We start from the raw sequence: 47,233 nt of genomic DNA on the forward strand, positions 1-47,233 counted from the left end.
TTTCATCATTGACCTGTTTTCAAATGATCGCTGCGCCAGGGTCCGGGGCTGTGCGCGGGCGGTAATTGACGGCCTGCCGTTTGTACCCCACACAAACAGCCCGTATTGTCTGGAACAGGGTCATCATCCTCGAACATGGCCCGGCAGCGGGGGGAAAGCTGGTCGAGCTTGCTTTCCAGGCATTCCGTCATCAGCTTTTCGTTCGGAATGTCGAGAAAGCACAGCCTGAACACGTCGCTCTTGCATGCACTGGCCTGATCACCGCGCTCGGCTGCATGGGCGGGTGGGGTGGCGCAGGCAACACCCGTGGCAACACAGACTAGCGCAAGCAGCCCATGCGTGGTGGAACGCCGGGCATCGGGCAGGCGTCGCATCGCGTTTTCTCCTTTGTGCTCAAGGTTGCGTGGTCTCGCTGCATCACAGCGCATTGCAGTTTGCTACAACTGTCAACCCTTTTTGTCATAACAGGACAGGCAAGGGCGTGGTCCGGAAGTTTCCTGAAAAATACACGACAGTCTTCATAAATCCGTGATGGCACGAATGCCGTCCTGCCTTCGTTGGCCTGTCATGACCACAACGTCAGACCACAAAGGAGCAGATACCATGGCTACCACCCGTACTGATCAGATCGGACAGGCCGCAGGCAGGGTTGCCGATGTGCTGACCGGCGCCCGCACCGATACATCGGGCCTGATGAGCGCGGTCATTGCCTATATGGGCAATGCCGGCAGCCCCGGCCGCAAGGACCTGCATGCCCGCGCCCGCAAGGCCGGGCTGGAAGATCAGGTCACCCGCTGGGAAAACCACCCCACCAACACCACGGCTGACGAATCCGTGGTGACGACCCTGATCCCCGGCCCCGTTATTGACCGGTTCTCCGCTGAAACGGGGCTGTCGCGTCCCGCCACCATCAAGGGGCTTGGCGATCTGCTGCCCCACCTTGCGCGACTGGATGGCTGATATACGCCTGCCGCCTGCAGATGGATGCATTTTCCTGTTTGCAGGCGGGGGCAGGGGCCTATGATCCCTTTATCAGACATCCCCTATCAGGCAGGACGACTTCATGACCAGCGTCACTTCCCCCGCTTTTACCCAAGGCCCTGGCGTCGTGATCGTAACGGGGGGCAGCCGGGGCATTGGCCATGCCATCAGCGCCCTGCTGGCGCGTGAAGGCCATGCGGTGGCCATCAATTACGCCGCCAACGCCGCCCCGGCGGAAGCGCTGGCGCGCACCATTACCGAACAGGGTGGCCAGGCAATGGCCATCAAGGCCGACCTGTCCCGGCCGGAAGAGATCCGCACCCTGTTCGCCCGTGCGCAGGAACTCGGGCCGCTATGGGGGCTGGTCAACAATGCGGGCGTGACCGGCGCCAGGGTGCGGGTGGAGGAACAGACTGCCGAGACGCTTGATGCACTGTTCGACATCAATGTCCGCGCCACCATGCTGGCGGCGGGCGAGGCGGTGCGCCGCATGTCCACCCGGCATGGTGGCAGGGGTGGTGTGATCGTGAACCTGTCTTCCGTTGCGGCACGGTTGGGCGGGTTGCCGGGTTTTGCGCCCTATGCCGCCACCAAGGCGGCGGTCGAGGCGTTTACGCGCGGCCTGGCCAATGAGGTCGCGCGCGAGGGCATTCGCGTCAATGCGGTCGCCCCCGGCCTGACCGCGACCGACATGGTCCCCCCCGAGACCGTGAAACTGGCTGAAACCGTCGTGCCCATGGGCCGCGTGGGCCATGTGGACGAGATTGCGCAGGCGGTGGCGTTCCTGCTTTCGTCCGCATCATCGTACATGACCGGCAGCGTCATGACGGTATCGGGCGGGCGCTGAAAATATAAAGGTTTTGGGTGTCGCCTTTTTTCAAGAAGGCGGCATTCTTCTTTGAAGCTTTTTGCAAAAAGCTTCACCAAAAACTTTCATTACTTTTCAATGATTTATTTTAAAGCGAAGGCCCCCACATGCCCGCCACGAACACGATGGCCCCAAGCGCCAGCATGGCGATATGGAACATGACCTGACCCGGCATGGCATCGGGGCTGATGTTCAGCCCGTGAATGAACTGGACGAGCACCAGCGTCAGCCCGACCACGCACAGCCCGATCCGCACGGGGCTGATGGTGGTGGGCCATATCGGGTTTCTGCGGTTCATCAGGTCGCGCCTCCAGCTTGTCGGGCCAGCATGCCATAAAACCGGCCGGGGCAGAAGATGCCTGTGGTTCATGCGGCATTTGCCCCTTCCGCGCCCCATGCTATGGGCAGGTATGGCCGTGCCTTGCGGCAAAAGGTGAACTGACAGGAACAAGATGCGTCTCGATCGTTCTGCCATGGCGCGCGGGCTGGCCGCCTGTGCCGTAACGGGGCTGCTGGCCATGCCGCCCGTGGTGGCCTGCGCGCATCCGCACACCCATCATCATGCCGCCCCTGTCCACCACCACCGGGCCGCGCAGGCCGAAGTGCCGGCAGGCCCGCCTTTGCCAGACGGGCAGGTGTTCCTGCCGCCCCCGCCCGGCCCGGACACGGCGCAGCGTGCGGCGGATGCCTCCATCTTTGCCGCGACCCGCGCCCTTGAAGGCACGCCCCGGTGGAAACTTGCCCAGGCCGATAACCGCGATACGCCCGCGCATATGGTCTCGGCCTTTTCCTGCGCAGCGGGCTTTACCCTGCCGCCCGAGCAGTTGCCTGAACTCGTGGGCCTTGTGGCGCGGATCGAAAAGCGCCTCACACCTGCCGTCAATACCGAGAAAGCACTATGGAATCGCCCCCGCCCCTTTACCGAGGCCGAGCTTTCCACCTGCATCCCGCTGCGCGCCGACCTCAAGCGCGATCCGTCCTACCCCTCGCTCCATGCCACCCTGGGCTGGGTGACGGGGCTGATCCTGTCCGATATCCTGCCTGACCGCACGGCTGCGATCATGCAGCGCGCCCGCGTGTTTGGCGAGAGCCGCGTGGTGTGTGGCGTGCAGTGGCAGAGCGATGTCGTGGCAGGCTGGCTCAATGGCGGGGTGCTGTATTCGGCCATGGAGCAGGATGACGGCTTCCGGCAGGAAATGGATGCCGCGCGGGCGGAGGTCACGGCGCTGCATGCCACCATGGCCGCCCCCCCTGCCGCCGAATGCGCCATCGAGGCCGATGCCGCAGCCCACCCGCCCCAATGACCGGAAGTTTCCCGGCCCCGCCTTTTTGAAAAGATGCGGTAGCCGGACACTTTCATGACCTGATTACGGTGGGCTGCGTCCCAACAGTCCCTGATCGGCCATCTGCCCTAATGAATGACGGCGCAGGCCACGCGGTCGCCCGCCCCGCCGATCGGCTGCGTGCGGTAATCATCGGGATTGGCGTGGATGACAAGGGCCGATCCATCGGAATCAAGCAGTCCCGGGTGGCCGTCCGTGCCGTTAAGGGTCACCAGCGTCGAATACAGTTCGACCGTCGCGCTGCCATCCTGCCCGACAAAGATATTGGGCAGGTCCCCCGCATCGTTCGCATTGGCGTTCAGCAGGCCATGGACCACCGGTGTGGCGGCATGGACATGCGCGCCCGCGTCGGTGAATTTCGGCGGTCCGCAGACACCTTTTTCATGGAAATGCACGCCATGCCATCCGGGAATCAGCCCGGTGGCCTCGATACGCAGCAGCACCCCCTTCGGCGCCGCCGTCACATGGATCGCCCCCCGCGCCGTGCCGTCCGTACCCATCAGGGCGCCCGATGCCGTATCGGCTGCCCGGGCGGGGGTGGCGAATGCCGCGTAACCGCTGGCAAGGGAAAGCAGGCCGAGGAAAAACAGGCCAGAAAGCCGGAAACGTCGTGTGGGCATGGATGGATTTCCTTTTCGACGGAGGCGCTATGTTGCGGATGGGCACGCGGTGGCGGGACCGCGATGCATCGGCCGGTTGCCCGGATGCGCCCCCGTCCGCCATGTGATGGGCATGCAGTCTCGACCCATGCGCGGGGAACCGGAATCCAACTCTTTGTGAGGGTGGAACACCCACAATGAAAATACGCTCACCCGACAGGCCGCTGCCCGGCACCTGATGGATGCGGGCCTGCGACGGCAGGGGGTAAAAGGTTCCGGGTGCCGCCTTTTTTCACGACAGGAAACCGATCTTTCGATTCCCCTCGCGGCCTGCGGTTTCCGCGCGCAGGCGCTCGAGCAGTTCCTCCGGGGTTGGGTTTTCATCCAGCAGCCGAGCCCGGCGCAGCACCAGCGCGAAGTCTGATGGCACCAGCGTGTGCAGGTGCCGCAGGGCAGCGGGCGCCTCCTGCCCGAAAAAGCGCGAGAACGCATGCGCCGCCTGCACCGCGTTCAGGTAGCCAAAGCGCGCGCGGAACAGGAAGCGCCGCATGCTGGCCGGGTCGAGTTTTTCCACGAGGTTGGTGGTGCAGGCGAATGGCAGCGGGTGCTGCTCCATCCAGGTCAGCATCTCGTTGACCTGGCTGATCTCCCATGACCGCTCGGCGGAGCGGCGGTCGCCTAGCAGGCTGTCGGCCTCGTCAATGATCAGGAAGGCCCCGCTGTCGCACGCCTCGGCAAAGGCGGCTGCAATCTGCTGTTCGCTCTGGCCCACGTATTTGTCCAAAAGGTCGGAGGCGCGTTTTTGCAGCACCGGCATGTCCATCTCGGCTGCGAGGTGGCGGGCATAGGCACTCTTGCCCGAGCCCGGCGGCCCGGATAGCAGGAGCGATACCGCACGCGGTGCGCCGGGGCGGGCGAGGCGTTGCGTCAGCGCCTGCAGGTCGCAATCGGCGTTGATGAGGGTTGCGTCATAATCCGTGACATCAGGCTGCGATGGCATGGGCATCTGCCCGCCTGCGGCAGCGCGGGCAATGCCGGTGGCGATCAGGCTGGCCATGGCCGAATCGCCGCCTGCAAGATGGGTGGAGCGCAGGGCGTTGCGGAATATGCCTGGTGCCGCCGGTATGGTGCGCGCCAGATCGGCTGCATCCTGCGGGGCGAGGGCCACTTTTTCCTCGCGCGCCATGTCCTGCCACAGCCGCGTGCGCACGCCGATGCCGGGCTGGCGCACCTCGATGCACAGCGCCATGCGCCGCGCAATGGCGGGGCCGAGGGTATCGAGGTCGTTGGCGGTCCAGATCACCGGCGTGCCGCCCTGCTCGAGCAGGCGGTGGAAGAACACGCGGCTGTAGGATTGCGGCGCGTCGAACAGGCTGGAGGTGAACAGGTCCTCCGCCTCATCGAACAGGAGGATGGATTCGGTATTGCGCAGCAGGCGCGTGCTGCACCGCAGGTCGGCCAGGCGCTCATGGCGCGAGGGCTCATCGCCCGCGCTGTCGGCCTCGCCCACGGGGTACAGCGTCGCCCCGATATGCCGCGCAAGGGTGGCGGCAAACTCGGTCTTGCCGGTGCCCGGCGGGCCATAAAGCAGGATGTTGATGCCGCTGGCATGGGTGGCCACCGCCGCCTTGAGCAGTTTTGCCGCGATCTCGGCCTGCTGGCCCAGATGGGCAAAGGCTTCCCACGGCAGGGTGGCGGTGCGGGGCTGGCCGAGCAGCATGGAGCGGATGTCGCCCACCACGCTGGCGCGGCGGTTCATCAGCGCCATCAGGCGGGGCAGCAGCGTGATGTCGCCATCCTCGTCCACGGTCATCAGCCCGCTCATGCGCAACTGGCCATCAGGCGCAAGGGCGGTGGCAATGTCATCTTCCTCCTGGCCCAGCAGCAGGTGGAGCAGCGGAATGTCCTCGCACAGGAACGGCCCGCGCGAGCGGTTCTCGCACAGATCATCCCATAACTGCTCGAAATGCCCGTTCAGGCGGTAGCACATGGCAAGACCCAGCACTTCGCTGGCCACGCTGCCCAGGCCGGTGGCGTGGCTGAGTTCATCCAGCCAGGCATCTACGTAGCCCCGGTCGTTCATGTGCTGGAGGCGGATTTCCTCCAGCGCGTGGCCCAGGCGCTTCCATTCCGTGGCGGTGGGCGGGTTCTCGCCATCGTGCCGGGGGGCGGCGGGCAGGTCCTTGTCGGGCAGGCCAAGATCGGGCTGGGCCTGCACCACGCAGCGCACGAGGGCACCGGCATCACGGGACCCGCGATGGATCGAACCATGCAGTTCGCACAGCATTTCCAGCAGGCGGCGGGTCTCGCCGCGTACGCGCGGTGAGCGGGGCTGTACCGTCCTGCGGCGGGGTGCCGGTCGTCTGCTTTTGGCCAATGCCATATATCGGGTCTCCTGCTACTCCTGCTGAATATAGGTATTGCAGGCCCGGATGTCGTGGGGGGAGACGAATATGTTTTCTCCCCCCTGTCCTATCGCCCGTCCGAGAGGGCGAATCCGGTTTCAACCCCGTTGAGCATGGCCACGAGTTCCGCCTGGCGCAGCGGGTCGGTGCCGGTGGTGACATGGGCGTGGGCGCGCTGCTTCAGGCTGTCAACCATGTTGGGGCTGACCGCATGCCCGTCACCCTGGCGCAGCATGTCGGCCAGGCTCAGCCCCTGCTCATGGGCGGCATGGGCCACGGCAAAGGCCATGTGGTTGACGATGTTCTCGAACACAAACCGCCCGAATCGCGACTGGCACCGGCTGAACTGCTCGAGCGCGCTGGCATAGCGCGCCACGGGATCGGCCTGCCCCACGATGTGGAAGTGCCGGGCATGGTGGCGCGCGGCTTGGATATGCTCCTCGCGCGCTTGGTCCCATTCGCCAATGGCGGCGCATTCCGTCTCGATCAGGCAGTGCAGCGCGCGGGCGTTGAGGCTGGCGGCGATGAAATCCGCGTGGGTGATGTCGTTCCATGTCAGCGGCTGGCCCGGGCGGCGCATGGCGAAGCGGAAGCCCCGATGCCCGTCAATGCCGTACACGATGGTGGTGCCGCCGCGATAGAGCGGGTCGGTGCCGGTCACCATGATGTGCCCGCTATCGGCGCGGTGCATGTAATGCTGCCATGTCATGACATCGAGCATCGTTTCATCATCCACATGCCGCGCGGTGTGGCGATGGGCGTGCTCCATGAAGTGCGGCACCGACAGCCCCGTTACGGCGCGGGCCGAGAAATCGACCTGCCACCATACGCAGGCCTTGAGCAGGTGGAAGGCTAGCGAATCACGCAGTTGCGCCAGCGCGCCGTCCTCCGGGGCGAGGGCGTCGCGGTCGGCGTCGCACAGGGCTTTTACGGCCTGGAAGCGGCTGGCAAGCAGGTCAAGCTGGCGCGCGACGGGCTGCCAGGGGTCGAAATAGCTTACCAGGCATTCGGGGCGTGAATGCTGCAGATGCCAGGCAGCCAGGGCGGTACGTGTTTCACGCATCGGACGGTCCTTGAAGTATCTGTGGCCAGAACGGTTGGGGCTGGGGGGTGGAGCGGGCAGGACGGGCCTGCACCGCGCGGAACCATGCGCCACAGGGATGGGGGCGGGTCACATGGAGGTACGGCATGCGCCCTGGTTAGGGGGGTGGGGCCTGTGTGAAGGGTCGTTGAATGCCGTAATGATGTATATCATAGGCATATTATGTGATAATAGTAATTAATATCACATTAAATCCACGACAGGTTTCTCCCTGACTAAGCGGAATCAGTTTTTATTCAGTCTGTTAAGTCAACGGCACGCAGGGCGCAGGCGTTCGGTGCAGACGGCATGTACCCGCCCGTGGCCCCGCGCGGCGGCGTGGCATGACGCCAGAAGGGGATTTGCCAAGACTGATGGGCTGCAATATCCAGATATCATCGTAACGCATATGGATATGGCAGGAAAATGGCAGGCATGGGCAAGGGCGAACAGCCCCGGCGGCGGACCATCCGCGATGTGCGCAAGGGCACGGAACCCGGTGTATGGCTTACGGCCTATACCGCGCCCATGGCCCGCAGGCTCGATGCGCATGTCGATGTGATGCTGGTGGGGGATTCGCTGGGCATGGTGGTGTACGGCATGCCCGATACGCTGGCCGTGAGCATGGATATGATGATTGCCCATGGCGCGGCCGTGGTCCGCGCCTCGCACCAGGCCCTGGTGGTGGTGGACATGCCCTTTGGCGCCTATCAGGAATCACCGCAGCAGGCCTTCCGCAACGCAGCCCGCCTCATGGCCGGGACCGGCTGCGGCGCGGTCAAGCTCGAAGGCGGGGTGGAAATGGCCGCAACCGTGCGCTTCCTGGCCGAGCGCGGCATTCCCGTGTGCGGGCATGTGGGGCTGATGCCGCAGGCGGTCAACGCCACGGGCGGCTTTCGCACGCAGGGGCGGGACGAGGCACAGGCGCGCAAGGTGCGTGATGATGCCCATGCCATTGCGGATGCAGGCGCCTTTGCCGTGGTGCTCGAGGGCACGGTCGAATCCGTCTCGCGCGAGATCGTGGCCGCCGTGCCGGTGCCGGTGATCGGCATCGGGGCCTCGCCTGCATGCGATGGGCAGGTGCTGGTGGTTGATGACATGCTGGGCATGTTCGGCACCGACACCCCGCGCTTCGTGCGCCGTTATGCCGATGTGGGCGATGTGATCGACAGCGCGGTGGCCCGGTATGCCGGGGATGTGCGCACCCGCCGCTTTCCGGGGCCGGAAGAATGTTTTGGCACCCGCCGCGCGGTCACGCCGGGATGATGCGCCCGCCCGCGCCGGTGCCGCCTCCTCCCGCCCGTGTGGGGCTGAAGGAGATCGTGGCATTTGGCGCGGGTGATGCGGGGTTCAACATCATCTGGGGGCTGATGCTCAGCTACCTGGCGTATTTCTATACCGATATCTGCTTTTTCCCCGCCCGGATGGTGGGGTTCATGCTGCTTGCCGCGCGCGCGGCAAGCCTCGTGACCGACCCGGCCGTGGGGTTGTGGATCGACCGCAGGCCCCCCGGCCACCAGGCCCTGCCGCTGCTGCGCGGCGGGCTTGTGCCGTTCATGGTGCTGGTGGTGCTGACCTTCGTGCCGCTGCCGCGCGGCTGGCCCATCGTTGCGCGCGCGCTGTGCGCGGGTGTGGCTTATATGGCGCTGTGCGTGAGCTACGGGGTGGTCAATACCGCCTATGGGGTCATGACCAGCCTGATTTCATCCGATCCCGCCATCCGCCTGCGCCTGGCCACGAGCCGCATGGTGGGGGCCACGCTGGGCGGGCTTGTGGTCAGCATGGTCACCCTGCCGGCGGTGGACTTTCTGGGCCATGGCAACCGGCAGGCGGGCTTTGCCCTGTTCATGATGGTGGTGGCGTGCGTGGTGGGCGCGCTGGTATGGCTGCCCGCGCGGTTGTGCCATGAGCGGGTGGCAACGGCGGGGGGCGATATGGCGCCCCGGCAGCTCGTTGTATCACTGCTGGCCAACCGGGCCTGGCGGCGGCTGACCGGGGCCATGCTGCTGACCATGCTGGGCAGCACGTTCCTGTTCGGCGCGCTGGTCTATGACGTGCGCTACGTTTTGCATGCGGGCGACCGGCCTACGGGCTGCCCGCGCGGCTGGACCTGACCGGGGCGGGGCTGGCGCTGTTCGGGCTGTGCGTGGGCGTGTGCAATCCCGCCTGCTTCACCCTGCTGGCACACGCCATGCGGCACGAAGGCGGTGCGGGCGGCCTGCATACGGTGGGGCTGGGCTGGGCGCTCAATTCCATGGCCTCGAAAATGGCGTTTGACATTGGCGGCAGCCTGCTGGCGGGGGTGCTGGCGGCGGCGGGTCTGGTCAGTGGCGCTGCCGGGCAGACGGCGCAGGCGCAGGCAGGCATCCATGCCGGGTTCCTGCTGGTGCCCGCCGTGCTGTACCTGCTGGCGGGCGGGCTCGTGCTGCGCGGCCTTGTGGCTCAGAACCCGGTTGCGGCGGTAAACAGCACCGCAAGCCCGCCGCCCACGTAATATTGCGGCCCGTCGGCCCTGGTCAGCGTGGGGGTCGCCACGCCCGAGAGATAATGCTGGTTGGTGATGTTGATGAAATTCATGCGCAATTCGGGGTGCGAGAGGAAGGCATGGTCATCCATGCGGTAGCCGATGGCGAGGTTGCCGGTCGTGTGGTCGGGCATGCGCTCGTCATTCATGAAGGTTGAATATTGCCGCCCGGTGTAATGCACCGAGGCCATGCCGAAGAAATGCCCGTCATCATAACTCAGCCCCGCCGATGCCTGGAGTGTCGGGCTTTCCACCGCCGTCTTGCCGCGGGTTGCCAGCATGCCGGTAGCTGATGGAATATCGCTGTCGATGGTGGCATGCAGGTATTCGCCCGACAGGTAGGGCGCGAAGTGGTGCCACGGCTTGAGCCCGATCTCGACATCCACCCCGCGCGAGGTCTGGCCGCCCCCGTTGATGGTGGAATCGACCTGCGCGCCGTTCACGTTGAGCAGGGTCTGGATTTCGCGGTTGGTGAAATCATAGTTGAACAGCGTCAGGCTGCCCACGATCAGGTCGCCGTTGTAGCGGTAGCCGAGTTCCTCCGACACGGAATATTCGTTTTTAAGCTGGGTCGTGATGCCGCTGGCCGTCACCCCGCCAAACAGCGCGCTTTCATCGGGCGTGCGGAAATTGGTGGTGGTGTTGAAGAACACCATGTGGCGCGGCGTGATCTGGTAGCGGATGGCGATGCGCGGCAGGGGGGTGGCGCTGTTGCTGCCCGCCGCCGTCTGCACCCCGCCCGATGTGGTGGTGCCGGTGCGGTCGAGCATGACTTCCTTGAAGCCCACATCCACCATCAGCTTTTTGTGCAGGAAGTGCATCCGGTCGCCAAGATAGAGCGCATTGGTCTGCGAGATCATGTGGTAGCTGCCCGCGTCAACCTGCTGGCCGCTGGCGTCGAGCAGGGTGCGGCTGATGCGGTCCACCCAGATATCGGGCGCATAGCCCTGTGCGTTGACGGCGGTGAAGGGCTGGTGCTCGCTGTCATCGGAGTAGTCGTACCAGTAACCGAACACGAGGTCGTGGTTGCCAAGCTGCCAGTCGAGGGTTGTGTTGAAGCCCGCGCGGTAGCTGGTCTGGGTCCAGTTCGCGCGCACCACCGTGCCCGCATCCGCCCCGCCTGAAAGCCCGGCATCGCCCAGTGTCGTGCCGCCGGGGTCGTTGCCGTAGCTCCACTGGGCATAGGGCGTGACCTTGAGGTGCAGCCCGCGCGCGAGTGTAAAGCGCGCGGGGGCCGCAAGGTAGGCGATGCGCTCGGGCTGGCGGTACAGCTCCCAGTAATCGGTACCACCGGCGGCGTTGTTGGGGTTGTAGGTGGCGGCGAGGTTGTTGGCCGCGCCATGCACGCCCTGGGCCTGCCAGTCCGCCTTGTCCACCGGCGGGTAGTAGCTGGCCACCATGGTGTTCCAGGTGCCGATCAGCGAGACGCGGTTACCCTGCCCCCATTCGCGCAGGAACTTGAAGTCGATATGCTGGCGCTCGTCATGGCCCGGCCCGCGCCAGTTATCGGTATAGCCGTGCGAGTAGGACACGAAGCCGCGCAGGCCGGTATGCCCGATCTGCCCGGTTTCAAGCCGCAGGAACTGGCGGTTGGTGTTGTAGGAACCATAAGACACATCGGCATACCCCCCCGCCCGCAGCGAGGGGTCGCGGAAGGTCATGCTCATCAGCCCGCCCGCCGCGTTGAGCACGGGCGAATCAAGATCCGCCGAGCCCTGGGCCAGCGAGACGCTCTGGTAGTTCTCGGTATCGGCGAACTGGCCGGGATAGCCGTTGTAATAGGCAATATCATTGAGCGGCATGCCCTCGAGCACGTAGCCCAGCGAATCCCCGCCCAGGCCCCGCACGCTGATATTGGTCTGCGGCGAAAAGCCCAGCGGGTCGGAGGAGGAGACATTCGCACCCGGCAGCAGGCTGACCATGTCGAACGCCGTGGCACTCGGGGCCTGCTTGCGCATGAAGTCCGTGCCGATGGTGCTGACCGATTTCGCCGCATCCTCCACCCGGATGAGCCCGCCACCGGGCTCGGTGCCCACCACGCGCTGGCTGGTTACGGTCAGCCTTTCCACCTTGCCCGCGGCAGGCGGGGCGGGCGGTTTTGCGGTGGTGGCCGTGGGGCGGCTATCACCAGCCGCCGCCATGCCCGGCCCGAGGCCAAGCACGGCGCTGATGGCTGCACTCAGCACATGCAGGCGGCCAGCGGTGGGGAGAGGGAACACAACGGGGCGGCAGGGCGGGCGCGGCATGGGGGCGTTCCTGAAAAATATCTTTTTATTTCATTATTCTGTCTCATCCGGGTGGGATATGACATCGTCTTGAACAAATCGGGGACCGATATAGTATAGTCACGCAAGGCATCGTAAGCCCCGTTATCGGGCGGATCATGCATAATTGCGCGGGCAGGCAGGCAAAAAAGGTTGCGGGTGGTGGGACAGGAATCAGCACATATCGTACGCAGTTACGAGCAGGAACTCGAGCAGTTGCGCTCCATGATGGCGCGCATGGGCGGATTGGTGGAACGCCAGACCTCGCAGGCCGTTGCCGCCATTGCCGACCGTGACGAGAACGCCGCAGGCATCGCTGCCGATCTTGACCCGCAGGTCGATGCGCTCGAGCGCGACGTGGAGGCGATGGTCATCCGCATCCTCGCCCTGCGCTCGCCCGTGGCGGGTGACCTGCGCGAGGTGGTCTCGGCACTGAAAATCACCGGCGACATGGAGCGCATCGGTGATTGCGCCGCCTCCATCGCGCGCCGTTCGCTGCGCGCCGAACTGCTGGCCTCGCGCATCTCGCTCAGCGGCCTGCGCAGCATGGGCCGACTGGTGCAGGACAACCTGCGCCGCGCCATCGATGCCATGAGCCAGCGCAACCCCGACCTTGCGCGCGAGGTGTGGCAGTCCGACACGGCGGTGGATGAACTCTACAACGCCATGTTCCGCGAACTCGTGACCTACATGATGGAAGACCCGCGCAATATCGGGCCGTGCACGCACCTGCTGTTCATAGCCAAGAACCTCGAGCGCATCGGCGACCACGCCACCAATATTGCCGAGCGCGTGTACTACACCGCCACCGGCGAGATCCTGCCCGTGGTGCGGCCACGTGGCGGGTTCTCGGGCCAGGGAAGCTAGACCCCGTGCAGGCTGCCGACCAACCGCTCCGCATCCTTGTTGCGGAAGACGATGCCGCCCTGTCCGTCATGCTCACCTACAACCTCGAGGCGGCGGGGCATACGGTCATGCCGGTCGATAACGGGCTTGATGCCCTGACCGGGGTGACAAGCTGGAAACCCGACCTCGTGCTGCTGGACTGGATGATGCCCGGCCTGTCCGGCGTCGACCTGTGCCGCAGGCTGCGCATGGCGGCAGCGACGCGCTACCTGCCCATCATCATGCTCACCGCGCGTGGCGAGGAGCGCGATTCCATCCACGCGCTCGATACCGGGGCGGATGACTACCTCGTCAAGCCCTGCGGCATGGACGTGCTGCATGCCCGCGTGCGTGCCGTCATGCGCCGCAGTGCCGGGCGCGGGGCTACGGCTGCCGTGGCGGAGGGCGATGTCCTGACCTTTGCCGATGTCACGGTTGACCATGGCGGCCGCCGCGTGTCACGCGCGGGCGGCACCATTGCGCTGGGGCCGACCGAATACCGCATCCTGCTGCACCTCATGCGCCATCCGCGCCGGGTGTTCTCGCGCGCTGAAATCCTGGCCGCCGCGTGGGATGACCGCATCCATGTGGAGGAACGCACGGTGGATGTGCATATCCGCCGCCTGCGCCTCGCACTCAATGCCACGGGCGGGGCGGACCTGATCCGCACCGTGCGCTCGAGCGGCTACATGCTTGATGATGGCCAGGCGGACTGACAGAAGTTGCTGGTGAAGCTTTTTTCAAAAAGCTTCAGAAGGCGGCACCCGGAAACCTTTATCCCCGCTCCAGCTTCGCATACCGCCTGAGCGCGCGCTCGCGCCGCAGGCGTGACAGCCGCCGGGTCCAGAACAGGCCGTTGGTCTGGTCGATCTCGTGTTGCAGGCACGCTCCCAGCAGGCCATCGGCCTCGTCTTCGGCCACGGTGCCATCGGGGCGGTCGTAGCGCACCCGCACGCGCGCAGGGCGGGTGACGGGTGCGTGGATGCCCGGCATGGACAGGCTGCCTTCCTCCATCGTGGCGGTGTCATCGGCATGCCAGATGATCTCGGGGTTGGCATAGACACGCGCGCCCGCGCCATCATGCAGGTCGATCACCACCAGCCGCACGGGCTGGCCCACGTGGCTGGCGGTAATGCCCAGGCCCGGTGCCGCGCGCAGGGTGTCGAGCAGGTCGCGGGCCAATCGGGCCGTTTCGGCGCTGGTGGCGTCAACGGGGCTGGCAACCTGTTCGAGGCAGGCATGCGGGTAGCGGATGATCGGCACGATGGCCATGGCGGGGGTCCCGGGCTTCAGTACAGGAAGGGACCGTTATCATCCGCGTTGAGGTTGGTGTAGTAGGGAATGTAGAAATTCAGGCCAAACGGGCTGTAGGTATGCTCCACGCCCGATACGGGGCGCAGCGGCTTGACGTCATGCGCGGCCAGGCAGTCATACAGCGTCTCGCGCAGGTGGTCGGTGTCCTTGTCCGATTTCGGGGCGCCATAGAACAGGTCATGCGCGTAGGGCTTGCAGGCCTGCGGCGTGTGTTCGTAGTAATTGGCGTAACGGTCCTGCCTGTTGCGCGCGATATCGGCATCCGACATCCACTGGTGGGTGGCGGCCGTGGTGCTCCACAGGGCTTTCCAGTCCGTATGCATGTGCGACAGGCGGGCAATGGCCACGCCATCCTCACGCGTGCCATCGCCCCGCACGAGGCTGCCATGGCAGGCAAGCACCTGCACGTGGTCATTATAGACCGAGCTCTTGACCGTGCCCCCCTCGAAACGGATGGCGGGCGAGGCCGTGGGCGCGCCCTGGTTGGCCGTGCGCACGATGGCCGCGGTAATGGCAGGCTGGCTGCAGTAATTGACCATGGGCCGGGGTGCATGCTGCGCGCAGGCGGCCATGGTGAGCGGAAGGCATAAAGCAACAAGACGGCGCAACGGTTTTTTCCTTTTTGGTGGGGCGCATGAACCCGTCATGCGCCGGCCGGGTCATCATGGCTCCATATAATGCAAAAAGAAGGCGTGAAACTGTTTTTGCCTGATGGCTGCGATGTTTTTTTAAGGCAACTGTCCCCGTGCGATGGGCGGCGCATCACGTTGCGTATTTCTTGCCGTCGGACCTGGGGCTACGTGAAGAACCATTTCACCAGCCCGAGGAAGCCACGGCGCCTGCGCCCTGCCTGCCTGCCGCGTGCGTAGGTGGGGTTATAGTGCAGGGTGATGCTGGCGTAGTCATAGACGATGCAGACCGGCGTGGGCGGGCGGGTATACAGGTCGTATGTTGCGCAATGGATGATGCTGCACACGTCATAGGCCCGATCCGGCGGCGCGCATGAGGGCGCGCCCGCCCCCAGCACTTCATAATCCTCAAGATCATGCAGCACGAGATAATCCGGCTGCATGATGTGCGTGATGGCTTTGACGCCAAGCGTGCCCGCGAGTTCATGGATGGGATCATCAAAATTATGCAGGGGGTAGCGTTCGGCGTCGCCGATGTTCTGGTACAGCGTCGTGCCATCATATTCCAGCTTCAGCCGGATGATGTTGCAGATATCGAGAAGGATGAAGGTGGTTCTGTCTTTGGGGTTGGCAGGGGAACATTCCAGCCATCGGTTATTGGCCACCGTGCGCATGATGGTCCGGACATCATCAAATCTGTCATAGTAAGACATGAGTTCCTCCCCTGTTGTTTATAGGACGGGGGAAGGGCGCAACAATCATGCAAATTTTCAATGCGGCCCTGTGCTTTTTTTCCTTTACGCACATGCATCGTTGCAGGGTCAGTGGCCTGACCGGCCCCGCGCGCGGTGGCGGGGCCGCCTGTCAGAATGTCAGGCTGGTGTGCAGGCCAAAAATGGCCTCGTTGCCCACGCGGCGGTTGTAACCCACGCCATAATCCGGCACGCCGCCCGAGGGGTTCCACACGTACTGGAAGTCAGGCTGCATCACCATCCACGGCGTGACCTGCGCCTGATAGGTGAGTTCAAGGTGGTTTTCATTGCCCTGGGTGAGTGTCTGGCTGTCGCGGTCGAACTGGCGCAGCCCCGAACTGGCCCGGCCAATGCCCCAGCCCAGCCCGATCGTGTCGTTGTCGCGGCCCCTGAACGGGGCCTTGAGGTTCAGCCCCGCATCAATGGCGAAGCTGATCTCGTTACGATCGCCACCATTGCCCGTGGCGCGCACGAACACGCCCACCGACCGGGCCGATGTGAGCGAGGGGCGCCAGATCATCTGGTCGATGATGCCGTATACCAGCCAGTTGCCCCGGTCCCAGCGCGGGGTGAGATCGGCCTGCGAGGGGTTGGCCGCCAGCGTGGCGGCCCCGAGCGAACCGCCGTTGCGGTTATAGCGGTAATCGGCAAATTTCGCGGTATCGTAATACCCGCCCAGCTTGTACACGCCCGGCAGGCCGGGGCTCCTGGCTGCGTGCGCCATGTCGGCGGGCTGGGGGTTGAGCGCGTATTGCAGTTCGGTGATGAGCAGCGCGCCGGTGCCCATGTTGAAATTCGTGCCATTGGCGCCGTTATAGGTCTGGCTGGTGGGGTCCGGGTTATAGCCGCTCGTCGCCTGCTGGATGGGCAGCGAGTTGTATCGGTTGCCCGGCGGATTGTCGTCTGCTGCGGCGAACATGAAGGTAAACTTCTGGCTTGGCCGGTAACGGATGCGGATGGCGGGGGACGAGAGCGGCCAGGACGGCCCGCCACCATACAGGTTGAGCGAGGGCGCCATGGGCCAGCCAAAGTTCGCATTGAGGTAAAGCGAGGCGTAATCGCTGATCAGGAACTCGGTATCAAGATCCTGCTGGCCGATCTTCACATCAAGTTTGCCCTGCAGGAAGGACTGCTGGTACCACAGCTCGAACAGGCGGGTGGAGCGGTCGGCCTCGAACCCGCTGACCGGGTTGAAATTGGCCAGGTGATCCTGCGAGATCGAGCGCCCGCGTGTCTGCAACGCGCTGACATTGAACAGGCCGCCCTCAAGGCCAAACAGCTTCTCGGTATCGATGGTGAGCGTGGGCATGGTTACGCCATCATAGGCAGGCCCGGTGCCCGAGCCACTGGAGCCGTCACTGCTTGAGGGCGTACCGCCCGTGCCATTGCCCCAGACTTCATCGACTTCCTGAATGTCGAAGCTGATGCCGTGCCTGTACAGCCATGGCCGCGCGCCCCACATATTGCCCAGCAGGTTACCGCTGGTATCGAGCCTGTCGCCATCACCCGCGGCTTTTTCCTCCGCTTCAGCGGTGGCGCGTTCGGAATCGCGTACCGTAGCCGGGTCGATCTGCTGGATCAGCGGTGTGGAATTGCCCAGGCGGGCACGGTCCTGTGCGATCTGGGTCTGGACCTGGGCATGGGCTGCGGTGCAGCAGGCACCGCCCAGGGCGCCCGACAGCAGCAGCATGCGCGACAGGAACTGCCGATGCGCGAGGAGAATATGCAGTGTCATGGTGAAAAACATCCCGTCAGGATGGGTCTGGCGGCAGGGGGCCAGAAAATGACAGGCCGGAGGAAAAGCCTGTCGCTGTAATGGCATACGGGATGTCAGGTCGGAGGGCGCATGGTCTCACATCCATCTCCGGTCATGCCCGCCCGGCGATATCGTTAAAGGACAATGGCAGGTCTCCTGACTTGCGGGTCGCTGCACTGCATCTCCCTTCCCGGCCAAAGCCAGTGGTCGCCATTGGTACAGCGCCAGATGCAGCACTCTCCGCCTACAGTTGCGGGTACAGTTGCCGACTGCACCCCCGGGCCGGATACCCTGCCGGGGCTTACGGCATTCCCTTTTCACCCGTTTGCACGGGACCATTGACTTGTCGGGCTGGACTATAGCGTGCGTGGATCAATGTGCAAGATCAGCGCATTATCACGCTGCTGGCCATGTTGGCACCGGCATGGGCACGCGCGGGCCGCGCCATTGGCGCAGGCCGGGTCCTGGTTGCGTGGCTGGGGTCCTGCGCGGGGCGTGCGTGGCGGATGGGCCTTTTGTGCCCCGCTGGCAAGGCGTTGAATGGACTATATTGATAAGAAATGGTTTTGTTAAAAAGGGCAGCCTTGCAGGCAGCTTTCCGAAAAAAAAAGCTGCACCCGGAACGTGCTTATGATTGACAGGCCGGTTTCACGCCGCCGGTACCGGCTCGGCCCGGCGTTCCCTGATCCATGTATCAAGGGCTGCGGTATCCATCGGGCGGCCAAAGTAATAGCCCTGTATCACGTCGCAATCGATGTTGCGCAACTGGGCGCACTGGGCGGCGTCCTCCACGCCTTCGGCCACCACGGTCATGCCCAGCGTGTGGCCGATGCGGATGATGGCGGTCACCACCTGCCGCACGTTGCCGGTGCTGCCAAAGCCGTTCATGAAGCTGCGGTCGATCTTGACCTCGCTTATGGGCAGGCTGGCCAGGTTGGACAGGCTGGAATACCCGGTGCCGAAATCATCCATCGACAGCCCGATGCCCAGTTCGCGGATGGCCCTGGCGGTGGCCACCGTCTGCTCGAAATTCTCGATCATGGCGGTTTCTGTCAGTTCCACGATCAGGCGCTCGGGTGGCACGTTGGTCTCGTGCAGGATGGTGGCAAGCTGCGATACCAGCTCGGGGTCCTGGAACTGGATGGCCGAGACATTGACCGATACGGTGGGCACGCGAATGCCGCGCGCGATCCACTGCGCCATCTGCGTGCATGCCGCGCGCAGCGACCACACGCCGATGGCGCGGATCTGCCCGGTTTCCTCGGCTACGGGAATGAACCGTCCCGGCGAGACCATGCCCAGCACCGCGTCATTCCAGCGTGAGAGGGCCTCCACGCCATGCAGTTCGCCCGTGCTCAGGTCAACCTGGGGCTGGTAGACAAGGCTCAGCCGGTTATCGGCAATGGCCTCGCGCAGGGCGGAGGCGAGGATGATGTGATCTTCCGCCTGCCGGTTCATGGAGGGGTGGAAGAAACGGTAGCAGCACCGCCCCGCCTTCTTGGCCTGCGCCAGTGCGGTATAGGCCTGGCGCAGGGTTTCTTCCACCGGCTGGCCGTCCTGATGGGTGCTGATGCCGATGCTGCCCGAAATGTTGATGGGAATGTTGTCGACCGTAAACGGCTCTTCCAGCGTGTGGAGGATGCGCTCGGCCAGATGCGTGATGTCGGTGGCGTCCTGCGTGGTCAGCACCACGAATTCATCGCCCTCCGTGCGCACCAGCACGTCGCGGCCCACAATGCCGTGGCGCAGGCGGCCCGCGAGTTCGAGCAGCATCTGGTCGGCCCGGCCCTGACCCAGCGCCTGCACGATCTTGCGGAACCGGTCGAGGTCGATGACCATGATGCTCAGCGCTGTTGCAGGCAGGCGGGCCACGAGTTCGTTGAGGCGACGGTTGAGCCACAGGCGGTTGGGCAGGCTGGTCAGCCGGTCGGTATAGGACAGGCGGATGATGGATTCACGGCTGCGCTGCTGCTCGATGGCCAGCATGGCCAGGTGCACGCAGGCATGGACAATGCGCCGGTGCCACGCCCCCGGCTGGCCGGGCGTGCGGAAATAGAGCGAGAAGCTGCCCGCCACCTCGCCATTGCGCAAAATGACAGGCACTGCCCATTCCGCCGCCAGCGCATGCTCGGCCACGACCGCGCGCAGGGCGTGCCAGCGGTCTTCCGCCGCAAGGTCGGGCACCACCACTTCCTTTGCCGTGGCGATGGCCGTGCCACACGCGCCGCCTGCGGTGCCGGCCTCCAGCCCCTCGAACGCGTGGAGTACGGGCAGGGGCATGGCGCCGTGGCCACCGGCATGCAGCACGCCGCCGGTGCTGAGCATGACCACGGCCAGGCAGTCCGGCGCGATCAGTTCGATACGGCGGCACATGAAATCGAGCATCTCGCGTAGCGAGAACTGGTCTGTCAGCGCCTCGACCACGTCACGTTGCAGGTTGCGCAACTGCCGGTCATGCGTGATGTCGTGGATGACGATGATGATATCGGCCAGCGTCCCGTCATCCCCATAATGCGGCGTGACCGCGCAGCGCAGCCACAGTGCCGCGCCCTGCGGGCCACGGGCCTGCACATCCACCTCGAAGCCGGTGCGGCGGGCAAGGTGTGCGCGGAACTGGCGCAGGGTGCCGATATCGTTTTCCGCCCCCGCCAGCAGCGTGCCAAACGGCGCGCCGTGCAGCGCGTCGGGCTTTACGCCGAGCATGGCGGCAATGGCGGCATTGGCGTGGGTGATGCGGTACTGCGCATCAAGCACCACGATGCCCCGGTCGGTCGCCTGCACGATCATGGCGCTGATCTCGGCCTGTTCGCGCATCAGGTCTTCATGCGTGCGGTCATGCAGGGCGATCAGCTCATAGGGTTCGCCATCCCATTCCAGGTGTTCGCGGTACAGGCGCACGGGCAGGCCCAGCCCGTCCCTGCGGCGCAGCGTGGCGCAGGGCGCGGGTGTTGGCCCGTGCTCCGGCTGGGGCGGCAGGCCCGGTGCTGCCGCTGCATCCGCCCCTGGCAGCGGCCCTTGGGTGAACAGGCGGCCCAGCCGGGTGGCGGCGAGTTCGGTCGCGCTGTAGCCAGTCATGGCACAGGCGCATGCATTGCCATAGAGCACATGGCCCGCGCTGTCCGCCATCATCAGTGCCAGCGGCAGTTTCTCCAGAAGCGGGGAAGAAATCTGTGTGATATCTGGCATGATGGCGTCTTTCCACAAGGTCCTGGCCTGCCGCTGCATGGCATGTCCATGATGAAGGAACATAAAAGGCGCGGTTTTTCAGGCGATAAGGGGCATTCGTGTTTCTTTGACTCTATTGCGGCAGTTTTATGGCCTGCTGCCGTATTGTCTTTACTGTGCCGCCACGCGCGCATATTGCCGCAGTGGGTCAGTATTCCGGTTTTTCTCCCTTCGCGGGAACGGAGGTGGGCATGCCCGGCGTGCCGGCATAGGTCAGCAGCACGACGGTGCGGGTATCGCCCGTTTCCCCACGATGCGTATCATTTACGGACTCCGCAAACGCTTCACCCTGATGGAAAGTTTCCGTCCTGCCGCTCTCACGATCATGAATCGTCAACTGCCCTTCCAGCACGTAGCCCGCGTTGGGCACGGGGTGGGTGTGCCACGGCAGCGCGGTATGGGCGGGAATGGTCAGGCGGATCATGGTCAGTTCCGGGCGCGTGGCGGGGTATTTTTCATAGGCCACGCCATTCCACGAATGATCGGCCTGCAGCAGGATGTCACGATGGCCGGAGGCAACCGTCTGGGCATGGGCTGCTGTGGCGGCAAGGCTGGCAAGGCAGAGGCAGGCGGCGGCCAGGCGGCCATGCAGGCAGGGTGCAGGGTGCAGGGGCATGATGTGTCTTTCGGCTCATGGTTCGCTCCTTTTTCTAGCGTTCCATTGCGCGCGGCGTTGCCCGCACTGGCGCTCACATGCCTTTGAGCGCCAGTGCGGGCGCAGCCTTCATGGCCGCTATGGGGGGCCGTGATGCGCCACGGGCACGCCACCGCCCCCTTGTTACCGGCCTGCCGGGGGCGCGGTGTTGCGCAGGTCGGCAAGGGCCTGCTGCACCTTGGCCTGCTGGGCTGCAATATAGTCGTAGTAACGCTGGTAGAACGCAGGGAATGGCCCCGATGCCCGCGCAAGGGCGGGGTGGTGCGCCTGCCACCATGAAAGTGGCTGGCGCGCCTGCATGATGCGGGCATAGCGGGTGGCAAAATATTCAAGGTTGGTGCGGAGGTCGTAGTAATGCGCGTTCTTGAGGTAGCGGGCGAAATTGCGGTGATACGATCCCAGCACCGGGTCATCATAGAAGATGAGCGACAGCGAGGTGTTGTAGACCTCGTTGGGGGTGTGCACCGGCTCTGATTCCAGCAGCACGCCCGGTTCATCGGCCAGCCAGTCATATTGCATGAAGGTCTGGTAGGTCAGCTTGTCGTTGAATATGGCCTGGATGTTGTCCACCGGCACCGCATCGGTGCGGTGGATCAGGTTGACGAGTTCATTCTTGGGCACGGGAAAGCTGAGGGCTGCCAGCATGACAAAGCGGTTGATCGGCCATTCGCTCCAGAATCCCGCCGCCGCCAGCGCGTTATGGGTCAGGTGGTTGCAGTTGTCCTGCAACACGTTGGACTCATAGGTCTTTGGCCCGTTGCGATAGAGGGCGTTGCGCTCGTTGAGGAAATCCATGATCTTGCGCATCTGGGGCTCGGTCACGGGCAGGCGGGCACAAAAGCGTGCGCGCCCCAGCGTGGTGGCGTAATCGGTGCCGACCGACATCTCGTATTTCCAGTCCACGGCGGACATGTTGGCAGGCTTGCCGTTGAACACCTCCTTGTGGAAGATCACGCCATCATAGATGCCGCGCCGCTTGGCCTCGTCCTGCGTTGCCACGTAGCCTGCGCGTGTCAGCCCCTGCCCCGGCGCCAGCGTGCCATCAAAGTAGAAGGCGCTGCTCTCCGCCCCGGTCCAGTTGGCGTTGCTGTAATGCGAGTTCATGCTGAAGCCCACGCCATCGGGCCGGTCGGCAGTACGCGTGGCATCGCATTCGGTCAGCACGGGGTAGCCTGCCTTGCGGTCAAGGCACACGCCGCCAAGGAACATGACCGCATGCCCGCCAGCACCCCCGCTGATATCCGCGCCAAAGCCGGGCTTTTTCGAGATCTGCGAGACCGCGCACAATTCGGCGTAATACGGGAAGGCCTGGTTGTACACATCAGGCCGACTCACCTGGCCGGGATGGGTGAAGTTGGTCGGCGCGCAGGCGGCCAGCAGGGCCGTGCCCGCCAGCAGGGCCGCGCAGGCCATGCGGCGCAGGGGGTGCGGTACCATGGCCATTACCGCCGCCCCCGCTCAAGCTCGGGGCATGATTGTGGCCTGTCGCGCTCCAGCCACAGCCTGGCCGAGACAAGATAATACGCTGCCTTGAACACGGCCATGGGCAGGCGCGTTTTCAGCCTGCCCCGGAAGTCGCCCGCCAGCAGCGAGATCACCCCGTCACGCATGCGGAACTCGTTGCGCGGGTTCATGAACAGGTGGCGGATGACCGGCGTGTTGATGCGGTAGATCAGCCACGCGACCCGTTTCATGGCGGCACGGGTTTCCTGCTCCGCCCTGTGTGCGGCCCGCCGCCCCGCCCTGGGGGATTTGAGCCACGCATCGGCAACCGACACGCCGCGCTCGGCACTGCTCATGGCCAGCAACACGCCCGAGGAGAACACGGGGTCGAGAAAGCCGAAGGCGTCGCCGATCATGTAATAGCCTTCCCCCCATGACTGCCCGGCATGGTAGGAGTAATTGCCCGTGGCCATGATCTCGCGCAGCGGTGTTGCGTTGCGCATGCGCGCGCTTACGCTCGGGCTGGCCCTGACCCTGCTCCAGAACAGGTCCGCCGGGCTGCCCTTGCGGCCTTCAAACGCCACGCGGTCGCCCACAAAGCCCACGCTCATCAGCCCGTCGGGCAGCGGGATCATCCAGAACCAGCCATTCTCCACCAGATGGATGGAAATATAGCCCTCCCTGTCGCCATCGCGGAATTCGACGCCGCTGAAATGGCCGAACAGGGCAGCGGTGGAATTGTATTTGTTGCTGGTCTTGTTACCCGCCCGGCTGGCGAGGAAGGTATCGCGCCCCGAGGCATCGAGTATGAAGCGCGGCGCAAAGGCCAGTCTTGCGCCATCAGGCCCCACGGCCTCCACATGGCCGCGCGCGCCCTCCTGCCCCGGCGTCACGCTGGTCACGCGGGTGTTTTCCAGCAGGGTCGCCCCTTCCCTGCCCGCGTGGCGGAACAGCATTTCATCGAATTCGGAGCGTACGACCTGGTAGCTGTTGGTATAGCTTTTGTCGATGCCATAGGCGAACGGGAAGGCCACGCTACGCCCGGTCACGTCGGAGACGAACTCGGCACCCGGCTTGAACACCCCGAACGCACGCACCCGGTCCATCAGGCCAAGGCGCTCGAGAATGGGCAGGTTCCACGCCAGCAGGGATTCACCGATATGAAAACGCGGATGGCTGTCCTTTTCCACCACGATCACCCTGCGCCCCTGCCCGGCCAGCAGGGCGGCGGCGGTTGACCCCGCAGGGCCACCGCCGATGACAAGGACATCGCATTCCTGCGCGGGGTGGCTGGTGGTGGGGGGTGTCATGGGGCGTTCTTTCGTGCTGGGATGCGGGGTCATGCCATGCCACCATTGATCGAGATGGTCTGGCCGTTGATGTAGCCTGCGCGACCGGAGGTGAGGAAGGCGACAAGGTCGGCCACTTCCTCCGGCTGGCCCGCGCGCTTTGCGGGCACGAGGTCGGCAATCTGGCGCGGGGTCATCACCGCGTCGATGGCAGGCGAGGCAATGATGCCGGGCGCCACCACATTGACCGTAATGCCCCGGCTGGCCACCTCACGCGCGAGTGCGCGCGCCGCCCCGCTCAGCCCCGCCTTGGCTGCCGCGTAATTGGCCTGTCCCCGGTTGCCCATGATGGCCGCGACCGAGGAGATGCCCACGATCCGCCCCCAGCGCGTACCGATCATGGGCAGCAGGAGCGGCTGGAGGGTGGCAAAGAAACCATCAAGCGATACGGACACGACCGCGCGCCACTGCCGGGCACTCATGCCCGCCATGGGTGCATCATCATGAATGCCCGCGTTATGGACCACCACCTGCACCACGCCTTCGGCCAGCAGGGTCTCGAGTGCGGTGGCGGTGGCTTCCATGTCCGACAGGTCGCACTGCCATGCCTGTGCCGAGCCGCCGGTGGCGCGGATTGCGGCTGCAATGGCGCGCGCCCTGTCGATGGCGTTATGCGCATGGACGATGACGTGCAGCCCGTCCTGTGCCAGGCGCTGGCAGATGGCCTGGCCGAGCGGGCTGGCGCCCCCGGTTACGAGTGCGCGTTTCATGCCTGTTGTCCCTGTGGTTGCAGCACGACAAAACCGTGCCCCGTGACCAGCGCCGCGCCCGCTTCGCTCTCTACGCTGAAATGGTAGCGCATGCCCTGTTCATCGGCCTGTTCGCACGTGGCCCTGACCTGCAACGTGCCCCATTGCGGCTGGTCCAGCCGCCCCGGCGCAAGACTGACCTGGCGCAGGGTGGTCAGGTAGCCGATGCGCGGGCCGCCCGCCTGCCTGTGCAGCCCCCCATGCAGGGCGGCGGCCTGCATGCCGATTTCAACCCCGCACACCATATCAAGCCGCCCGTTGCGGCGCAGCGGGTTGGCGGGGTCGAGATGCGCGCGGGTGGTGCAGTAAATCGTGCGCATGTCATGGCGCACCACGCGCTCAAGCAGGCAGCTTGCCCCGGCATGGGGCATGTGGGCCTCGATGTCCGCCCGGCTCAGCATGGCGTCACCTTGATGGCCACGTGGCCGATATCGCCCGCAACGCGGATTTCATGCGGGCCGCCATTGGCCAGGGCGGCCAGGAGCGGCAGGGCGCGTGCTGCCGGGTTGTCGTGGCACAGCGTGCGCAGGGCGGTCGTGGTCTGCGCATCGGGCAGGATCAGCGGGGTGTCGGTGGCCTCTTCAGGCCCGTATTCTATATCCAGCATGGCCAGCGCGTGCGGCACGGAGCGGGGGGAGAGCACGAGCCCCACGCCAAACGTGCCCCGCGTGGGCCGTTTCTGGCCCAGTGGCTGCGGCATGGCCATGTCATAGACACACAGCAGAACGGTCCTGTCTTCCACCACGGCCTCGGCTGCGGCCTGCAGCAGGGAAAAGCCCCAGCTCCAGTCATACCCGCCAAAACAGGCCACGGGCTGGCGGGACTGGCTGCCGATGGTCCAGTACCCCGCCGCCGCGTTATGCACGCAGTTATGGAACTGCGTGGGCGACAGGCCCGCTGCCGGGTCGGCGAGTGCCTGCAGGATGGCATTGACGACCCTGCCATCGCCATTGGAACTGCCAAACACGTTATGCACCGCAGCAGGATCGCACCCGGCTGCGGTGCAGGCATCGCTTGCCACCGCCATGGCAAGGCGCACGATGGGGCTGGTGCGGCGCCGTTCGTTGGGGGCCAGTGTGGCGGGCGGCGGCAGGGCGCAGGGCGTGGGCTGCCATGCGGCCTCCCCGCGCAGGATGGCGCGGGCGGCCGCCCATCCCGCCATGCCATCGGCCAGTACGGCCAGGCCCGAAATCCATACGCGCATCAGGCGGCCTTTCCAAAAATCAGGCTGCAATTTGCCCCGCCAAAGCCAAAGGCGTTGCTCATGACATGGCGCATGGGCCGGGCCTCGTTGGTGGTCAGCACGTCTGCGCGGAAAGCGGGGTCCACTGCCTCCACGCCTAGGCAGCCGGGCATGAACCCGTGCTCAAGGGCCAGGGCGCAGATCATGGCCTCGATCACGCCGCACGCGCCCAGCGTATGTCCCGTCCAGCCCTTGGTGGAGGAACATGGCACATGCGCGCCAAACAGCGTGCTGACCGCCTTGTCCTCCATCGCGTCATTGGCGCGGGTGCCGGTGCCGTGCAGGTTGATGTAGTCAATGGCAGCCGCCGGCAGGCGCGCACTGTCCAGCGCACGCTGCATGGCCAGCACAGCACCCGCGCCGTGGGGGTGCGGGGTGGACATATGGTGCCCGTCGCTGCTCGCCCCATAGCCGAGCACGGTGGCATGAAACCCGGCTGGCGGCCCGCTGATCGTGCGGCCATCAGGGCGTTCGAGCAGCACGATGCCCGCCGCTTCCCCGATCGAGATGCCATCGCGCCGCGCATCGCACGGGCGGCAGCGCCCGGCCGAGACCAGTTCAAGGGCGGCGAACCCGCGCAGCGTCATGCGGCACAGGCTGTCCGCGCCGCCCACCACCACCGCATCGCAGAGACCGGCACGGATCAGGTAGGCCGCATCCATGAACGCGCGCGAGGAAGATGCGCACGCCATGGACACGCACAGCGCAGGCCCGCGCAGGTCCAGTGCCGCGCGCACGTACCGCGCGAGCGAGAACAGGTCCTGCGTATGTTCATAATCGAAGTTCGCGGGCAGCCTGCCCTGCGCATCCATGGCGCAGAAGGCGTCCTCGCTGGCCAGCACGCCCGATGTGCTGGTGCCCATGACCACGCCAATGCGCCCCGCCCCATAATGCGCGCGGGCCGCCATGATGGCATCAGCCACGCCATCGGTGCGCAGGGCCATGTCGACCAGCCGGTTGTTGCGGCAGGCATAGGCGGCAAGCCGCAGGGGCAGGGCGTGGTCTTCCACGCCCGCAACGGAGCCTGCATAGCCGTGGGTGATGCCGGCAAAATCGCACGGCTCCAGCCCGGTGCGCCGGGTGCGCAGGGCGGCAAGCGTCTGCGCCACGCCAAGGCCCATGGCGCTGATGCCGGTGCCCGCGGTCAGGCGCAGGGCGGTCAGGGCGGCGGTCATGAACGGGCCTGCCGGGGGGTGTCGGCTACGGGTGCCGCCATCATGAAACTGAACAGCATGGCCAGGAACGCTCCTATCGCGACGGTTGAGCCGATATCACGCAAAAGCGGGGTGCGGCAGCAGGCCAGGATGCCAAAGGTCAGCAGGGTCATTGTATTGCAGGTGAGCAGGGTGCGTAAGGTGCGGGCGCGTTCGGCCCGGTCGATCTGGGGGCGGGCGAAGAACAGGGCGTAATCCAGCCCCACCCCCATCACGAACTGAAGCGAGATGACATGGATGAGCGACAGCCTCACCCCCAGCACCGCCATCGCCGCCACGATCACGATGCCCGCACTCCCCACCGCCGCGCACACGCGCGCCAGCCGCCGCCCGTCGCGCAGGCCCAGCGCCAGCACCGCTATCGCCATGAGGGTGCCAGCCACCGTCCACCACAGGGCCTGATGCATGTGATCGGCCACGATGGCGTTTGTCTCGTTGCGCATGTTCAGCATCATGACGCCGGGCTGCGTGGCGAAGGCTGCGGCAAGCGCTGCCGTATCATGCACGGTTTCAGGCAGGATGATGCCGAACCACCGGCCCTGGCGCGCAAACAGCAGCGGGGCCAGGCGGGTGGCCACGAGCGGGGATGTCATGTCGCCCGGCTGTAAGGGCGCCATGGCGCGTGTGGCTGCGACATCCTGCACGAAGGGGGCAAACGCATCGGGCTGGAACGGCAGGTCGGCGCGGGCTTCATCAAGCCTGTGGGTCAGGACTGGCGTATCGGGCAGGCTTGCGATGCGGGCGCGCTGGATGCTCATGCTGGGCAGGAAGCGGGCAGCGTATTCCGCATCACCCATCACCCCGTGTGCCTGAAGGGCGTCGAGCACGGGCATGAGGCGTTCCTCGCGTTCCAGCACGCCCTGCGCGGTGGGCGCCTGCACGATAATGGCCTGACCTGCATCGGGGGCGCCAATTTCGTGGCGCAGTTGCGCATCGAGCGCGCGCAGCGCGGGCGGCACGGGGCTGAGGGAGGCGATATCCGTCTCGCGCGCGGGCGGATGGAGCACGAGCACGCCCGCGCCAACCACCGGCAGGACCAGGCACCACAGGCGGTAGCGCCGCCAGGATTCAATGCGCAGAATACCATCTGCATGGGTTGCGACACCGGGGGAAAGGTCGGCCCTCTGGATCAGGCGCGGCAGGAGCCACAATGTCGTGGCCGCGGCACTCAGCAGCCCCACGACCGAAAACACGCCAAGCTGCGCCAGCCCCGGCAACCCGCAGAACACCATGCCCGTCAGCCCCAGGCACGCGCTGCTTGCCGCAAGCCGCAGGCTGGTGCCGATCCGGCGCAGGGGGGCATCCGCCGCCTCGCCCTGGTCGCGGTGGCCGATCAGCAGCACGGGGTAGTCGAGCGAGACACCAAGCATGGCCATGCCAAAACCGAACGAGATGCCATGCACGTAGCCAAACAGCACCCGCACCACAATCATCGCGACACTGAGCGACAGCGCAAACGGAATGCCCATGGCCGCCAGCACCCATGGCGAGCGGAAGCGCCAGATCAGCACCGCCGTAACCAGAATCATCGAGGCGGTGGACAGGAACTCCACATCCCCCTGCATGGCGTGCGAGGCCCTGAGCGCAAACACCGCAGGCCCGGACATGAGCAGGTGCATGCCCGGTCGCGCCGCCGCCGTGTAAGCTGCATTGATCGCGGCCTGCACCTGCTTTTGCGCATACAGGTCCATGCCGTTGGCGCGGGTGCGCAGCAAAAGCAGCGCGCGGTCACGCTCGGGCGCAAACCACACGCCATCAATGCTGCGCCCGTGGCTGTGCGGCGCCCACGCGCGCAGCAGCGCCATGAAGGCGCCGGTCGGGTCAGCCAGGCCATAATGCTGGGCCAGTGGCTCGGCGGAGGAGTCCATCATGTCCAGCACGGCCTGCATGTCATCATGCAGCGCATCGACGGAAAAATCCCGCGCGGAATCCTGTGGGGCCAGCAGGTAGCGGTGGCTGAACAGAAAGGCTTCATCCGCGCCATCGGGCGGGCGGCTGCCATTGGTCACGGTGATAAACAGCCCGCTGCGGGCAAGGCTGTCCGCCATGGCCTGGCTGGCCTGTGCCAGCATGTCGGGCGCAGCGCCCTCGATCCCGGCCAGGATGACCGTGGCGGCACTGCCGGACTGGATCTCGCGCAGGATGAAGCGCGTGTTGTCCGTGCGGCCCGCAGGCAGGAAGCCCGCCATGTCGGTGCGCAGCGGTATGGCCATGAATACGCACGCCGCCACCACCAGCGAGACCAGCAGCCCGATGGCCAGCGGCTTTATGGAGCGCGGGCGTGCCGTCATGCGGGCGGGTCGATGCGCATGACCTGCGTATCCCCATTGGCCTGCACCACGCGGATGACCGTCATGGCGTTGTTCTGGCCATCGATCGTGATCGTGCGCACGTAGCGCGCCATGGCGGGCAGGGGGGTGAGTTGCAGCGTCCAGTGCGCCACGTCGCCCTGTGCCGCCAGCGCATAGTCATGGCGCAGGGCGGTGATGTCGCCATCAAGCGGCGCGCGGATGGCCTCGACCAGGGCGGCAAGCTGCGCATGGTGCGACAGGTCCACCACGCGCGCCGGCCCCTGCCCGCGCGCCAGGCTCAGCGTCGTGCCCTGCACGATCAGGGTCTCGGGCCGGGGGGCGCGCGTGATCTTCTGCACATGGCCGGGCCGGGCATAGATCAGTTCACCTGATGAATCGAGGTCATGCGTCAACGCCGCGATATGCTTGCTTTCATGGAAGGCGTTGTGCCGCGCGGGCACCATGCCGATGCGGGCGATGACGGTGGCGGCCAGGTCGGGCTGCGGCGGGGTTGTGTCCTGTGCGCGTGCGCTTCCTGCCCCCCACAGCACGGCCAGCGCCATGAAGGCGGGCGCAAGGGCACGTTTATGGTTCCTCATGGCTCTCCCCCGTGTTTTCCCACCTGCGGGGCAACCCATACATCGTGGAAATTGAACCAGTTGTAAGGATGGGCGCGGCACAGCCCTTCCATCCAGCGGGCGTACTGCCCCATCCATGTGGCCAGTCCCTCCGCCCGCCTGCCGCGCGGGATGGTGATCTGGTCCGCCAGCAGTTCGAAGCGCACCGTATAGTGCCTGTAGCCCGTGCGCACCCCGCTGAACAGGATGACCGGCACCCCCAGCATGCCCGCCACCAGTAGTGGCCCGGCGGGAAAGGCCGCCACGCCGCCAAGGAACGGGGTGGGCACGGATTTTTCATGCCCCGGCGCCCTGTCGCCCAGCATGCCCACCAGTTCGTTGCGTGCCAGGCTTTCCTGCACGCGGATCATGGCATCAGGCTCGCCGATATCAATGATATTGCGCGCGAATTCGGGGGCAAGCTGTTCCAGCAGGCGCGTGGGCGCGCCCGCATTGCGCCGGAACATGAGCACCCTGACCGGAAAGGGCGACATGCGGCCCACGCTGCGCAATGCCTCGAACGAGCCGATATGCGCACCGAGCAGGATGCACCCGCGCCCGCCCGCCATGGCCGCATGCACGCAGTCCAGCCCGTTGATGTCGATTGTATAGCCCCTGTAACGCCCTGAGAGGAAAAAGACCCGGTCCAGTATGGCCGCGGCAAAGGTGTGGAAATGCCGCGCCACGTCCATCGTGCGCGCGGGCCGGTCGAGCACGCGGGCCAGGTACTGGCGCGAGGCCCGGCGCGCCTGCCGCGCCGTGAGCAGGAAATACAGCGTGATGAACGGCAAGATGGCCTCGCCAAACGGGCGGCCCACCCGCAGCGTCAGCCAGATCATGAAGCGCGACAGCGCGGCTGTGCCGCGCTCGGGCCGGACCCAGCCGGGTTCGGGCCTACCCATGGGCATTGTTGCGCAAGCGCCCTTTTGCCACGACCTGCGTGCCCACCGTGCAGGTAAACGCCAGGGGCTGTATCGTGTGCGTAACCCGCACGGTATCGCCCGGCCGCACGGGGCGGAGGAACTTGATCTGTTCAAGCCGGGCGGGCTCGACCCCCATGAGACCGAAGACTTCGCTCAGCACCACCGCGCCGGGCACGATGGGGTTGCCGGGAAAATGCCCCGCCAGGGCAGGGTGGTCCACGGCTATGCTGAAGCAGCCTGCCTCCTGCGCCGTCGTGGCCGGGGCGGTGGCCTCGGTGGCGGGGCGGGGTCCATGCACAAGGGCCAGCAGGGCCGCACGGGTCAGCTTGCCCAGTTCGTTGCGGGGCAGGACACTCACGCGCACGACCCGGCGCGGCAGGAAGGCGGGGGGCACGCGCGTGCGCAGTTCGGCCAGGATGTCGGGTGCCGTGCGGGTGGGCGCCACCACCACAACCTCCATCCGCCCCACGGGCTGGCCCGGCGCGGCATCGGGCGCGGGGGCGAGAAAGGTGCCATCCTCAACGCCGGGCAGGCCGAGCAGGATGGCGTTCAGCCCGGCAAGGGAGGTGCGCTGCCCCGCGATCTTGATGATGTCGGTCATGCGGCCTTCGAGCCGGAACGTATCGGGCGTGAGGGGCCTTAGCGCATCGGCCACGACGTGGCTCGTGGTATCGGGCGCATGGATGCTGGCCGTGCCATCGGGGCGGGGGTGCAGGCGGATGCCGGAATGCAGGCGCCACGCCTGCGTTGCGGTTGTGCGGCGCGTGGCGATGGAGCCGGTTTCGGTGCTGCCATAAATCTCGAAAACGGGGGCCTGCCAGCAGCGTTCCGCCCTCTCGGCGGTGGCGGCATCAAGCGGTGCGGTGGCGGATATGACCCGCGCAATGGGTGGCAGGGGCGTGGGGTCAGCCAGGAACGTGCGGAGGTGCAGCGGCGTGGTGAGCAGGATGCACGGCTGCGGCCCCTGCTCGAGGCGGGTGCGGATATCGGCAGGGAACAGGGCCGGCCCCGTGGTGCTGATGCAGCCGGTGACAAGGGGCTGGATGACCGTCGTTTCGAAACCGTACATATGATAGGGCGGCACCGTGCCCACGATGGTGGCAACCCGGCCCGGCACGGGCGTGAACAGCCCTGTGCTGGCCTGTGCCCGGCGGTTCAGTCCGCCCCATGTCTTGGCATGGGCGACCGGCGTGCCGGTGCTGCCCGATGTCAGGATATGCGCCACGACCTGCATGGCTGCAATATCGGGGTTGGCAGGCCTGCCCGCGCCACCAGCGTGCAGGGTGGAAAGGCGGATGACAGGCATGCCGGCCGGGCGCGGGCAGGGCGGCAGGTCGGTATCGGTCACGATGGCCGCATCGGGGTAGCAGGCGAGCAGGTGCGCAAGCGGGCCTGCGGCGTGACTGCCCGGCAGCACGCTGTACTGCCCGCGCAGCACGGCGGCACAGAAGGCGACGGTAAAGTACAGCCTGTCACGGCACAGGTTTATGATCGGTCGCGGCGGCAGCGTGGCGGCAAGGGCGTGGGCTGCATGGAGCACGTCGTTGCCGGTTACCAGGCGTTCCGGTGTCCTGAACAGGAGGGCTGCCGGATGGCCGAGCAGGGGAAACGCATGCATGCTGATGGCTTAGGGCGTGGCGTGCGCTGCTATGTAATGGGTCAGGCTGCGCACGGAGCGGAAGATATCCACCTTATCGGCAGTGTCCGAACGGAGTTCCACGCCGTACTGCCGCTTTATGGCCAGCGAGAGTTCCAGCGCATCAATGGAATCCAGGCCAAGGCCATCGCCAAACAGGGGGGCGTCCATCTCGATGGTGGAGACGGGCATGTCCAGTTGCAGGGTCTCTACAATAAGGGCCGCTACTTCGGTTTCTGATGGAGATGGAGGGTTTGCCGCCACTAATTTATGCCTATTATTTACATTAATATCAGAAGATTTCTGACCGGGAGCATACCCTGCCCCATGGCTTGTAACAATGCTGAATCATTCTGTAACAGCAGCCGGGGTTTGCATCGCGCTGCAGCGCGGTGCCTGTATGCTGGGTCATTACGGTCAGGCGGTTGTATGCGTTTAGCTGGCATTATCATGCTGTTTGTGGCGAGTATTGGGGCGCATGTCCTCTCGGGCATGGGGCTTGAGGCGCCTGCCGCGCGCTGGCTGGTAACGGGGCAGGCCATGGCGGGTTGCGTGCTGCTGGCGGCATCCGTCATGCGCGGGCGGGTGGCATGGGGTGTGTGCCTTGTACTCCTTGCGGCACTTGGATACGCGCTGCCCCCCGGTTTTGTGCTGCTGGCGGATTCCGTGGTGCTGTATGGCCTGCTCCAGGGCGCGCTGCTGCTGCTGTTTGCCCGCACCCTGCGGCCGGGGCGTGAGCCGCTTGTCACCATGCTGGCCCGCCAGGTGCATGGCGCGCTGCGGCCCGATGTGCTGCTCTATACCCGGCAGCTGACATGGGCATGGAGCCTTTTCTTTGCGGCGCAGATGCTTCTGCCCGCCCTTGTGGCGCTGGTGGGGCCTGCGGGGTGGTGGCGCGCGGTGCTGCATGGGGCGAGCATGCCGCTGGTGCTGGTCATGTTCGCGGTTGAGGCCGGGGTGCGGCGCTGGCGCATCCGCAATTTCGATCATGCCACGATCATGGAGTCCGTCAGGGCCTTCAACAACCGGGCGCGCAGGTAAGGGGTGGTTCCCTCACGCCCGTGCGCCGCGCCTGCGCAGGGGGCGCAGCAGCAGGCGGCCCAGGAAGATGACCATGAGCCGCACATGCATGCGGATCAGCAGCAGGTTGTCGCGCAGGTAATGGAAGTGGGAGATGCCCCCTTCATCGCGGCTGGGGTAGCGCACGGGTGCATCAAGATTGACGCAGGCCAGCCCGCGCCAGCACAGGCGCACGGCGGCCTCGGGGTCGAAATCATAGCGGCGCATGCCCGATACCCCGTCCATGACCGCCAGCAGGTCGGCTGCCGGATAGACGCGCAAGCCGAACAGCGAATCCCCGATGTCGCTGCCCGGCGTTTCCAGCCGCGCCCACCAGTTGGATACCCGGCGCCCCTGCACCCGCAGGGCGGGCGCGTCAGCAGCAAAGACGGGTCGGCCCAGGATCAGCGCCGCCGGTGCATTGCGTGAAGCCTTGATGAACCGGCCAATCTGCTCGGCCGGGTGCTGTCCGTCGGCATCCATGGTCAGGATATGGGTGTAACCGCGCGTGCGTGCCCAGCGCAGCCCGTGATGGATGGCCGCCCCCTTGCCCCGGTTGCGGGGCAGGCGCGTGACCGACAGGCCGGGATGGGTGGCGGCTAGGGCGGGCAGGCTGTCGGCGCTGCCATCGGTGCTGCCATCGACGACAACCAGCACATCGGGCCAGAAGGCCAGCGCCCCGGCCACCGTGCGCGCCAGGACCGGGCCGGTATTGTAGGAGGGAATGACGACAAGATGCCGCGGGGCGGGCGGGTTCATGCCATGCCTCCATGGGGGGCCTGCCGGGCAAGGGCCTCGGTCAGCCCGACCTGCACCTGCCCGGCCAGTTCGCGTGATGTCATGGCGCCGGTGGCCTGCGGCGGCAGGATCGCGCCGCGCGTGACGGTATAGATAATGGGCAGCGCGGGGCGACGCAGCAGGGAAGCCCCCTTGCGCAGGTAGGGCGAATTGCTGGTAATGATCATGGTCTGCACCGTGCAGCCCGCCTGCATGGCAATGGCGGCGAAGGCGGGATGAAAGGTGTCATTCGCCCCCGCCCGGCCCGAGCGCGTGCCTTCGGGAAACAGCAGGATGGGCTGGCCTGCCCGCGCCTGCGCCACCGTGCTGCGGATCAGGCGCAGCGGCGTGTCGTTGCCGGGATATTGCGCAAGCCGCAGTGCCGCCCCGCAGAACGGGTGATCGAGCAGGGACTGCTTGGTCACGCACACAAGATCGGGCAGGTAGGCGGTGAACAGCATGGCATCCAGCAGCGAGGGATGGTTGGCCACCACCACGGTGTTGCGCAGAGGGGCCAGGGCTTTCAGGTCGCGCGGGTTGCACCGGATTCCGCCCAGCCCGCGCAGCACGTTGAGCGACAGCCGCGACATGATCCACACCCACCGCCGCCCGACCATGCCCCGCCACCGGCGCGGCACAACAGGGGCCAGCAGCAGCGCGACAGTATTGAATACGGCAAAGGCCCAGACAGAATAGACAAGGCCGATGCAGAAAATAAGTCTATGCCAGCCTCTCCGCAGCATCTTGCGTATCATATCCATAAAACAGAACCGGGCTCTCCCTGCCGGGCAGGCACCTGATAGCCCATTATGGCGGAAGGCGGCGTAACTGCCTAATAGGCCCTGCATCGCCCCCGGTCATGGCTGATGCGCCCGGCAGGGTTCACGGCCTGGAAACACAAAAAGCGCCGGCGCGCCAGCGTTGTGATGCAGATTGCAGCAATTTTGGAAAAAAAGAGAATGGTGGAGGGAGTTGGATTCGAACCAACGTAGGCGTACACCAGCGGATTTACAGTCCGCCCCCTTTAGCCACTCGGGCATCCCTCCAGGTTGGGCGGGTAATTACGGGGTATGGGGGGGTGAGTCAAGGGCGTTGGTGAAAAATTTGCGCCAATTTCCGTTTGAGGGAATGACGCGGGTGCCCGTTGGGCTTAAAGAGCGGTCATGAACATGCGCACATCCCGCCGCCGTGGCGCTTCGTCCGGGGCTCATTCCGCTTCTCCCGCCCGCGCCACGCCCGAAAGGGGCGGCAGGCGGGGTGGCCGTGGGGCCGCATCGGCACCCGCTGGCACGTGCTGGCTGTACGGCCTGCATGCGGTCCAGGCCGCGCTTGAAAACCCGGCCCGCAAGCTGCGCCAGCTGCTGGTCACGGCGGAAGCGCAGGAAACCTTGGCAGCAAGGCTTGAAGGCGGCTTTCCCATCCAGGCGGTCCGCGCCGAGCGCGCCCAGCTTGATGCGCTGTGCGGCGCTGACGCCGTGCATCAGGGCATGGCCCTGCTGGCCGACATGCTGACCCCGCCCGACCTTGATACGGTGCTTGAGCAGCCCGGCCCGGTGCTGGTGCTCGATCAGGTGACCGACCCGCGCAACGTGGGTGCCATCCTGCGCTCTGCGGCGGCCTTTGGCGCGGTGGCGGTGGTGATGCAGGACCGCAATGCCCCTGACGAGACCGGCACGCTCGCGCGCGCGGCCTCGGGCGCGCTCGAGATCGTGCCGCTGATCCGCGTGGTCAATCTCTCGCGCGTGCTCGATGCGCTCAAGGCGCGTGGCCTGTGGGTGGTGGGGCTTGATGCGGGGGGCGGCATCCTTGATGGCGCGGCCTTCCACCAGCGCCGGGTCGCCCTTGTGCTCGGGGCGGAGGGCGCAGGGCTGCGGCGGCTGACGCGCGAGCATTGCGATGAAATCGCGGGGCTTGCCATGAGCAGCCAGATGGAAAGCCTCAACGTATCCAACGCCGCCGCCGTGGCGTTGTACGAGATGTTCCGCCACCGCTAGAACAACGCAACAAGTCCCTGCTGAAGCTTTTTTAAAAAAGCTTCAGCAGAATGCTGCCTTTTTGCAAAAAGGCAGCACATGGAAGCCTTTATCCTTGTGGGTCTGCACGCGCAGCGCCAGCGTGCGTAACGCCCGGCGAAGCGGCTGGGAAACATGAAAAACTATTTACGTTATAACATGTAGATTTGTTCCCCCATTGTTGCCATTGGGAGGACATGACACGATTACGTGATAGGGGCATTCCACCACGCCGCATGCACTGGGGCAGGGCACTGCGGCGCCGGGCATGACGGATGGCTTCCTGCGGCGCTTCCGCTGGCTTTATGCCCCGCGCCTGAGCAATTTCGGCTTTGCGCTGCGCACGACCATCGCTGCCCTGCTCGCACTCGTGCTGGCCTTGTGGATGGAAATGGACAACCCGCAATGGGCCGCCATGACCACATGGATCGTGGCCCAGAATTCACGCGGGCAGAGCCTGTCCAAGGCGCGGTGGCGGCTTGTGGGCACCTGCCTTGGCGCGGTGGCGGGTGTGGCGCTGATTGCCGCCATGCCGCAATCGGCGTGGCTGCTGTTTCCCGTGCTGGCCATATGGGTGGGGGCGTGCTGCGGGCTGGCCACGTTCCTGCGCAACTTCCATTCCTACGCGCTGGTGCTCATGGCGTTTACCAGCGGGCTGATTGCGCTGAACGCGGCCAATGCGCCGCATCAGGTGTTTGACATCGCCCTGTCGCGCTCGACCTACATCTTTCTGGGCATAGTGTGCGAGAGCGCGCTGGCCGCCGTGTTCGCCCCCAGCCTGATTGACGTGGCCCGGCGCGAGATCGGCCAGAAGGTGGGCGCCGCCATAGGGCAGGCAGTACAGGCGCTTGGCAGCATGATGCAGGGGCGCGAGGGGGCGTTCCTCAAATCACGCACGTTGCTGGGCTCGGTCTTTTCCGTATCGGACCAGATCGAGTTCAGCGAGGTGGAGATGCAGCACCGCACCCGCGCGGGCGACCATGCGCGTGCGGCCCTGGCCTCGATTGCGGTGGTGATGTCACGCGGGCTGGGGCTGAGTGCGCGCATGCATACCACGGGTGTCCTGCCGCCTGCCTTCGTCACCCCGCTTGCGCGCGCGCAGGTGCTGTTTGCCAGCATTCAGGCAGCCATGGCGGGGCCTGACCCGCTGGCCGCCATTCCCGCCCTGCGCGCGCAACTGCGCGACCTCGGGGCGGAATGCCGCCAGCAGCTTGTCAATGACATCATCGCCGTATCCGGCGCCACCTCGCCGGGCCGGGCGGCGGGGCAGCGGCATCTTGATGGCTACATCCTCAACGCCTCGCTCGGCGTGCTGCTGGTGCGGCTTGACGCGGCGCTGGCGCATCTGGCGGCAACGCAGGTGGCACCCGCGCATGACCACTTCCATTTCTCGATGCCGCCATGGCGCGACCGCACGGCGGCGTGGCATAACGGCATCCGCTCGGCAGGTGCCGTGCTGATGGGCGGGCTGGTGTGGGAGTGCACCGGCTGGCCCGATGGCGCGACGTTTGCCATGTTCGTGGTGGTGACATGCAGCCGCTTTGCCGCCAATGAAAACCCGGTGCGCGACAGCATCGGCTTCCTGCGCGGGGCAGTGTGGGCGGTGCTGGTCGCGGCCATCATCACCTTCATCGTGCTGCCTGACCAGGCGGTGTGGGAGACGCTGGTGCTCTCGCTGTTCGTGCCCATGATGGTCGGCGGCCTTGCATTGCGCGATGCGCGCACGGCGGGTACGGCGGCGCCCTATAACAACTTCCTGCCGTTCATGGTCTATCCGGGCAACCAGTCGCGGCTTGATGAACTGACCTTTTTCAACACCAACAGCGCGGTGGTGCTGGGCATCGGGTGCAGCGTGCTGGTGTTTCGCCTCGTGCTGCCCTTCGACCTTGATGCCGAGCGGTGGCGCATGCGCCGCCAGATCGTGCGCGACCTGCGCCGCATCGCCCAGGCGCCCGCCATACCCGACCCCGGCGCGTGGGTGAACCGGCTCACCACCGGCTTTGCCCGGCTGGTGCGGCATGCGGCCACCATGTCCGATGCACAGACCAATGCGTATCTCGATGGCGTGCTGTCAGCCATGACGGTGGGGCTGAACCTGATCCGCCTGCGCGGCCTGCTGGCCCGTGGTGGCCTGCCGCCCGCCATCGGGGCTGCGGTGGCGCGCACGCTGGCGGCCTTTGGCACGTGGAAGGGCGGCCTGCCGGTGGAACTGGCCCGCATCGTGGCGGCCTCGCTTGCGCAGATGCGGGCTGCGGTGGCGGGCGAAGTCAACCTGTCGCGCCGCCTCGACCTGGGGTGGTGCGTGGCCTATCTGGAAATACTCGAGCGCGAACTGCATACCAATGCGCGGTTTTTCGATATTACGCGCCGTTTTCATCTGCCGCCTGATGGGGCGGGCAAGGATGCTGCATAGGTCAGGCATGAAAATTTCCGGGTGCCACTTTCTTTTCAAGAAGGCGGCTTTCTTCTGAAGCTTTTTGAAAAAAGCTTCACCAAAAACGTTTCTTGTTTCATCAAGGCGTTATTGTTGGAAATTCACAAGAATAAAGGACCGGTTTCATGACCATCAAACGCCTTCAGCCAGAAGAACGCCTCGCCGGGGCGGTCGTGCATGGCGGGCTTGTCCATCTGGCCGGACAGGTTGCTGATGATGCCGACCTCGATGCCGAGGGCCAGACCGCCGACATCCTGCGCCAGATCGATGCCATCCTTGCCGAGGCAGGCACCAGCAAGGCCAACCTGCTTTCGGTCCAGATTTTTCTGAGCGACATGAACGACATGGCCGCCATGAACCGCGCATGGGATGCCTGGCTCGACCCCGCCAGCAAGCCCGCCCGCGCCACGGTCGAGGCCCGTCTGGCCAACCCGAAATGGAAGGTCGAGATCACGGGCATCGCAGCCCTGGCCTGAAAAAGATAAAAGTTTTTGGGTGCCGCCTTTTTTCAAAAAGGCGGCGGCTTTCTACACGCAACATATTGACCGGACAGGATTGCCACGAAGCCTTTCCGGCACCGGACGGTCACAAAACCCGCCCGGCATGCAACCGCGCGGCAGGCGCATTGTTTGATCTGTAAACGCGGGGTCACCCGCGCCCCTGTTACAGATACGGAGCCTGCGCCATGCCAGATGACAGCCATACTGCTTCCTCCCGCCGCACCGTGCTGGCTGCGGCGGCGGGGCTTGTAACGGCAACGGCGGCCTCTGCCTCGGGCCGGGCGCAGGCCGCCGAAATGGCCGCCCCCCGCCCGCCACTGGTCGACCCTGAAAACGCCTATCCCCGCCCGCCTTTTCCCGCGCAGTCACAGCCCTGGCCCGGCCTTGCGGGCAAGATGAACCCCCGCCCCGACCATGGCGAGACGAGCTACCGGGGCTCGGGCCGGCTGGCCGGGCGCAAGGCGCTGATTACCGGGGGGGATTCCGGCCTGGGACGGGCCGCCGCCATTGCCTATGCCCGCGAGGGGGCGGATGTGGCCATAGCCTACCTGCCGCAGGAGGAACCCGATGCGCGCGAGGTCGTGGCCCTCATCCGCGAGGCGGGGCGCAAGGCGGTCGCCCTGCCCGGTGACCTGCGTGACAGCCAGTACTGCGCCCAGCTTGTCCAGCGCGCGCATGATGAACTCGGCGGGCTGGACATACTGGTCAGCAACGCGGGCCGCCAGCGCCATCAGGCCAGTATCCTTGATATTAGCGACGAACAGTTCGACGAGACCTTCCGCACCAATATCCATGCCCTGTTCTACCTGAGCAGGGCGGCCATTCCGCTCATGCCGCGGGGGGCTGCGATCATTGCCACGGCCTCGGTCAATGCGTTCAGCCCGTCGGAGATCCTGCTGGATTATTCCGCGACCAAGGGCGCCATTGTCGCCTTCGTCAAGTCGCTGGCCAAGCAGATGGTGCACAGGGGCATTCGCGTCAACGCTGTCGCCCCCGGCCCGTTCTGGACCGCGCTGCAGGTCAGTGGCGGGCAGACGGAAGAGAACATCCACAATTTCGGTGGCGAGACCCCGATGGGCCGCGCAGGCCAACCGGCGGAAATCGCGCCGATCTACGTGCTGCTGGCTTCATCTGAGGCCAGCTACATTACCGGGCAGGTCTATGCGGCCTCGGGCGGCACGGGGGTGGGCTGAAACCTTGCGCTACGGCGCGCACGGTGGCACAGCACAGGCATGCGCATGATCATTCCTGCCCTGCTGATGCTGCTTGGTGTCGCAGCGTGTTATTTCGCCATTGGCATGATTACCGATGCCGGGCGTTTCATATCGGATTCCCATCCGTGGTGACGCGCTCCTTCATGAAAGAGCGTTTTAAAACAACGTCTTGATAAAATTTTTTGGTGAAGCTTCTTTCAAGAAGCTTCGAAGGATGCCGTCTTTTTGCAAAAAGGTGGCACCCCAAGACTTTCATCATTTCAAGGCATTATCGGGTCTGTCTTTTCAAGCAGTCTCTTGACGGTAAAGGGGGATGACAGGATGACCGATCAGCACCTTGCCGCGCCGGGCCTTGCGGGGCTGTTATGGCCCCGTCGCAGCCTGTGCTACCGGCGCCTTGCCGGGTGGCTCATTCCCGACATGCGGTGGATGGAGCGCCCCGGCCCGCTGGATATCTGAAAGGCGCGTCACGGCACTTTTTTTAAGGGCCTGGCAACCTCATGGCCCTACAGGGATTTGTGTTGCGCGGCCTCGGGGTTCATGCATGTGATACGCATTCACGTTACGACGATCATATAAAAACCTGAACAGGACATGCGGGCCATGATCCGCACTGGAGAAGAGAGATGATCCGTTTTTCCGCCCTGCCGGCCCTTGTCGTGGCCAGTGTTGCCCTTGCCTCGCCCGCGCTGGCGTCGGTCGTGCGCCTTGAAGGGCATTTTGCAGGCGAACATGGCGCGACATCCCACCCCGAGGGCAAGGTCGAGGCCGCGCTGAACACGCGCACCAATCTGGTCAAGTATGTCATTACATGGAGCGGGCTGAGCGGCCCGGTCACGGCGGCGCATTTCCACGGCCCCGCCCCGGCAGGCGAGGAAGCGGGCGTGCTCGTGCCCATTCCCAGCCCCTACAAGTCCGGCCAGCACGGTGCGGTGCTGCTCTCGGCCGAGCAGGCGCAGGCGCTGCAGAACGGGCAGGTTTACGTCAACCTGCACACGGCGGCCCTGCCCAATGGCGAGGCCCGCGCCCAGATCGAGCGCCTGACCCCGCCCGCCAGGCCGTAAAGCGGGCGCGGCTGCCATAAAGTCCATGATAGGGTTTGCATGGCTGCTATTTGTGCGGCACTGTTGGCGTTACGGCATGGAAGCCATGCCAATCCTTCATGGACCCGGGCGACACCATCTCGCCAGAAGTCAGGGAGTTTGCTTTTGCGCCTAGCATGTGTGGCCGCGACCGCGGCTGTTATATCCCTGTCCGGTTTTGGCCCGCTATGCGCCCATGCCCGCGCGGCGGATGCGCTTGGTGACCATACGGGAACGATCACCTTCACCATTTCAGCGGCGGATGTCGGGGCAGGCGTGTCATGGGGCAAGGGCGTGCTGAGCTTCGAGGGGCATGACTATCCCTTCCGCATCCGTGGTGGCTCGGGGGCTGCCATCGGTTTCTCGCGCACCAGGGCGGTCGGCACCGTCTATAACCTGTATCGCGTGTCCGATATCGAGGGCACGTACTGGTCCGTTCAGGGTGAGGCCACGGTGGGGGCGGGCAAGGGCGGCGCCGTCATGGAAAACAATAACGGCATCTACATCAAGTTCACCTCCACGAGCAGCGGCGCGCGGCTTGCCTTCTCGGTCGAGCGGCTGACCATTCGGCTCACCCCCGGCGCCACGTCCACCGCCCAGCCCCCTGCCGCGGCACCCGCGGTCCCTGCCACGCCCCCGGCCAGCAGCCCTGCATCACACCAATAGGCAGGGGACCGCCTGATCGTGCATGGTAGGCTCCATCATGAAATCTGATGGAGCCACCAGCATGACAGACAGTACCCATAGCTTTGGCGATGGCCGCCTTGCCGCCAGCGTGCACGCGAAGGGGGCCGAACTGTGCGCCCTGCGCGCGGGCGGGCGCGACCTGCTGTGGGGCGGTGGCGCGCCGTGGCAGCGGCAGTCGCCGGTGCTCTTCCCCATCGTGGGGCGGCTGGTTGATGATACCGCCTGGGTGGCGGGCAAGCCCTACCGCATGACCCAGCATGGCTTTGCGCGCGACTGCACCTTCCGCTGGCTTGAGCGCGACGAGACCGGCTGCCGCCTCGAACTCGTCGATACGGACGAGACGCGCGCGATGTTCCCCTTCGCCTTCAGCCTCGTGATCGAATACCGGATCGAGCACGGCACCCTGTCGGTGCGCTACTGCGTGACCAACCCCGACAGCACGCGCGTGCTGCCCGCCTCGCTTGGCGCGCACCCTGCCTTCATCTGGCCGCTTGCCCCCGATGTGCCCAAGAACCGGCATGTCATTACCTTTGATGCACCCGAGCCCGCCCCCATCCGCCGCCTCGAAGGCGGGCTGCTGCTGCCCGAGGCCCAGCCCACCCCCATAAAGGGCCGCACGCTGGCCCTTGACGAGGCCCTGTTCGCGCCCGATGCGCTGATCCTTGACCAGTTGGCAAGCCACGGCCTGACCTACCGCATCCCCGATGGGCCGGGCCTGCGGCTGACATGGCAGGGCTTTCCCTACCTGGGCCTGTGGATGAAGCCGGGCGGTGATTTCCTGTGCATCGAACCCTGGCATGGCATTGCTAGCCCCGTGGGTTTCAGTGGTGAATTTTCCACCCGTCCGGGCGTGTTTCACCTTCAGCCGGGGCAGGAATGGCAGGCGGGCTGGCAGGTCGGCTGCATCTGAGCGCGGCAGGGTCCGGCGGGTGTATTTTCCGCGCAACACCCGCCGGAATAAGCCTTGCGAAAACAGCATGGATCGGCCCGTAAATCTGCGAAAATATCGGATGTGCAAGGCGTTGGTTGCAGCGTAGTAGAGCAACAGGAGCAGCATGCGGCAGTATCGCCCGCTAGGCTCACGGGAAACGCCTCGATGCGTAGTTTTTCTCCTGTCCCCGCCGTGGGATTTTCCCCGTCTTCCCCCTCCCTCCCGATCCGTTCCTTCCGCCAGCGCGTGAGTGCGTGGGTGGGTGCGGCCTATCGCAGGCAGGGGATGATGCTGCTCTCTACACTGCCCAGCGTGGCCGTGCCCTCGGGCTGCCATAGCGGCATGGAGGGCAGCCCCTCGCTGCTCGCGCTGCGCGGCTGGGACCGCAGCTGAAAGCTGCTGCCAGCGGGCAGGCCAGTTCTGTGATAGTGTATATGGCGGCGCATTCCGGTGCGCCGCCATATTCATGACTGCCGCATGGTGCGGGCGAACAGGAAGGGCACAGGGCAATGCACAGGCGCATGTTGAACTGCATGGGGGGAATCGGTCTTGCCATGCTGGCGCATGGCGGCCCTGCTGCGGCGGCGACGACCGCCTTCAACAAAATGCCGGATTACGAGAAATTCGGCATCACGGTGTCCTCCGCCTACCATGTGCGGCGCTGCGAGGTGACGGTGCGCGTCAACCCCGCCCGTTTTGCCCAGAGTGCGACCGCGCTGGAAAACGAGGGCATTCTCGATAACGCCACCACCGATCTCATCAACAAACGGCCTGAATATTATATTGGCCAGGCCATGCACGAGATCGTGCCGACCATCATCTACCATACCTTCCTGCGCTATACCGATGCGGCGACGTGCCGGTTCATGTTCCGCAACCGGGCGGGGCAGGATGATGCGCTGTACGGCTATGCCGCATCCGAGCCGACCTTCCTCAGCTTTGTCGTGCGCAGCCATACCATGACGCAGGTGGACTGGTACAAGGCCAGTTTTGACGAGATCAGGGAAGTCTCGGCCCAGTTCAGCGAAGATCCCGCCTACGCCACGCCCGTAACGCAGGAGGAAGGCATTCCCCCGCCCCAGCCCACCGCCGCGGGTCTGCCCGATGCGGGCGATGAGGGGCTGGGGGTGACAGACGGGCTGCGATGAACCACAAACAGGCATGACCACCACCGCGCCGGAATTTTCATCGCCCTTCATGGACCAGTTGCGCGACCTGCTGCGCTGGCGGCGTGATGTGCGCCATTTCCGCCCCGACCCCGTGCCCGAGGCGGTGCTTGATGAACTGCTGCGCACGGCCTGCCTTGCGCCCTCGGTCGGGCTGAGCGAGCCGTGGCGCTTCGTGCGCGTGGATGATCCGGCCCGGCGGGCAGCGGTGCGGGCCGATTTCACCCGTTGCAACGCGGCGGCCCTGGCCGATCGTGACGGACCCGATGCCCTGCGCTACGCAAGGCTGAAACTGGCCGGGCTGGATGATGCGCCCCACCATGTGGCCGTGTTCTCGCACCCCGATCCCGCGCAGGGGCGCGGGCTGGGGCGGGCGACCATGCCGCAGACCACCACCTGGTCCACCGTCATGGCCATCCATACCTTCTGGCTGGCGGCGACGGCGGCAGGCGTGGGGGTGGGCTGGGTCTCGATCATCGATCCCGACCGGATTGCCGCCGTGCTGGAGATGGACCCCGCACTCGAACTCGTGGCCTATCTGTGCGTGGGCTACCCTGCGGCCCCTGCCAGCACCCCCGAACTGGAGCGGCGCGGCTGGGAACGCCGCGCGCCCGAGCGGCGGCAGTGGGTCCGGCGCTAGGCCGCGGGCAGGTGGTTACCCATGCGCGCCAATGAGCGGATGCTGCGCGCGCTGGCCCGCGTGCCTGCCCGCGCGGTCCTGCGCGTGGCGCGTCGTTTCGCCCCGGTGCTCGATGCGGGCCTTGTGGATGAAGGGGGATGCACATACCTGGCCTATTGCCGCGCCCGCGTGGCATGGCCCGCGGGTCTTGATGAGACGGGGCGGGAATGCTGGGTCAATTCCCTGCATGTGGAAGACTGGTACCGCACCCATGTGCTGCTGGCCGCCCTCGCGTTTTCCGATGCGGTTCTTGCGTTATGGGAAAAGCGGCAGGGCAGGCCAGAGGGCCTTGTGTGCCTGATCTCGCAAAGCCGGGTGGCGGCCAGCAGGCGGCAGGCCGTTGTGTGGAAGATGCATCGCCAGCGCCCCGGCCATGACTGGCTGGCCCCTGATCTGTCCGGTTATGACGATGCGGTGCTGGAACTGGCATCACGCGATGATATCGCCCTTGTAAAGGCGCGGCTCTGCCAGCGTGCATGAGGGGCAGGCGCGCGGGCATGCGGTCCGGCCCTCGGTGTGCGTGTATTCGTATGTTCGTGGCGCCGTTACAGGGGGCTGGCAGGCAGCGGGGGCCGGTACTGACGGCCGCTTTCACGAATGGTTGAAAAAACGGGTGGCAGATATTCGTTAAATCCGGTTTTGCCGGGCGTCTGTTTCACCCATTGTACGGGCCGGATTTCAGGCCGGGGCGCGTGCGCCTGCCTGCTTCGTATCGCGTATCTGGTCCGGGCGTGCCCTGTCTATGTTCCGCCAAGAAATCATGATGACCTGCCCGGCACGGAGGACTGAACGCTGCTGCATCATTTTGAATACCTGTTCCAGCATTATGGCTATGGGGTCATTACCATCATTGTCATGATGGAAAGCATGGGCCTGCCGCTGCCTGCCGAGACGCTGATCATTTCCGCCTCCGTCTATTGCGCCGCCACCCATCGGCTCGATATCCGCTGGGTGGCGCTGGCCGCCGTGATGGGTGCCGTCATTGGCGATAACATCGGGTACATGATCGGGCGCCGCGTGGGTCTGCCGCTGTTGCAGAAATATGGCAGCCGCATCAAGCTGACGCCGCAGCGGCTGCTGCTCGGGCGCTTCCTGTTCCGCCATCATGGCAGTGGCATCGTGTTTTTCGGGCGTTTCGTGGCGCTGCTGCGTGTTTTCGTGGCGCTGCTTGCCGGGGCCAATCACATGCCGTGGCCGCGCTTCATGATCTTTAACGCGCTGGGCGGGCTGTGCTGGGCAGGGGGATATGCCACGGGGGCGTATTACCTGGGGCGCAAGGTCACGCAGGTATCAGGCCCGGCAAGTATCGGGCTTGGCATTGCGGTGGCAGTGGGGTTGGTGGCGAGTGCAGTGTTCCTGCGGCGCAATGAACAGCGCCTGACCGCGCAGGCCCTGCGTGAGGCCGAGGCGGAAAATGCGGCGGAAGGAACGCGGGCCGCCTGAGTGCCGGTGTCAGGCGCTTTTGGCGAGCGGCTGCTGCGTCTGTTGCTCCTGGGCCGGGCCAGGCAGGCGGGTGAGCAGGTGCGCGCGTTCATGATCTGGCAGCAGGTCGGCCAGCGTTGTTGAATCGAGCACGTTCATGAAGGCGTCGAGCGCGGTCGAGAGCACGCCGCGCAGCTTGCACATGTCCGACAGGATGCAGCAGTTGCCATCAGGCTGGGCGGGTTCGCAATGGACCAGTTGCAGGTCATCCTCGGTCTGGCGCACGACATCGCCGATGCGGATATCCTCAGGCGCATGACCAAGGACGAGGCCGCCACCCCGACCGCGCCGCGCATCAACCAGCCCGAGGCGCGACAGGCGGTGAATGACCTTGACAAGGTGGAGGGTTCTAAAAACCTCTTGGTATTGAGGCCTACGCTGTGATTCCATTTTTCTGGTTCTGGTTGGAGGAATGGCGCTATGAAACAGGCGGGATTTTTTGACGTTGAAGAGCGACTTGCTCG

The 47,233-nt window shown here is 65.4% G+C and carries 48 protein-coding genes, 1 tRNA gene and 1 riboswitch; of the genes, 22 read left to right on the forward strand and 27 right to left on the reverse strand.

Annotation, left to right across the window (positions count from 1 at the left end; all coding sequences use genetic code 11):
• Window positions 1-5: 5 nt before the first annotated feature.
• Window positions 6-374 carry a hypothetical protein gene (locus HNW77_RS11145; protein ID WP_187353238.1) on the reverse strand — a complete coding sequence of 123 codons (369 nt, stop codon included), beginning with the start codon at window positions 372-374 and terminating at the stop codon, window positions 6-8.
• A gap of 229 nt (window positions 375-603) precedes the next feature.
• Here HNW77_RS11145 and HNW77_RS11150 point away from each other — a divergent pair, with 229 nt between their 5' ends.
• Together HNW77_RS11150 and HNW77_RS11155 are read left to right on the forward strand one after the other, a co-directional pair.
• Window positions 604-960 carry a YidB family protein gene (locus tag HNW77_RS11150; RefSeq protein ID WP_172157686.1) on the forward strand — a complete coding sequence of 119 codons (357 nt, stop codon included), beginning with the start codon at window positions 604-606 and terminating at the stop codon, window positions 958-960.
• 103 nt (window positions 961-1,063) lie between these two features.
• Complete coding sequence (locus HNW77_RS11155; RefSeq protein WP_172157688.1) at window positions 1,064-1,828, forward strand: SDR family NAD(P)-dependent oxidoreductase; 765 nt, start codon at window positions 1,064-1,066, stop codon at window positions 1,826-1,828.
• Between the two features lie 109 nt (window positions 1,829-1,937).
• On the opposite strand, the gene HNW77_RS11160 is transcribed toward HNW77_RS11155, so the two are convergent.
• A complete protein-coding gene (locus HNW77_RS11160; protein WP_159261689.1) occupies window positions 1,938-2,147 on the reverse strand; it encodes a hypothetical protein in 210 nt (69 codons plus the stop codon).
• 154 nt (window positions 2,148-2,301) lie between these two features.
• Here HNW77_RS11160 and HNW77_RS11165 point away from each other — a divergent pair, with 154 nt between their 5' ends.
• Entirely contained in the window at window positions 2,302-3,153 is an 852-nt protein-coding gene (locus HNW77_RS11165; protein ID WP_172157690.1) for an acid phosphatase, read from the forward strand.
• A gap of 107 nt (window positions 3,154-3,260) precedes the next feature.
• On the opposite strand, the gene sodC is transcribed toward HNW77_RS11165, so the two are convergent.
• The 3 genes from sodC to HNW77_RS11180 form a co-directional block, all read right to left on the reverse strand.
• Entirely contained in the window at window positions 3,261-3,812 is a 552-nt protein-coding gene (gene sodC, locus HNW77_RS11170; RefSeq protein WP_172157692.1) for a superoxide dismutase[Cu-Zn], read from the reverse strand.
• A 271-nt stretch (window positions 3,813-4,083) separates the two neighbouring features.
• Window positions 4,084-6,078 carry an AAA family ATPase gene (locus HNW77_RS11175; RefSeq protein ID WP_172157754.1) on the reverse strand — a complete coding sequence of 665 codons (1,995 nt, stop codon included), beginning with the start codon at window positions 6,076-6,078 and terminating at the stop codon, window positions 4,084-4,086.
• 185 nt (window positions 6,079-6,263) lie between these two features.
• On the reverse strand, window positions 6,264-7,259 hold the full coding sequence (locus HNW77_RS11180; RefSeq protein ID WP_172157694.1) for a hypothetical protein: 996 nt from the start codon (window positions 7,257-7,259) through the stop codon (window positions 6,264-6,266).
• Window positions 7,260-7,712: 453 nt separating this feature from the next.
• On the opposite strand from HNW77_RS11180, the gene panB reads away from it, so the two are divergent.
• Genes panB through HNW77_RS17745 form a run of 3 tightly spaced genes read left to right on the forward strand, consistent with a single transcriptional unit; the run spans window position 7,713 to window position 9,771 of the window.
• Window positions 7,713-8,543 (forward strand): 3-methyl-2-oxobutanoate hydroxymethyltransferase, encoded by an 831-nt coding sequence (gene panB / locus HNW77_RS11185; RefSeq protein ID WP_172157696.1) that lies wholly within the window; start codon window positions 7,713-7,715, stop codon window positions 8,541-8,543.
• Window positions 8,540-9,391 carry an MFS transporter gene (locus HNW77_RS11190; RefSeq protein ID WP_241694423.1) on the forward strand — a complete coding sequence of 284 codons (852 nt, stop codon included), beginning with the start codon at window positions 8,540-8,542 and terminating at the stop codon, window positions 9,389-9,391. The genes panB and HNW77_RS11190 overlap by 4 nt, the downstream gene beginning before the upstream one ends.
• 38 nt (window positions 9,392-9,429) lie before the next feature.
• The gene (locus HNW77_RS17745) at window positions 9,430-9,771 is read left to right on the forward strand and encodes an MFS transporter (RefSeq protein ID WP_338033787.1); all 342 of its coding nucleotides are present in this window, start codon (window positions 9,430-9,432) and stop codon (window positions 9,769-9,771) included.
• Here HNW77_RS17745 and HNW77_RS11195 read toward each other — a convergent pair.
• A complete protein-coding gene (locus HNW77_RS11195) occupies window positions 9,720-12,047 on the reverse strand; it encodes a TonB-dependent receptor (RefSeq protein ID WP_172157698.1) in 2,328 nt (775 codons plus the stop codon). The two genes, HNW77_RS17745 and HNW77_RS11195, sit on opposite strands and share 52 nt — an antisense overlap.
• Window positions 12,048-12,227: 180 nt before the next feature.
• Between HNW77_RS11195 and phoU the strand changes: the two genes are divergently transcribed.
• Both phoU and HNW77_RS11205 read left to right on the forward strand, forming a co-directional pair.
• Window positions 12,228-12,932 carry a phosphate signaling complex protein PhoU gene (gene phoU / locus HNW77_RS11200; RefSeq protein ID WP_172157700.1) on the forward strand — a complete coding sequence of 235 codons (705 nt, stop codon included), beginning with the start codon at window positions 12,228-12,230 and terminating at the stop codon, window positions 12,930-12,932.
• A gap of 5 nt (window positions 12,933-12,937) precedes the next feature.
• Window positions 12,938-13,666 (forward strand): response regulator, encoded by a 729-nt coding sequence (locus tag HNW77_RS11205; protein ID WP_276592090.1) that lies wholly within the window; start codon window positions 12,938-12,940, stop codon window positions 13,664-13,666.
• 58 nt (window positions 13,667-13,724) lie between these two features.
• On the opposite strand, the gene HNW77_RS11210 is transcribed toward HNW77_RS11205, so the two are convergent.
• The 17 genes from HNW77_RS11210 to HNW77_RS11290 form a co-directional block, all read right to left on the reverse strand.
• Entirely contained in the window at window positions 13,725-14,222 is a 498-nt protein-coding gene (locus HNW77_RS11210) for a peptide deformylase (RefSeq protein ID WP_172157702.1), read from the reverse strand.
• Window positions 14,223-14,239: 17 nt separating this feature from the next.
• Window positions 14,240-14,872: a hypothetical protein gene (locus tag HNW77_RS11215; RefSeq protein WP_241694424.1), complete on the reverse strand. Its 633-nt coding sequence runs from the start codon at window positions 14,870-14,872 to the stop codon at window positions 14,240-14,242.
• 188 nt (window positions 14,873-15,060) lie between these two features.
• Window positions 15,061-15,606, reverse strand: coding sequence for a hypothetical protein (locus HNW77_RS11220; RefSeq protein ID WP_172157704.1), 546 nt, complete (start codon window positions 15,604-15,606; stop codon window positions 15,061-15,063).
• A 151-nt stretch (window positions 15,607-15,757) separates the two neighbouring features.
• Entirely contained in the window at window positions 15,758-17,335 is a 1,578-nt protein-coding gene (locus HNW77_RS11225) for a carbohydrate porin (protein WP_172157759.1), read from the reverse strand.
• Between the two features lie 195 nt (window positions 17,336-17,530).
• Window positions 17,531-17,756: riboswitch (cobalamin riboswitch) on the reverse strand.
• A gap of 293 nt (window positions 17,757-18,049) precedes the next feature.
• Window positions 18,050-20,587, reverse strand: a complete 2,538-nt coding sequence (locus tag HNW77_RS11230; protein ID WP_172157706.1) for an EAL domain-containing protein — start codon at window positions 20,585-20,587, stop codon at window positions 18,050-18,052.
• A 187-nt stretch (window positions 20,588-20,774) separates the two neighbouring features.
• Window positions 20,775-21,242, reverse strand: coding sequence for a cupin domain-containing protein (locus HNW77_RS11235; RefSeq protein WP_408886819.1), 468 nt, complete (start codon window positions 21,240-21,242; stop codon window positions 20,775-20,777).
• A 162-nt stretch (window positions 21,243-21,404) separates the two neighbouring features.
• Window positions 21,405-22,718, reverse strand: coding sequence for a hypothetical protein (locus tag HNW77_RS11240; protein WP_172157708.1), 1,314 nt, complete (start codon window positions 22,716-22,718; stop codon window positions 21,405-21,407).
• A gap of 5 nt (window positions 22,719-22,723) precedes the next feature.
• Window positions 22,724-24,067, reverse strand: coding sequence for an NAD(P)/FAD-dependent oxidoreductase (locus tag HNW77_RS11245; RefSeq protein ID WP_241694425.1), 1,344 nt, complete (start codon window positions 24,065-24,067; stop codon window positions 22,724-22,726).
• Window positions 24,064-24,783 (reverse strand): 3-oxoacyl-ACP reductase FabG, encoded by a 720-nt coding sequence (fabG, locus tag HNW77_RS11250; protein WP_172157709.1) that lies wholly within the window; start codon window positions 24,781-24,783, stop codon window positions 24,064-24,066. Before fabG ends, HNW77_RS11245 begins: the two co-directional genes overlap by 4 nt.
• Window positions 24,780-25,223, reverse strand: a complete 444-nt coding sequence (locus HNW77_RS11255) for a hypothetical protein (RefSeq protein ID WP_172157711.1) — start codon at window positions 25,221-25,223, stop codon at window positions 24,780-24,782. The genes fabG and HNW77_RS11255 overlap by 4 nt, the downstream gene beginning before the upstream one ends.
• Window positions 25,217-26,026 carry a beta-ketoacyl synthase chain length factor gene (locus tag HNW77_RS11260; RefSeq protein WP_172157713.1) on the reverse strand — a complete coding sequence of 270 codons (810 nt, stop codon included), beginning with the start codon at window positions 26,024-26,026 and terminating at the stop codon, window positions 25,217-25,219. Before HNW77_RS11260 ends, HNW77_RS11255 begins: the two co-directional genes overlap by 7 nt.
• On the reverse strand, window positions 26,026-27,240 hold the full coding sequence (locus HNW77_RS11265; RefSeq protein WP_172157715.1) for a beta-ketoacyl-[acyl-carrier-protein] synthase family protein: 1,215 nt from the start codon (window positions 27,238-27,240) through the stop codon (window positions 26,026-26,028). Before HNW77_RS11265 ends, HNW77_RS11260 begins: the two co-directional genes overlap by 1 nt.
• Window positions 27,237-29,570 (reverse strand): MMPL family transporter, encoded by a 2,334-nt coding sequence (locus tag HNW77_RS11270; protein ID WP_172157716.1) that lies wholly within the window; start codon window positions 29,568-29,570, stop codon window positions 27,237-27,239. Before HNW77_RS11270 ends, HNW77_RS11265 begins: the two co-directional genes overlap by 4 nt.
• The gene (locus HNW77_RS11275) at window positions 29,567-30,169 is read right to left on the reverse strand and encodes a LolA-related protein (RefSeq protein ID WP_172157718.1); all 603 of its coding nucleotides are present in this window, start codon (window positions 30,167-30,169) and stop codon (window positions 29,567-29,569) included. The genes HNW77_RS11270 and HNW77_RS11275 overlap by 4 nt, the downstream gene beginning before the upstream one ends.
• Window positions 30,166-31,089, reverse strand: coding sequence for an LpxL/LpxP family acyltransferase (locus tag HNW77_RS11280; protein WP_172157720.1), 924 nt, complete (start codon window positions 31,087-31,089; stop codon window positions 30,166-30,168). The genes HNW77_RS11275 and HNW77_RS11280 overlap by 4 nt, the downstream gene beginning before the upstream one ends.
• Entirely contained in the window at window positions 31,082-32,728 is a 1,647-nt protein-coding gene (locus tag HNW77_RS11285) for an AMP-binding protein (protein ID WP_172157722.1), read from the reverse strand. Before HNW77_RS11285 ends, HNW77_RS11280 begins: the two co-directional genes overlap by 8 nt.
• A gap of 9 nt (window positions 32,729-32,737) precedes the next feature.
• Complete coding sequence (locus HNW77_RS11290) at window positions 32,738-33,010, reverse strand: phosphopantetheine-binding protein (RefSeq protein WP_172157724.1); 273 nt, start codon at window positions 33,008-33,010, stop codon at window positions 32,738-32,740.
• A gap of 186 nt (window positions 33,011-33,196) precedes the next feature.
• Here HNW77_RS11290 and HNW77_RS11295 point away from each other — a divergent pair, with 186 nt between their 5' ends.
• On the forward strand, window positions 33,197-33,787 hold the full coding sequence (locus HNW77_RS11295; protein WP_172157726.1) for a COG4648 family protein: 591 nt from the start codon (window positions 33,197-33,199) through the stop codon (window positions 33,785-33,787).
• A gap of 12 nt (window positions 33,788-33,799) precedes the next feature.
• Here HNW77_RS11295 and HNW77_RS11300 read toward each other — a convergent pair whose 3' ends face one another.
• From HNW77_RS11300 to HNW77_RS11310, 3 genes are all read right to left on the reverse strand, one after another.
• Window positions 33,800-34,564: a glycosyltransferase family 2 protein gene (locus tag HNW77_RS11300; protein ID WP_172157728.1), complete on the reverse strand. Its 765-nt coding sequence runs from the start codon at window positions 34,562-34,564 to the stop codon at window positions 33,800-33,802.
• The gene (locus tag HNW77_RS11305) at window positions 34,561-35,325 is read right to left on the reverse strand and encodes a lysophospholipid acyltransferase family protein (protein ID WP_172157730.1); all 765 of its coding nucleotides are present in this window, start codon (window positions 35,323-35,325) and stop codon (window positions 34,561-34,563) included. Before HNW77_RS11305 ends, HNW77_RS11300 begins: the two co-directional genes overlap by 4 nt.
• A 217-nt stretch (window positions 35,326-35,542) precedes the next feature.
• Window positions 35,543-35,628 (reverse strand) — tRNA-Tyr (locus tag HNW77_RS11310).
• A 117-nt stretch (window positions 35,629-35,745) separates the two neighbouring features.
• Between HNW77_RS11310 and rlmB the strand changes: the two genes are divergently transcribed.
• From rlmB to HNW77_RS11375, 13 genes are all read left to right on the forward strand, one after another.
• The gene (gene rlmB / locus HNW77_RS11315) at window positions 35,746-36,576 is read left to right on the forward strand and encodes a 23S rRNA (guanosine(2251)-2'-O)-methyltransferase RlmB (RefSeq protein ID WP_172157732.1); all 831 of its coding nucleotides are present in this window, start codon (window positions 35,746-35,748) and stop codon (window positions 36,574-36,576) included.
• Window positions 36,577-36,862: 286 nt separating this feature from the next.
• On the forward strand, window positions 36,863-39,007 hold the full coding sequence (locus tag HNW77_RS11320; RefSeq protein ID WP_172157734.1) for an FUSC family protein: 2,145 nt from the start codon (window positions 36,863-36,865) through the stop codon (window positions 39,005-39,007).
• Window positions 39,008-39,153: 146 nt separating this feature from the next.
• Complete coding sequence (locus tag HNW77_RS11325) at window positions 39,154-39,504, forward strand: RidA family protein (RefSeq protein WP_172157736.1); 351 nt, start codon at window positions 39,154-39,156, stop codon at window positions 39,502-39,504.
• A gap of 209 nt (window positions 39,505-39,713) precedes the next feature.
• A complete protein-coding gene (locus tag HNW77_RS11330) occupies window positions 39,714-40,721 on the forward strand; it encodes an SDR family oxidoreductase (RefSeq protein WP_275942149.1) in 1,008 nt (335 codons plus the stop codon).
• A gap of 342 nt (window positions 40,722-41,063) precedes the next feature.
• Window positions 41,064-41,201 carry a hypothetical protein gene (locus HNW77_RS11335; protein ID WP_172157738.1) on the forward strand — a complete coding sequence of 46 codons (138 nt, stop codon included), beginning with the start codon at window positions 41,064-41,066 and terminating at the stop codon, window positions 41,199-41,201.
• A gap of 167 nt (window positions 41,202-41,368) precedes the next feature.
• Window positions 41,369-41,806, forward strand: coding sequence for a CHRD domain-containing protein (locus HNW77_RS11340; protein ID WP_172157740.1), 438 nt, complete (start codon window positions 41,369-41,371; stop codon window positions 41,804-41,806).
• A gap of 144 nt (window positions 41,807-41,950) precedes the next feature.
• Complete coding sequence (locus tag HNW77_RS11345) at window positions 41,951-42,490, forward strand: hypothetical protein (RefSeq protein WP_408886821.1); 540 nt, start codon at window positions 41,951-41,953, stop codon at window positions 42,488-42,490.
• A gap of 61 nt (window positions 42,491-42,551) precedes the next feature.
• Complete coding sequence (locus tag HNW77_RS11350) at window positions 42,552-43,421, forward strand: aldose 1-epimerase family protein (RefSeq protein ID WP_172157742.1); 870 nt, start codon at window positions 42,552-42,554, stop codon at window positions 43,419-43,421.
• Window positions 43,422-43,607: 186 nt separating this feature from the next.
• The gene (locus HNW77_RS11355) at window positions 43,608-43,835 is read left to right on the forward strand and encodes a hypothetical protein (RefSeq protein ID WP_172157744.1); all 228 of its coding nucleotides are present in this window, start codon (window positions 43,608-43,610) and stop codon (window positions 43,833-43,835) included.
• A 140-nt stretch (window positions 43,836-43,975) separates the two neighbouring features.
• The gene (locus HNW77_RS11360; RefSeq protein ID WP_241694426.1) at window positions 43,976-44,590 is read left to right on the forward strand and encodes a hypothetical protein; all 615 of its coding nucleotides are present in this window, start codon (window positions 43,976-43,978) and stop codon (window positions 44,588-44,590) included.
• A 13-nt stretch (window positions 44,591-44,603) separates the two neighbouring features.
• Window positions 44,604-45,248 carry a 5,6-dimethylbenzimidazole synthase gene (gene bluB / locus HNW77_RS11365; protein ID WP_172157746.1) on the forward strand — a complete coding sequence of 215 codons (645 nt, stop codon included), beginning with the start codon at window positions 44,604-44,606 and terminating at the stop codon, window positions 45,246-45,248.
• 21 nt (window positions 45,249-45,269) lie between these two features.
• Window positions 45,270-45,767, forward strand: a complete 498-nt coding sequence (locus HNW77_RS11370) for a hypothetical protein (protein WP_172157748.1) — start codon at window positions 45,270-45,272, stop codon at window positions 45,765-45,767.
• A gap of 375 nt (window positions 45,768-46,142) precedes the next feature.
• Window positions 46,143-46,730: a DedA family protein gene (locus HNW77_RS11375; protein WP_172157750.1), complete on the forward strand. Its 588-nt coding sequence runs from the start codon at window positions 46,143-46,145 to the stop codon at window positions 46,728-46,730.
• Window positions 46,731-46,739: 9 nt separating this feature from the next.
• Here the strand turns inward: HNW77_RS11375 and HNW77_RS11380 are convergent, their stop codons facing one another.
• Complete coding sequence (locus HNW77_RS11380) at window positions 46,740-47,159, reverse strand: Rrf2 family transcriptional regulator (RefSeq protein ID WP_172157752.1); 420 nt, start codon at window positions 47,157-47,159, stop codon at window positions 46,740-46,742.
• Between the last annotated feature and the right edge of the window lie 74 nt (window positions 47,160-47,233).

It is taken from the genome of Komagataeibacter melomenusus, from assembly GCF_013155395.1.
GTDB classification, from domain to species: domain Bacteria; phylum Pseudomonadota; class Alphaproteobacteria; order Acetobacterales; family Acetobacteraceae; genus Komagataeibacter; species Komagataeibacter melomenusus.

What these genes read in the sequence shown, in the direction of transcription:
- HNW77_RS11160 (WP_159261689.1), bottom strand. Translation starts at nt 2,147, where the DNA reads ATGAACCGCAGAAACCCGATATGGCCCACCACCATCAGCCCCGTGCGG.
- HNW77_RS11340 (WP_172157740.1), top strand. Translation starts at nt 41,369, where the DNA reads ATGATCCGTTTTTCCGCCCTGCCGGCCCTTGTCGTGGCCAGTGTTGCC.
- HNW77_RS11225 (WP_172157759.1), bottom strand. Translation starts at nt 17,335, where the DNA reads ATGCTGCTGCTGTCGGGCGCCCTGGGCGGTGCCTGCTGCACCGCAGCC.
- bluB (WP_172157746.1), top strand. Translation starts at nt 44,604, where the DNA reads ATGACCACCACCGCGCCGGAATTTTCATCGCCCTTCATGGACCAGTTG.
- HNW77_RS11210 (WP_172157702.1), bottom strand. Translation starts at nt 14,222, where the DNA reads ATGGCCATCGTGCCGATCATCCGCTACCCGCATGCCTGCCTCGAACAG.
- HNW77_RS11155 (WP_172157688.1), top strand. Translation starts at nt 1,064, where the DNA reads ATGACCAGCGTCACTTCCCCCGCTTTTACCCAAGGCCCTGGCGTCGTG.
- HNW77_RS11370 (WP_172157748.1), top strand. Translation starts at nt 45,270, where the DNA reads ATGCGCGCCAATGAGCGGATGCTGCGCGCGCTGGCCCGCGTGCCTGCC.
- HNW77_RS11380 (WP_172157752.1), bottom strand. Translation starts at nt 47,159, where the DNA reads ATGGAATCACAGCGTAGGCCTCAATACCAAGAGGTTTTTAGAACCCTC.
- sodC (WP_172157692.1), bottom strand. Translation starts at nt 3,812, where the DNA reads ATGCCCACACGACGTTTCCGGCTTTCTGGCCTGTTTTTCCTCGGCCTG.
- HNW77_RS11280 (WP_172157720.1), bottom strand. Translation starts at nt 31,089, where the DNA reads ATGGGTAGGCCCGAACCCGGCTGGGTCCGGCCCGAGCGCGGCACAGCC.
- HNW77_RS11230 (WP_172157706.1), bottom strand. Translation starts at nt 20,587, where the DNA reads ATGCCAGATATCACACAGATTTCTTCCCCGCTTCTGGAGAAACTGCCG.
- HNW77_RS11350 (WP_172157742.1), top strand. Translation starts at nt 42,552, where the DNA reads ATGACAGACAGTACCCATAGCTTTGGCGATGGCCGCCTTGCCGCCAGC.
- HNW77_RS11240 (WP_172157708.1), bottom strand. Translation starts at nt 22,718, where the DNA reads ATGGTACCGCACCCCCTGCGCCGCATGGCCTGCGCGGCCCTGCTGGCG.
- HNW77_RS11165 (WP_172157690.1), top strand. Translation starts at nt 2,302, where the DNA reads ATGCGTCTCGATCGTTCTGCCATGGCGCGCGGGCTGGCCGCCTGTGCC.
- HNW77_RS11260 (WP_172157713.1), bottom strand. Translation starts at nt 26,026, where the DNA reads ATGCGCGTATGGATTTCGGGCCTGGCCGTACTGGCCGATGGCATGGCG.
- HNW77_RS11305 (WP_172157730.1), bottom strand. Translation starts at nt 35,325, where the DNA reads ATGCTGCGGAGAGGCTGGCATAGACTTATTTTCTGCATCGGCCTTGTC.
- fabG (WP_172157709.1), bottom strand. Translation starts at nt 24,783, where the DNA reads ATGAAACGCGCACTCGTAACCGGGGGCGCCAGCCCGCTCGGCCAGGCC.
- HNW77_RS11235 (WP_408886819.1), bottom strand. Translation starts at nt 21,242, where the DNA reads ATGCCCCTGCACCCTGCACCCTGCCTGCATGGCCGCCTGGCCGCCGCC.
- HNW77_RS11300 (WP_172157728.1), bottom strand. Translation starts at nt 34,564, where the DNA reads ATGAACCCGCCCGCCCCGCGGCATCTTGTCGTCATTCCCTCCTACAAT.
- HNW77_RS11320 (WP_172157734.1), top strand. Translation starts at nt 36,863, where the DNA reads ATGACGGATGGCTTCCTGCGGCGCTTCCGCTGGCTTTATGCCCCGCGC.
- HNW77_RS11175 (WP_172157754.1), bottom strand. Translation starts at nt 6,078, where the DNA reads ATGCTGTGCGAACTGCATGGTTCGATCCATCGCGGGTCCCGTGATGCC.
- HNW77_RS11335 (WP_172157738.1), top strand. Translation starts at nt 41,064, where the DNA reads ATGACCGATCAGCACCTTGCCGCGCCGGGCCTTGCGGGGCTGTTATGG.
- HNW77_RS11275 (WP_172157718.1), bottom strand. Translation starts at nt 30,169, where the DNA reads ATGAGGAACCATAAACGTGCCCTTGCGCCCGCCTTCATGGCGCTGGCC.
- HNW77_RS11145 (WP_187353238.1), bottom strand. Translation starts at nt 374, where the DNA reads ATGCGACGCCTGCCCGATGCCCGGCGTTCCACCACGCATGGGCTGCTT.
- rlmB (WP_172157732.1), top strand. Translation starts at nt 35,746, where the DNA reads ATGAACATGCGCACATCCCGCCGCCGTGGCGCTTCGTCCGGGGCTCAT.
- HNW77_RS11265 (WP_172157715.1), bottom strand. Translation starts at nt 27,240, where the DNA reads ATGACCGCCGCCCTGACCGCCCTGCGCCTGACCGCGGGCACCGGCATC.
- HNW77_RS11270 (WP_172157716.1), bottom strand. Translation starts at nt 29,570, where the DNA reads ATGACGGCACGCCCGCGCTCCATAAAGCCGCTGGCCATCGGGCTGCTG.
- panB (WP_172157696.1), top strand. Translation starts at nt 7,713, where the DNA reads ATGGGCAAGGGCGAACAGCCCCGGCGGCGGACCATCCGCGATGTGCGC.
- HNW77_RS11245 (WP_241694425.1), bottom strand. Translation starts at nt 24,067, where the DNA reads ATGACCCCGCATCCCAGCACGAAAGAACGCCCCATGACACCCCCCACC.
- HNW77_RS11190 (WP_241694423.1), top strand. Translation starts at nt 8,540, where the DNA reads ATGATGCGCCCGCCCGCGCCGGTGCCGCCTCCTCCCGCCCGTGTGGGG.
- HNW77_RS11295 (WP_172157726.1), top strand. Translation starts at nt 33,197, where the DNA reads ATGCTGTTTGTGGCGAGTATTGGGGCGCATGTCCTCTCGGGCATGGGG.
- HNW77_RS11375 (WP_172157750.1), top strand. Translation starts at nt 46,143, where the DNA reads ATGATGGAAAGCATGGGCCTGCCGCTGCCTGCCGAGACGCTGATCATT.
- HNW77_RS11285 (WP_172157722.1), bottom strand. Translation starts at nt 32,728, where the DNA reads ATGCATGCGTTTCCCCTGCTCGGCCATCCGGCAGCCCTCCTGTTCAGG.
- HNW77_RS11325 (WP_172157736.1), top strand. Translation starts at nt 39,154, where the DNA reads ATGACCATCAAACGCCTTCAGCCAGAAGAACGCCTCGCCGGGGCGGTC.
- HNW77_RS11220 (WP_172157704.1), bottom strand. Translation starts at nt 15,606, where the DNA reads ATGTCTTACTATGACAGATTTGATGATGTCCGGACCATCATGCGCACG.
- HNW77_RS11195 (WP_172157698.1), bottom strand. Translation starts at nt 12,047, where the DNA reads ATGCCGCGCCCGCCCTGCCGCCCCGTTGTGTTCCCTCTCCCCACCGCT.
- HNW77_RS11180 (WP_172157694.1), bottom strand. Translation starts at nt 7,259, where the DNA reads ATGCGTGAAACACGTACCGCCCTGGCTGCCTGGCATCTGCAGCATTCA.
- HNW77_RS11330 (WP_275942149.1), top strand. Translation starts at nt 39,714, where the DNA reads ATGCCAGATGACAGCCATACTGCTTCCTCCCGCCGCACCGTGCTGGCT.
- HNW77_RS11360 (WP_241694426.1), top strand. Translation starts at nt 43,976, where the DNA reads ATGGGGGGAATCGGTCTTGCCATGCTGGCGCATGGCGGCCCTGCTGCG.
- HNW77_RS11150 (WP_172157686.1), top strand. Translation starts at nt 604, where the DNA reads ATGGCTACCACCCGTACTGATCAGATCGGACAGGCCGCAGGCAGGGTT.
- HNW77_RS11255 (WP_172157711.1), bottom strand. Translation starts at nt 25,223, where the DNA reads ATGCTGAGCCGGGCGGACATCGAGGCCCACATGCCCCATGCCGGGGCA.
- HNW77_RS11355 (WP_172157744.1), top strand. Translation starts at nt 43,608, where the DNA reads ATGCGTAGTTTTTCTCCTGTCCCCGCCGTGGGATTTTCCCCGTCTTCC.